Here is a 55,633-nt window from a genome sequence, read left to right as displayed (position 1 = left end):
ATCCTCCTGATCCTCGGCATCGCGGCGCTGCTGGCCCCGGTCGCCGTCAGCCCGGCCGCCCTGCGGCGCGACGGCGGGGTGATGGGTCTGGCCACGCTGCTCTGCCTCGGCGCGGTGCTGTGGGGCGAGATCGGCCGCGGGGTCGGCGCGGGTCTGGTGGCCGCCTTGCTGGCCTATCTCGGCTTCACCCTGTGGTCCGAAAAACGCGCAGGCGGCACCGAGGCGGCGGCGGTCTATGCCGACGAGGCCGCGCTGGTGCCCCGCTCCGGACGGGGGCGCGCGGCTGAACTCGGGCTGGCGCTGGTCGGCCTCGCGGTCATCCTTCTGGGCGCGCGTCTGCTGGTCTCCGGCGCGGTCATCATCGCCCGCGACCTCGGCATGAGCGAGACCGTGATCGGCCTGACCATCGTCGCCATCGGCACCTCCCTGCCCGAGCTTGTCACCGCGGTGGTCGCCGTGCGCAAGGGGCAGGGGGACGTGGCGGTCGGCAACGTGATCGGCAGCAATATCTTCAACATCCTCGGCATCCTCGGGGTCACCGCCCTGGTGCAGCCGATGCCGATCCCGCCCGAGATACTGCGCCTCGACATCTGGGTGATGTGCGGCGCGACGCTGCTGCTGTTTGCCTTCGCCCGCACCGGCTGGACGGTCAGCCGCCGCGAGGGCGCGGTGTTCTTGGCATGCTACGCGGTCTATCTCGGCGTGTTGCTGGCGGGCTGAGCGCGGCGGGCCCCCTTGGACCGCCGCCCCCGCGCCCCTAAATCCCCAGCACCGACGCAAAGGAGACCGATAATGCGCCTCTGGCTCCCCCTCGCGCTCTGCCTGCTGGCCCTGGTCGCACCCGCCCGGGCATCCGAACTGACCGCCCCCGAAGAGCGCCTGATTTCCCTGTTCGAGACGTCGCGCGCCGCCGTGGTATCGATCACCACCGGCCAGCGCCGGGTCGATCCCTGGATGCGCCGGGCCGAAATCGTGCCCAGCGGCTCCGGCTCGGGGTTCGTGTGGGACCGCGACGGCCATGTGGTCACCAACGCCCATGTCATCCGCGGCGCGGCCCGGGCGGATGTGCACATGGCCGACGGGCGCGTGCTGCCCGCCCGGCTGGTGGGCACGGCCCCGCAATACGACCTCGCGGTGCTGCGCGTCGATCTCGGCACGCGCCGTCCCGACCCGCTCCCCCTGGGGCGCAGCGACGCGCTCCGCGTGGGTCAAAGCGTGCTGGCCATCGGCAATCCGTTCGGGCTGGACTGGACGCTGACCACGGGCATCGTCTCGGCGCTGGAGCGCGAGATCCCGCTGGGCACCGGCACGATCGAGGGGCTTATCCAGACCGACGCGGCGATCAATCCGGGCAATTCCGGCGGCCCGCTTCTGGACAGCTCCGGGCGGCTGATCGGCGTGAACACCGCGATCTTCAGCCCCTCGGGCTCCAGTGCCGGAATCGGCTTTGCCGTGCCCGTGGACCGGGTCGCCCGCGTGGTGCCGCAACTCATCGCCCGGGGCATGTATCGCCCGCCGGTCCTCGGCATCCGTTTCGATCCGCGCATCGACGCGCTGGCCCGGCAGAACGGCGTCGAAGGCGCCGTGATCCTCGCGATAGAACCGGGCGGCCCCGCCGCCGCCGCAGGTCTGCGCCCGGCCCGGCGGGATGGGGCGGGCTTTCTCGTGCCCGGCGACGTGATCCAGCGCCTGGCGGGCCGCCCCATCGCCAGCGGCAGCGACCTGCGCAGCGTGCTCGACGATTTCGACCCGGGCACCGAGGTGACCCTCGAGGTCTGGCGCGACGGCACCCGGCGCGAGGTCCGCGTCACCCTGGCCGCGCCCTGACACCGGCCTGTTGCACCCAAGGGGCGGAGTTTCTAGGCTGACCGCGAACACCCGGCCGCGGCCCGACCCGCCGACCGGCCCCTTGCGCCCCACGGCGCCTGCTGAACCGGAGCCATGCCATGCCGCGCTTTCTGCCCCTGATCGCCGCCCTTCTCGCGGCCCTCGCCGCCCCCCTCGCACTGGCCGACACCGACACCGACACCGCCTTCGCCGACCGGATCTGGACCGGCGGGCCGATCCTGACCATGGAAGACAACGCCATGCGCGCCGAGGCCCTGGCCGAAAAGGACGGCGTGATCCTCGGCGTCGGACCTCTCGACGAGGTCACCGCCTTCCAGGGACCCCAGACGCAGATGATCGACCTGGCCGGGCGCACCATGATCCCGGGCTTCGTGGACGCCCACGGCCATGTCTTCATGATCGGCCTGCAGGCGCTCTCGGCCAACCTGTTGCCCGCACCCGATGGCACCGTGAACGACATCCCGACCCTGCAAGCGGTGCTGCGCGCCTTCGCCGAGGCCCAGCCCGAGCGTGTCGCGGCCGCCGGTCTCATCCTCGGCTTCGGCTATGACGACGCCCAGCTGGCCGAGCAGCGGCATCCGACACGGGACGAGCTCGACGCCGTCTCCACCGAGATCCCGGTCTATGCCATCCACCAATCCGGCCATCTCGGCGTGGCCAACTCACTGGCACTCGAACAGGCTGGCATCACCGCCGACACCCCCGACCCGGCGGGGGGCGTCATCCGCCGCGGCCCGGATGGCGCACCCAACGGCGTGCTCGAGGAAAACGCCGCCAACATGGTGATCGGCGGTCTGCTCGGCGGGCTGGACGAAGCCGCCAACCGCGCGATCTTTCGCGCGGGCACCGAGTTGATCGCCTCTTTCGGCTACACCACCGCGCAGGAAGGCCGCGCGCTCCCGCCCGTGGCCGAGCTGATGCAATCCGTCGCCGCCGAAGAAGGGCTGGACATCGACGTGGTGGTCTACCCCGATGTGCTGCTGGCCCGCGACTACATCCTGGAACACCACGCGCGGGTCTACGAGAACCGGATCCGCGTCGGCGGCGGCAAGCTGACCATCGACGGATCGCCCCAGGGCTTCACCGCCCTGCGCGACCGGCCCTATTACGACCCGCCCGAAGGGGTTCGCGCCGATTACGCGGGCTATGCCTCGGCCAGCGGCGACCAGGTGTTCGACGCGGTCGACTGGGCCTTCGCCAACGGGGTGCAGATCCAGACCCATGCCAATGGGGAAGGGGCCTCCGACATGCTGATCGCGGCCATTCAGACCGCGACAGAGACTCACGGGGCCGCCGACCGCCGCCCGGTCCTGATCCACGGGCAGTTTTTGCGCGAGGACCAGGTGGACGCCTATAACCGGCTCGATGTGTTCCCCTCGCTCTTTCCGATGCACACCTTCTATTGGGGCGACTGGCACCGTGACCGCACCGTGGGGCCCGTGGCCGCCGACAACATCTCGCCCACGGGTTGGGTACGGGCGCGTGGCATGATGTTCTCCAGCCACCATGACGCGCCCGTGGCCTTCCCCGATAGCATGCGCATCCTGGACGCCACCGTCACCCGGCGCTCGCGGTCCGGCGACATCATCGGCCCCGACCACCGGGTCGACGTGCTCACCGCGCTCAAGGCGATGACGATCTGGCCCGCCTACCAGCATTTCGAGGAAGACAGCAAAGGCTCCCTCGCGCCGGGCAAACTGGCCGATCTCGTCATATTGTCAGACGATCCGACCGTGATCGATCCCGAACAACTCGACACGATCACCGTGGTCGAGACCATCAAGGAGGGACAGACGATCTACGCCGCGGGCTTGCGCGAGGGGCGGCTGCATTACCGCCCGCGCAGGGACGGCACCGACCCCTATGCCGGGTTCCTGCGCACCGTGGCCATCGCCCAAGAGATGCAAGGCAATCCCGGCATGCTCAGCCGCATCCGCCCTTCGACCCTGGCGCGCGCGCCCCATTCCAGCGCCTGCGTCGCCCGCACCCTGAGCGACCTGATCACCGCCAACCTGTCCCTGCCGGACACGCCTTTGCTTCCCTGACCCCGGAACCGGCCCCGGGCCCGCGCGTTGAGCGTTCAGGCAACCTAACAGCAAAGGGATCCCCATGACGCGCAACTTCCCAACCCTGACCGCCCGCATCCTGCCCCTGTGCCTCGGCCTTGCCGCGGCCCCCGTCGCCGCGCAGACCGGCGCCGGGTCGATCACCGGCACGCTCGCGCTCGATGACGCGCGCTGGGTCGTGGCCAGCGCCGGCGAAGGCCCGGTCAGCGGCTTTTCCCAAACCGGCGCAGGCACCGAGATCCGCATCGTCGGCACCCCCGAACCCCACAGCCCGACAGGCCAGGGCACCCTGGTGCTCAAGATCGAAGCAGAGGCCGGCATGACCGAGATCGACCCGCAGCAGGTCACCGTGTCCCTCGATCACGACGGGGATACCCTGGTTGCGGATGACGAGAATATCGACCTGACCGTGACCGCCTTCATGGCCGGGCCGAGCGACCTCGCCATCGCGGGCAGCTTCACCGCCTACATGACCGAAAACCCCCGGGACGGGCTGATCGTGGACGCGGATACAGGCGGGATGCGGATCGACGGCAATTTCCAGGCCACCATTCCCCGGCAGGACAGCGAAGGCTGACGCGCCTCAGCACACCAGCCGGGCCAGATCCACCGTGGGCTTGACATTCACACTGCTCAGATCGCGGGCGAGGAAGTCCTCCGCCGCGTCCTCGCCTGCGGCCTTCAGCGACGCGATCACCGCCGGGTTGGGGTAGACCTTCGTCGCCTCCGACAGCTTCACCATCAGCCCGTCATCGGCGATCATGTGGATGAACACATCCTTCATCGTTCCCTTCACCAAACGCCCGTCGGCCAGCATCTCGTTGACCGCGTTGATATGGGACAGCTCCTGGATCAGCGACGAGTTGAAGCTGATCTCGTTGACCCGATTCGCGATTTCCTTGGCCGAGGTCGGGATTTCCTCGCGGTGCAGCGGATTGATATGCACGATCACCACGTCTCCGGGCAGGTCCGGATCCTGGGTCAGCGGCTCCAAGGCGGGGTTGGCGGAATAGCCCCCGTCCCAGTAGCTCTCGTCGCGCCCTGTCTCGGGGTCGAAGATCTCCACCGCCCGAAACAACGTCGGCAGGCAGGCCGAGGCAAGGATCGGCGCCGCCCCGATCTCTGTGCCGGTGAACACCCGCAGCTTGCCCGTCCGCACATTGGTGGCACAGACATGAAACTTCGGCCCGCTATCGCAGCAGATATTGTCGTAATTGAACCTCTCCACGATCCGCGCCAGCGGGTTCTGCGCCGAGAACGGCGTATCATAGGGGGAGATGAACTGCTCCAGCGTTTCGGCCATGGCGAGATAGGGCGAGTATTCCAGCGCCGTGGCGATCACGCTGGGCGGAAACACCTCCAGCCAGGGCGCGAACCGCGTGTCGTGAATGCCCGCGATCTGCCCCCAGAGCCAGTCGAGGTTCTCGCGCGCATCCTCCGCCGTGCCGCCCTTGGCCAGCGCCGCCTTGACCGCCGCGCCGTTCAGGGTGCCGGCCGAGGTGCCGGAGATGCCCGCGATCTCGATCTCGGGCTCGGCCAGAAGCCGGTCGAGCACCCCCCAGGTGAACGCCCCGTGGGCGCCGCCGCCCTGCAGGGCCAGGTTGATCCGCTTCTTGCGTGCCATGGCGCGCCCCTTTCCCTCGCGGCTCAGAGCGCGGTCCAGCCGCCATCCACCGAAATCGTCGTCCCGGTGATCTGTGCCGCCGCATCCGAGCACAGGAACACGCAGGTGCCGCCCAACTGCTCGACGGTCGCGAATTCCTTCGACGGCTGGCGCTCCAGCATCACCTGCTTGATGACCTCCTCGCGGCCCATATCGTATTTCTCCATCGTGTTAGGGATCTGCGCCTCCACCAGCGGGGTCAGCACATAGCCCGGGCAGATCGCGTTGCAGGTGATCGGCTCCTGCGCGGTCTCCAGCGCCACGGTCTTGGTCATGCCCACCACTCCGTGCTTGGCCGCCACATAGGCCGCCTTGTAGGGCGACGCGGTCAGTCCGTGCGCCGAGGCGATATTGACGACCCGCCCCCAGCCCGCCTTGCGCATCATCGGCAGGGCGGCGGCGGTGGTGTGGAACGCCGAATTCATGTTGATCGCGATGATCGCGTCCCACTTGTCGACCGGAAACTCGTCGATCGGGGCCACATGCTGGATACCCGCATTGTTCACCAGGATATCGCAGGTACCCGCACTCTCGATCAGCGCCCGGCAGTCGTCGCCCTTGGACATGTCCGCCTTGATGTAGCGCGCATAAACCCCGGTCTCGCGGGCGATCTCGTCGGCCAGGGCGTGATCCTCCTCCCGGTCGGTGAAGCTGTTGAGCACTACATCCGCACCCGCGCGCGCCAACTCCCATGCAATCCCCAACCCGATCCCCGAATTCGACCCGGTGACAACGGCGGTTTTTCCCTTCAGCGACATCGGCAAGCTCCCGTGATTCTCTGCGCATATTCTGCAACTGCGAAGCTAACGATGCAGGCGCGGAAACACAAAGGCCACGCAAAGGGGGCAGGGGGGCACCGCACCAACCGGCGCAAAAAAAAACGCCCGCACGAAGCGGGCGTTAAGTCATTGAGGCAGGTTTCATACAGGCAAGAAACCTATCGAGCAGTGCCTTAGTTATAAGCAATCAAACGCCCGTATCCAAGGGAAAAGTTTGCAGCCCCGCCCGACGCTCGGTACGGTTTGAGACAAAAACCGATGAACTTTCGGGATCAGAGCAGAAAATGAAACAACTCCGCCGCGCAATCCGCATTGGCCACGCCGCCCTCATCGCCGGTTTCCTCGCCGTCCCCGGCGCGCTCGCCGCGCCCTCCCATGGCATCGCTATGTATGGCGACCCGGCCCTTCCACCGGATTTTGTGTCTCTCCCCTACGCCAACCCCGATGCGCCCAAGGGCGGCCGGATCGTGCTGGGCGAGGTCGGCGGCTTCGACAGCCTCAATCCCCACATCCTCAAGGGGCGCGTCCCGTGGCAGCTCAGATTTCTCGCCCATGAGAGCCTGATGGCCCGAAATTACGACGAGCCCTTCGCACTTTACGGGCTTCTGGCCGAATCGCTGGAGGTCGACCCGGACGGGCTCTGGGTCGCCTTCACCCTCCGCCCCGAGGCGCGATTCTCCGATGGCAGCCCGGTGACGGTCGAGGATGTGCTTTGGTCGTTCGAAACCCTCGGCACCGTCGGCCACCCGCGCTATCTCGGCGCCTGGGCGCAGGTGCAATCCGCCGAAGCCACCGGGCCGCGCTCCCTGCGCATCACCTTCACCGAACCCAACCGCGAACTGGCGCTTATCATGGGCATGCGTCCGATCCTGAAAAAGGCCCAGTGGGAGGGCAAGGATTTCGCCGAAAGCGGGCTGGACGAAGCCCCGATCTCCTCCGCGCCTTACGTGATCGCGGATTTCGAGCCGGGCCGCTTCGTCACCCTGCGACGCAATCCCGATTACTGGGCCGCCGACCTGCCCATCCGGCGCGGGGTCCACAATCTCGACGAGATCCGGATGGAATTCTTCGGCGATGCCGGTGTGATGTTCGAGGCGTTCAAGGCCGGCATCCTCACCTCGATCCGCGAGACCAACACCGCCAAATGGAACCGCGACTACGACTTTCCGGCCGTGCAGGCGGGCGAGGTAGTCAAATCCGTCATCCCGCATGAACGCCCCTCGGGCATCACCGGCTTTGCCATGAACACCCGCCGCGCCGATTTCGCCGATTGGCGCGTGCGCGATGCCCTGATCCACGCCTTCAATTTCGAGCTGATCAACCGCACCCTCAATGGCGGCGAGGTGCCGCGCATCACCTCCTACTTCTCCAACTCCGTGCTGGCGATGCAGGACGGCCCCGCCACGGGCCGGGTGGTCGAACTGCTCGCTCCCTACGCCGACACACTGCCCCCCGGCGCGCTGGAGGGCTACACCCTGCCGGTCTCCGACGGCTCCGAGGCCAACCGCCGCAACATCCGCGCCGCCCTGCGCCTGATGGACGAGGCCGGTTACACCATCGAGGAAGGCGTGATGACCCGCCCCGACGGCACCCCCTTTACGTTCGAGATCCTCCTGTCCCAGGGCAGCTCCGAAGTGCAGTCCATGATCAACATCTACGCCAAGTCCCTCGAACGGCTGGGCGTTTCCGTGGACATCACCACCGTCGACAGCGCTCAGTACCGCGAGCGCACCGATGCCTACGATTTCGACATGACCTACTACACCCGCGGCCTGTCGCTCAGCCCCGGCAACGAGCAGCGGCTCTATTGGGGCTCGGAGGGCGTGGACATCCCCGGCAGCCGCAACTGGCCCGGGATCGACAGTGCGGCGGTGGACGGTCTGATCGACGCCATGCTGAGTGCCGAGAGCCAGGAGGACTACATCGCCACCGTGCGCGCGCTCGACCGGGTGCTGACCGCAGGGCGTTATGTCATCCCGATCTGGTTCAACCCGGTCTCCCGCATCGCGCACGCGGCCGATCTGACCTACCCGGAAGCCCTGCCCGCCTATGGCGACTGGATCTCGTTTCACCCGGATGTGTGGTGGTCGAAATCCGCCGAATGAGCGAGGCGCAACGCTCGCACTGTCCATGAAATATGCACGATTTCATGCGCTTGCCTGGGGGCATTAACGCATTCAGAAAATGGAATGTTTCGCATGCGAAACAAATCTCTGGAAGCCCTTGAAATCCCACCATTCGGCGAAAAAATTTGTCGGCGAAAATCCTGCGAAACGCGGCCGCGCGTTAACCCGGCGGGGCAGGCGGCTCAGATCGACTTGATCCAGGCCTGCTCGCGCACCTTCTTGGGGTCCGTGTCCGGATAGACCAGGCCCGCCGAGATCACCAGCTTGGCCGCATCCTCCACCGTCATGTCCAGAACCTTCACGTCCCGTTTCGGCACGAACAGCAAGAACCCCGAGGTCGGGTTCGGCGTGGTCGGCAGGAAGACCGAGATCATCTCGTCATCGCCCTTGGCCGCGATCTCCCCCTTGGCATTGGTCGAGATGAAGGCAATCGCCCAGATGTTGCGCCGCGGATACTCCACCAGGCAGGCCTTGTCGAAGGACGTGCTGCCCGAGGCCAGCACCGTCTCCGCGATCTGCTTCATCCCGCCATAGACCGACCGGACAACGGGCATCTGCGTGACCACCCCTTCGGTCCAGCGGATGATCGACCGCCCCAGCAGCCCCTTGGCCAGCCAGCCCACGATCAGCGTGAACATCAGGAAGAACACCACGCCCACACCGCGAATATCCACGGTGACGTCGAAGTGCTGCTTGATCAGAACCACCGGGTTGTAGCGTTCGGGCACGAAGGGCAAGACCCAGCCGTCGATGATCCCGATCACCGACCAGACGAGCCAGATGGTCACCGCGATCGGCAGAATCACGATCAGGCCGGTGAGGAAATTCGCGCGCACGCGGGCGAACAGGCCTCGTTTCGCGGGCGGGGGAAGGTCGGGGTCTAGTTTCAAGGCTGGTTGGTCTCGGGCTGCGGTCGCCTTGTATCTAGGCAGGTGTGCGGCGGCACACAAGCACAGGTGTCCCCCCGCAGGCCCGGAAAGCCGCCCGCTGCGCATTTTTCAGGCACAGTCACCGCGCGGGACGCGCCCGGGCGCACGGGGCAGGCCCGGCTCACGTGCTCTCGGCGGCGGAAATGTAATCGGCCGCCGCCTGCACCGCCGCCTCCAGCGCGCCCGCGGGCGTTTCGCCGCGAATTTCCGCCGCCATATGCGCGGCCATGAACGTATCGCCCGCACCGGTCACCCGGCGCACCGGCACCGGGGGCGGCGCGACCGTGTGCGCATGGCGCGCCGAGGCGTCCGTGGCCGGGTTCGCCCCGTCGGTGATCACCACCCGGTGCGCCCCCATGCCCAGCAGAACCTGCGCCGCCTGCTGGGTGGTCTGGCTGGGATGGTCCGAGATCAGGTTGGCCTCGATCAGGTTGACATGGAGCGTTGCGGCCGAGGCTGACAGGAACGGCAGGAGCCGCCTGGCCTTGCCGGGCGAGGCCGGCGCCACCCGCAGATCGGCCCGGGCAAAAAGCGGGCTTTTGGCGATCTCGGCCAGCATCGCATCGGTCAGGTTCCCGTCCAGCGCCACCATCCCGCGCCAGGGCGCCTCGGGACAGCCCAACCGCCCATCGGCCAGGGGGGCGAGGATCTCCGCGCCCGCCTCTTCCAGCGAATGGGCATCCGCAATCGCCGCGATCAACCCGTTGGAGCCTTCGATGGCCATGTAGCGATCCGTGGGCCGTGCGCTGCGCAACACATGCGCGGTGATCATCCCCATGGCCTCTGCATGGGCCAGCAGCTCGTCGCCCTCCGCATCTTGGCCCACCGCCGACAGGAGCGCGGGGCGCAAGTCGAACCGGCACAGAGTCATGGCGATGTTCATCGCCACCCCGCCGGGGATGCGCGAGATCCGACCGGGCACGTCATAGCCCGATTTCATCTCGCGGGGCGCGCGCCCGATGATGTCCCACAGGACCGCGCCGATACAAAGGATATCCGGTGTCATGGCCGGTCTTGTCTCACAGCCCGGCAGGGCGGGGAAGGGGCCACGAGCCCGGGCGACCCGCTCTCCGGCCCCATCGCGCACCGATCAAAGCCAACAACCCCACCCGGGCAAGCTCCATCTGCGCGGAAATACTCCGGGGGGCGGCCCGGCACGGGCCGTGGGGGCAGCGCCCCCTCCGACGCGGCCAGCCCTACCGCGGCCCGCCTCCCGCAGCGTCCGCGCCCGTTTCGCCGCGGGCAGGGCCGTGGGGCTTGCATTCCCGCCCAACCCGGCGTAGGACGCGCGCACTTCACAGGAGGGGCTTGGGCGCCTCGGGGAGACATCCCGAGACCGTCCGCCGGTTGAGCATCCGCTCTATGGCCCCTCTCAGGCGCAAACCGGAAAGGAACCTTGGAATGGCGCTTCCCGATTTCAACATTCGCCAGCTTCTCGAAGCAGGCGTGCACTTTGGCCACCAGACACAGCGCTGGAACCCGCGGATGGCCCCGTATATCTACGGCGACCGCAATGGCATCCACATCATGGACCTGACGCAGACCGTCCCGATGCTGGACCAGGCGCTGCAGGCGGTGCGCGACACCGTCGCCAAGGGCGGCCGTGTCCTCTTCGTCGGTACCAAGCGGCAGGCGCAGAAGCCCATTGCCGAGGCCGCCGAGCGTTGCGCGCAGTATTACATGAACCACCGCTGGCTGGGCGGCACGCTGACCAACTGGAAAACCGTGTCCAACTCCATCGGGCGGCTCAAGTCCATCGACGAGGCCATGGAAGGCGGCTTCGAGGGGCTCACCAAGAAAGAGCGTCTCGGCATGGAACGCGACCAGGGCAAGCTTCAGGCATCCCTGGGCGGGATCCGTGAAATGGGCGGCGTGCCGGACCTGATCTTCGTGATCGACGTCAAGAAAGAGGACCTGGCGATCGCCGAGGCCAACAAGCTGGGCATCCCGGTCGTGGCCGTGGTCGACACCAACTGCTCGCCGGACGGCGTGGATTACGTGATCCCGGGCAATGACGACGCGGCCCGCGCCATCGCGCTCTATTGCGACCTGGTGGCCCGTGCGGCGCTGGACGGGATGTCGGCGCAGCTGGGTGCGGCCGGCGTGGACCTGGGCGCGCTCGAAGAGGGCGGCGTCGAGGAGGCCCTGGCCGAAGAGGCCGCCGCCCCCGCCGAGAGCTGAGCCCCGCGGGGCCTCCGGCCCCGACGCGGAACCGAGATGCGGACCGGGCACGACCCCGGTCCGCCCCCATGACCCATTTTTCAGGAGACACCAAAATGGCGATTACCGCTGCATTGGTAAAAGAGCTGCGCGACAAGACCGGCGCAGGCATGATGGACGCCAAGAAGGCGCTGACCGAGACCGACGGCGACATGGAAGCCGCGGTCGACTGGCTGCGGACCAAAGGCCTCGCGAAGGCCGCCAAGAAATCCGGGCGCACCGCCGCCGAGGGTCTGGTGGGCGTGGCCGTGGCCGATGGCGCGGCCGTGGCGGTCGAGGTCAATTCCGAGACCGATTTCGTCGCGAAAAACGCCGAGTTCCAGGCGATGGTCGCGTCGTTCGCCGAGGCTGCCCTGTCGGCAAGCGACCTCGATGCGCTCAAGAGCACCGAGGTGGGCGGCAAGACCGTCGAGACCATCCTGACCGACAAGATCGCCACCATCGGCGAGAACATGACTCTGCGCCGGATGCAGAAGCTGTCGGGCGAGACGGTGGTGAGCTACGTTCACAACGCCGCCGCCGATGGCATGGGCAAGATCGGCGTGCTGGTCGCGCTGACCGGGGCCGATAACGGCATCGGCAAGCAGATCGCCATGCATATCGCCGCCGCCAACCCCGCATCCCTGTCCGAGGCCGATCTGGATCCGGCGGTGGTCGAGAAAGAGCGCCAGGTTCAGATCGACATCGCCCGCGAAAGCGGCAAGCCCGAGCAGGTCATCGAGAAGATGATCGTGGGCCGGATGAAGAAGTTCCTGTCGGAAGTCACGCTTCTGGGCCAAGCCTTCGTGGTGAACCCGGACCTGACCGTGGGCGACGCGGCCAAAGACGCCGGCGTCGAGATCACCGGCTTCGTGCGCATGGAAGTGGGCGAGGGGATCGAGAAGGTCGAAGAGGATTTCGCCGCGGAAGTCGCGAAAACCATGAACGGCTGATCACCCCATCACGGCTTTTGAAAGGGTCCCTTCGGGGGCCCTTTTTTATTGGGGCCAGAGCGGTTGTCACGACAGTGCGGGATTGCGGTGCCGGCGCGCAAAGCTGGGCGGATTTGGATGCCGACCGGGGCAGCGGAAAAATACACCCCCCGGCCGGCGTGTCTTCGGCGCGACATCGAAACAAGGACGCTGCACCTACGACGTGCTCCATGGCCTAAAGCCACCACTCACGGAACGGCGGCACGGTGCCACTGCCTTTGCAGTTTGGAAAGTCCGGAAAACCTTACCCATCGGTAAAATTCATGTCTGGGATGAATTTTTCGCGAATATCTGTTTGGATATTGAAGCCCTTAGCACCGCCTGCGCCGTCGTCTGGGCATTCATCGCTTCGCGGGCGAGACGCAGGTGTTTCTCGACTGTTGCCTGTTTGCGACCAATCAACAGGCAGATCTCGGGCACGGTTTTGCCATGCGCCACCCATTCGAGGACTTCGCGCTGACGAGGCGTCAATCGATTCGGACGGCGCGAGGGCAGGCTGCTGACCACCAGGTGAAAGACCCGGTTGGCCAGTTCGATCTCGGCCCCGCGCGACGCCCAGATCTTGTCCAGATCGGCCTGGGAAAGCCCCTCGCGGCCCACCAGGCTGATCGCTGCGAACCCGCCCTGGCAGAGGTTGCGAAAGCTGATCGAATAGCCGTTCTCGATCCCGAAGGCCTGCCGCGTGCCGAGCGCCTTGCGGGTGCCCGGGGTCATCTCATCGGGATGCAGGCGGGCATAGACCTCGGACCAACTACAGGCGCCGTCGTTCTCTTCGGCCCAGCGGATCATGGGAATGTTGCGGTAATGGCCTTCCCTCAAATACCGCTCCACATATCCTTGGGGCAGGCTGCTGAGGATCAGGGCGTCGTGGCGATCGGCATAGGTGCTGGGCGTGCTGAACCGGGTGTGGCCGTAGAACAATCGGTCGAACCCGTACTCGGCCATCCGGGTGCAGTGCAGCGCCCAGGCTTCCTCGATCGACTGCGTGGCGGTGATCTCCGACAGGTTGGCCAGCCGCGCGTCAATGGGCGTGCCGATATTCATGGCCTGGGCGAATCCGCGGCGGTCAGATGCGCCCAGATCCCGTCGAGGGCCATGACGTAGCCGGTCGCGCCGAAGCCGCAGATCAGCCCGAGCGCCACCGGCGACAGGAACGAGGTATGTCGGAAGGATTCGCGTGCGTGGATGTTGGACAGGTGCACCTCGACCGTGGGCAGGCTGACGGAGGCCACCGCGTCCATCAGCGCCACGGAGGTGTGGGTATAGGCGCCCGCGTTGATGATCAGCCCGTCGCTTTCGCTGCGGGCGGCGTGGATCTGATCGATCAGCACGCCTTCGTGGTTGGTCTGGTTGAATTCGATCTCGAGCCCGAGCGCCTGCGCCTTGCGTTGGCACATATGCTCGATATCCGCCAGGGTGGTCGCGCCATAAACCTCGGGCTGGCGGGTGCCCAGCAGGTTCAGGTTCGGACCGTTCAGAATGGTGATGTGCATGGAGCGCTCCAGGGACCGGACCGACGGGGTCGGACCCCTTGATACCATTTGCTGCCCGAAAATCTAAGAATTTCTCAATCCGAGCAACCCTCTACCGTGGGTTGTGCGCGCGCGGGCGCTTGCTCAGCCGCGCCTTGGGTGCAACTGTGCGCGGGCGTGTTGCGGGAGGACAGGATGGCGACGGTACTGGGCTGTATTGCGGATGATTTCACGGGCGCGACCGATCTGGCCGGGTTGCTCGCACGCAGCGGTGCCGCGGTGCGGCTGCGCATGGGCGTGCCCGACGGCCCGCCGCAGGACACCGCCGGGATCGAGGTGATCGCGCTGAAGATTCGCACGGCGCCGGTGGCCGAGGCGGTGGCGCAGGCCCGCGCGGCGCTGGCGTGGTTGCGGGGGGCGGGGGCGGAACGGGTGTTCTGGAAATACTGCTCCACCTTCGATTCGACGCCCCAAGGCAATATCGGACCCGTGGCCGAGGCGCTGATGGCGGATCTGGGGGTGCAGCAGACGATTTACTGCCCGGCCTTTCCAGAAAACGGGCGCGCGGTTTTCATGGGCAACCTGTTTGTCGGGCGCGACCCGCTCGACGAGAGCCCGATGAAGGATCATCCGCTGACGCCGATGCGCGATGCCAACCTGATGCGGCTGCTCGCGCCGCAGGTCACGCGGCCCGTGGGGCTGGTGGACCGGCTTTGCGTGGCGCGGGGGGCAGGGGCCTTGCGCGCGGAGCTGGGTCGGCTGGACGCGGCGGGCGTGGCCCATGTGGTGGTGGATGCGGTGGCGGATGCGGATCTGGGCGTGATCGCCGAGGCGTGCCACGACATGCCGCTGATGACCGGGGGCAGCGCAGTGGCCGCGCCCTTGCCCGGGCTGCTGAGCGGTGGGGCGGCGGCAGCGCGGGGCCCCGCGCCGGACCTGGCCCCGGGGGCGGTAGTGCTGTCGGGGAGTTGTTCGGCCATGACCCGGGCGCAGGTGGCGGCGTATCTTCAGCATGCGCCGGGCTACAAGCTCGACCCGCTGGTGCTGCGCACCGAGGGGGCAGGGGCCGCGCTTGCCTGGTTGGAGGCGCAGGCGCTCCAGGATGCGCCGTTGGTCTACGCCACCGCCGAGCCCGGCGAGGTCCGCGCAGCCCAGCAGGCCCTGGGCGTGGCCGAGGCGGGCGCGCTGGTCGAGGACGCGCTGGCCCGGATCGCCGTGGCCGCGCGGGACCGGGGCGCGCGGCGCTTCGTGGTGGCGGGCGGCGAGACCTCGGGGGCGGTGACCCAGGCGCTGGGGGTTGTGCAGCTCGATGTGCGCCGCGAGATCGCGCCGGGCGTGCCCTGGTGTTTCGCAGAGAGCGGCGGTGTGGACATCGCACTGACACTGAAATCCGGCAATTTCGGCGCCGAGAGCTTCTTTACCGATGCCTTGGCGCTGGTGGACACCCTATGAGTGCCGAGGCACGGCTGCGCGAGCAGATCTGCCTGCTGGCCAGGTCGATCTTCGACCGGGGGCTGACCGGGGGCAGCACCGGCAACATCTCGGCCCGGACGGAGGATGGCGGGCTGCTGGTTTCGCCCACGGGGACGAGTTTCGGGCGGCTCGATCCTGGACGGCTGAGCCGGTTCGATGCGGCGGGGCACCTGGTATCCGGCGACAAGCCGACCAAGGAAATGCCTTTGCATTCCGCGTTTTACGAGACGCGCAGCACGGCGGGCGCGGTGGTGCATTTGCATTCTTGCCATTCGGTCGCCTTGTCGATGATGCCCGATGTGGATCCGGAGGATTTCCTGCCGCCGCTGACGCCCTATGGGATCATGAAGCTGGGGCGCGTGAAGCTGCTCCCGGTGTTCCTGCCGGGCGATCCGGCCATGGGGGACGCGGTGCGGGGCCTGGCGGGCAGGCGAAGCGCGGTGATGCTGGCCAATCACGGCCCCGTGGTCGCGGGCAAGGATGTGGAGGCGGCGTGCAACGCGGTCGAGGAACTGGAAGAAACCGCGCGGCTCGCGATGCTGACGCGAGGGCTGCAACCGCGGATGCTGAGCCCAGAACAGGTGCGCGCGGTGGTGGAGAAGTTCGACGTGGAGTGGGACGCATGAAGTTTTCGGCAAATCTAGGTTTTCTTTGGAATGACAGAAGCTTGCCGGACGCCATTCATGCGGCTGCCGCCGCCGGATTCGACGCGGTGGAGTGCCATTGGCCCTATGACACGCCCGCGGCCGAGGTCCGCGCAGCGCTGGAGGACACGGGGCTGCCGATGCTGGGTCTGAATACACGGCGCGGCGATGTGTCGGCGGGCGAAAACGGGCTTGCGGCGTTGCCCCGGCGCGAAATGGAGGCGCGCGCGGCGATCGACGAGGCGCTGGATTATGGCGCGGCGATCGGGGCGCGCGCGGTGCATGTGATGGCTGGGTTCGCGTCGGGATCGGCGGCGCGGAAGTGCTTCGCAGGGAACTTGAAGTATGCCTGTGAGATAGCTGAGAATAAAGGGATTACAGTTCTGATCGAGCCACTGAACCACTACGATGCGCCGGGCTACTTCCTGAGCACAACGCGCCAGGCCGAAGCAATCGTCGCCGAGGTTGGCGCGCCGAACCTGCGGCTGATGTTCGACTGCTACCACGTGCAACTGATGGAGGGTGATCTGACCAACCGGTTGCGGCGGCTGCGGCCGATCATCGGCCACATCCAGTTCGCGGGTGTGCCGGCGCGCGGAGCTCCGGATGAGGGCGAGGTGAACTACGCCCATGTGTTCGAGGTGATTGCCGCGATGGGCTGGGACGTGCCGCTGGGCGCGGAGTACAAGTCGGGGGGCGATACGGACGCGACCCTGGGCTGGATGCAGCGTTGCAAGCGCTGATCCAGATCTTTTATTTACATAATACTGATTATGAGTAATTCATATTCTAGATTTTCAAGCAGCCCTGTTCTCACGCCAGTGACGTGACCCAGAGGATGCTGGCGTCATCTTCGCTGATAGAGATGACGTTGTGGCCCATGGAGGCGTCGTAATAGGCGCTGTCGCCGCGGCGCATCTCGACCGGTTCGTAGAACTCGGTGATCAGGCGGATGGCGCCGGTCAGCACGTAGAGGAACTCTTCGCCGTCGTGGCGGACCCAGCCGTCGAACTCTTCGAAGCTGCGGGCGCGGACCCGGGCGCGATAGGGCAACATCGTTTTTTTCGTGAGGGTTGCGGCGAGAAGCTCATGTTCATATGTGGCGGTCGGATGCGCCTCCCCCGCGTCGGAACGAGTGATTGCCATGCGCCCGTTGACCTGGGCCTTGCGCGGCGGCGTGAAGAGCTGCGGGATGGTGATCTCGAGCCCGTCGGCGAGTTTCTTGAGCGCCTCGTAGGTGGGCGACATCTGGCCGTTCTCGATTTTTGACAAGGTAGACCGGGCCAGCCCAGCCTGACCCGCGGCCTGTTCCAGGGTCCAGTTGCGCGCCTTGCGCAGGTCGCGCACGCGGCTGCCGAGATTGAGCGGCTCCACCGGGATGGTGTCGCCGCTCTCGCGGTGCAGACGGATCAGGCTGGGTTCTTTGTCGGGCTCTGTCATGGCGGGTATTGTCCTGAATTGTCAGGCGACTTGCAACCGCGCCGCGCGGGGCCTAGCACGGGGGTCATGCCGTTGCCCGACGATTTCGACCCCGCCGCACCCTGCCCCGCGCCATTCAACCTGGCGGGGTATGTCTTGGCCGCCGGGGATGAGGACAAGATCGCGCTGGAGGTGCTGGGCGGTGGCGCGGTGCGCTGGACCTTCGGAGATCTGCGCCGGGCGGTGGCGGGCTATGCCGCAGCACTGCGGACCGAAGGGTTGGCGCCTGGTGACAAGCTATTGATGCGGTTGGGAAATACGGTGGAGTTTCCGCTGCTGTTTCTGGCTGCGGTGGCGGCAGGCGTGGTGCCGGTGCCGACCTCGGCGGCGCTGACGGTCGAGGAGGTCGACTGGATCGTGGCGGACCTCGCCCCGGCGCTGACGGTGCAGGCGCCGGGCGTTGCGGGGCCGTCGCGGGGCCGCGTGGTGGCATTGGAGGCGCTGGTGCCGGACCGGGACGCGCCGCTGGCGCCGGTGCCGGGGGATCCGGACCGCATGGCTTACGTGGTCTATACCTCGGGCAGTTCGGGGCGGCCGCGGGCGGTGGCCCATGCGCATCGCGCGATCTGGGCCCGGCGGATGATGTGGCGCGACTGGTACGGGATGGGGCCGGAGGACCGGATCCTCCATGCCGGGGCGTTCAACTGGACCTATACGCTGGGCGTCGGGCTGCTGGATCCGTGGGCGATGGGGGCGACGGCGCTGATCCCCGAGGCCGGGACAGACAGTGCCGCCCTGCCCGAGGCGCTTGCCGCGAGTGGGGCCAGTATATTTGCCGCCGTTCCGGGGGTATACCGACAGATTTTGAAGCGAGATGCCCTGCCCCGGCTCCCCCGTCTGCGCCATGGGTTGACGGCGGGAGAAGCGCTGCCCGACAGCCTGCGCGCGGCGTGGCGGGACCGGATCGGCACCGAGCTTTACGAGGCGTTGGGGATGTCGGAATGCTCCACCTTCATCTCGGCCCATCCGGGCCGACAGGCCCCCCCGGGCCATGCGGGGTTTGCCCAGGCCGGGCGGCGGATCGCGGCGCTGGACGCCGACGGGGTCGAGGTGGCGCGGGGCACATCCGGAGTTCTGGGCGTGCATCGCGGCGATCCGGGGCTGATGCTGGGCTACCTGGAGGGCGGTCGGCCCCGCCTGCCCCTGACCGGCGATTGGTTCGTGACCGGCGACATGGTGGAGATCGCCGCGGATGGCGCGGTGCGCTACCTCGGCCGGGGCGACGACATGATGAACGCGGGCGGATTCCGGGTCTCGCCACTGGAGGTCGAAAAGGCGTTCCACGGGCGGCCGGAGATTGCCGAGGCGGCGGCGGTGGAGGTGAAGATCAAGGCGGATGTCACTGTGATCGCGTTATTTTACGTCGCCGCCGCCCCGGTGACAGAGACCGCACTTGCCGCGGAGGCCGCGCAACATCTGGCCCGGTACAAGCAGCCACGGCTTTACATTCCGGTCGAAACCCTGCCCAAGGGACGGACCGGAAAACTGGATCGCCGGGCGCTGCGCGCGGCGTATGAGGCACGCCATGATCAAGCTTGATATACTCTCGGACCCGATCTGCCCTTGGTGCTATATCGGGAAAATGGCGCTGGATCAGGCGCTTGGCAACGCGCCCGACCACCCGTTCACCATCGAGTGGCATCCTTTCCAGCTCAACCCCGACATGCCGCCCGAGGGGATGGACCGGACCGCGTACCTGCAGGCGAAGTTCGGGGGACCAGAGGGCGCGCGCGAGGTATACGGGCGCATCGAGGACACGGCGAAGTCCGCCGGATTGCCGGTGGATTTCCGGGCCATTCAGCGCACGCCCAACACTTTGGACGCCCACCGGCTGATCCATTGGGCGGGGGTCGAGGGGCGGCAGATCGCCGTGGTCTCGAAACTGTTCGAGGGGTATTTCACCCAAGGCCGCGATATCGGCGACCGGGAGGTGCTGGTCGAGATCGCGCAGGCCGCGGAGATGGACGGCGAGATGGTGCGCCGCCTGCTGGCGAGCGACGCGGATGCGGATGACATCCTGGCGCGGGACGCCCATGCGCGGGAGCGCGGTGTCACGGGCGTGCCGACATTTGTCGTGGCGAATCAGCATGTTCTGAGCGGTGCGCAGCCTCCGGAGCTGTGGGAGAAGGTGATCGCCGAGCTTCGGGAGCAAATCGCCGATCAGAACGGCAGAAACTCGTCATCCAGCTCGTAGCTCTTGATCGCGAGGAGCGGCTGCTCGCCGTCGTAGCGGAACGCGAAGACATGGGCGAGATCGGAGGCGAGCGTCATGCGGCAGAACACCACCTCGGGGTCGAATTGCGCCGGGCAGCTGGCCAGGTCCACATGCTCGATGGTGGATTCGAAGAGCGCGTAGGTCAGCACACCGTTCGGCAAAAAGGCGGTGCCGCCATGGTGGGTCTCGCCGGGACCAGAGGCGAAGGCCGGCGCGGCCAGGACGCAGAGCGCGGCGGTGAGGATCGGGGTTTGGCTTCGGGGCATCGGGGTCTCCTTGGTTATGATTAAATCCTGATTATTTTTGTCGGGTATAGCAATGCGGCATATGGTACACCCCGCCCAGCCGTGATAGCGAGCGCGGATGCCCACGGAGTGACCAATGCCCCCCGCCCGCCTGTCCCAAGCCGAGTTCATTGCCCTGATGGCGATGCTGTTCGCGACGATTGCGTTTTCCATCGACGCGATGCTTCCCGCCCTGCCCGAGATCGCCGCCGAACTGACGCCCGGTGACGTGAACCGGGCGCAGTTGATCGTGACCTCGTTCGTATTCGGGATGGGTTTGGGCACCCTGGTGGCCGGGCCCTTGTCGGATGCCTTCGGGCGCAAGCCGGTGATCGTGGCGGGCGCGGTGCTCTATTGCGCGGCGGCGGGGCTGGCTTGGGCGGCGCAATCGCTGGAACTGGCATTGGCGGCACGGGTGCTGCAGGGGTTCGGCGCGGCCGCCCCGCGGGTGGTGGCGATCGCCATGGTGCGCGACCTCTATGTCGGGCGGCACATGGCGCGGATCATGTCGCTTGTCTTCCTGATCTTCGCGCTGATCCCGGCCATCGCGCCGAGCCTTGGCGCGGTCATCATCCATTTCGCCGGGTGGCGGGCGATTTTCGCCTCCTTCATCCTGTTTGCCATGCTGTCGGTGGGCTGGATGATGCTGCGCCAGGCCGAAACCCTGGCGCCCGAGGCGCGCAGGCCGCTCTCGGTGCGGGGTGTGGCGGACAATGTGGTGGAGGTGCTGCGCGACCGGGTGGTGCGCCTGTCGATCCTGGCGCAAACCATGGCCTATGCCACGTTATTTGCGACGCTGTCCTCGACCCAGCCGGTGTTCGATGTGACCTTCGGCAAGGCGGAGACCTTCCATCTGTGGTTCGCGGTGATCGCCCTTCTGGCGTCGAGCGCCAGCTACATCAATTCGCGGCTGGTGGTGCGGCTGGGCATGCGGCGCATGGTGCGCGGGGTGCTGACCGGGCAGATCGCGGTCTCGGGCGTGTTCCTGTCCGTGAGTGTCGTGGGCTGGCCCGAGGCACTGCATTTCTGGGCCTATTTCGTCTGGGTGACGGGGGTGTTCTTCATGGCGGGCATGACCCTGGGCAACCTCAATGCCATCGCGATGGAGCCGATGGGGCATATCGCGGGCACGGCGGCCTCGGTGGTGGGGGCGCTGTCGACCATGGGGTCGGTGTTACTGGCCATTCCCATCGGGCTGCTGTTCGACGGCACGCCGGTGCCGGGCGTTGCGGGGGTTCTGGTGCTGTGCCTCGGGGCGCTGGCCGTGATGAAGGTGCTGGGCGCGCGGGGTGAGGCGCCGGCCTGAGACGAGGCGGCACGGGCTACCGCAGGGCGCGTGGCGTCCTGGTCGCGCCGGGCCCGGGTGTGACGCCCGGTATCTTGCGCGACTCGGTGCCAGACGTCACTGTTAACCTTGTGGTTAAGAAACATGAGGATGGTGGCATGAGGAAACATATCTCCGCAGCGATTCTGCTGGCGATGGGCACGGCCCTGCCGGCCCAGGCGGATCCGACGCTCGGGTTCGGGATCAGCATCGCCTTGGGTGGCGGTGCCTCCGAGGTCGGACTCGGGGTGCGCGTGTTCTCCGATGACGAAGAGGAAAGCGCGGTGGGCAGCCTGGGCGTGGATTACATGTTGCAGTCCGGCAGGCTACGTCCGACCCTCGGGGTCGCTTACCTCGACAAGGATTTCTATGTCGGGCTGGACCTTGGCTACGACTTCACCAGCGGCGGGATCGATTTCGGGGTGAGCGCCGGGGGCGTCGACACCGAGAGCGAGCCGTCGCGGCGGGCCTCGACCGGTGGCGGCGACGAGCCCGGAGACGGAGATGGCGGGGATGGCGGGCCCGTCATCATCGACCCTGATGACCGGTGACGAAAAAATGACCGACGTCTGACAGGTGTTGTTGGCTGTCCGGGTAGGATTGATCCGCGCAGCTTGAAATCCGCGGGCGCGTGCCCCGCTCAGCCCGGTCGCCTACTGCGGCCGGGCTTTTGCTTGGCCGCCTCAGCCTGCCTGGGCCTTGGCGGCTTTCGCCTCGACCGCCAGGTCGCGAGCGATGGAAAACGCACCCTTGATCCGGTCGCTTTCCTTGGCCCAGTCGCGGCGGACGACGATCTTGTTGTCGCGTACCTTGGCCAGCCCCTTCTGATCGTTGATGAATTTCACGAGCCCCGCGGGATTGGCGAACTTGTCGTTGTGGAACTGCACGGTCGCGCCCTTGGGGCCGCCATCGAGCTTGGCGATCCCGGCCTTCTTGCACATCGCCTTGATCCGCACGATCAGCAGGAGCGTGTTGACCTCCTTGGGCAGCTTGCCGAAGCGGTCGATCAGCTCGGCGGCGAAGCCTTCGAGCTCCACCTTGGTGGTCAACTGCGACAGGCGGCGGTAGAGGCCGAGCCGGACGTCGAGGTCGGGCACGTAGGCCTCGGGGATCAGCACGGGCACGCCGAGGTTGATCTGCGGCGCCCATTGGCCGTCATCGTCAGTGAGCCCTTCGAGGCTGCCGGATTTGATCTTGCCGATCGCCTCTTCGAGCATGGATTGGTAGAGCTCAAAACCGACCTCGCGGAACTGGCCCGACTGCGCCTCGCCCAGAAGGTTGCCCGCGCCGCGGATGTCGAGGTCTTGGGAGGCCAGGGTGAAGCCCGCGCCGAGGCTGTCGAGGCTGCCCAGCACGCGGAGGCGTTTTTCGGCCGCGGGCGTGAGTTTCATGCGCGGCTTGGTGGTCAGGTACGCATAGGCGCGGGTCTTGGCGCGCCCCACCCTGCCCCGGATCTGGTAAAGCTGGCTGAGCCCGAACATGTCGGCGCGGTGGATGATCATCGTGTTGGCGGTCGGGATGTCGAGGCCCGACTCGACGATGGTCGTGGCCAGCAGCACATCGTACTTGCCGTCATAAAAGGCGTTCATCCGGTCGTCGAGCTCACCCGCCGCCATCTGGCCATGGGCGACGACGAAGCTGACCTCGGGCACCTGGTCGCGCAGGAACGCCTCGATCTCCGGAATGTCCTTGATGCGTGGGACGACGAAGAAGCTCTGCCCGCCGCGGTAGTGTTCGCGCAGGAGGGCTTCGCGCAGGGTGACGGGGTCGAATTCGGACACGTAGGTGCGGATCGACAGGCGGTCGACGGGGGGCGTGCCGATGATCGACAGGTCCCGCACCCCCGAGAGGCTGAGTTGCAGGGTGCGCGGGATCGGGGTCGCGGTGAGGGTCAGGACGTGGACGTCCGAGCGCAGCTCTTTCAGGCGTTCCTTGTGGCCGACGCCGAAGCGCTGTTCCTCGTCGATGATCAGCAGGCCGAGATTGTGAAACCGGACGCCCTTGGCCAGGAGCGCATGGGTGCCTACGACGATGTCCACGGACCCGGCGGCGAGGCCCTTGCGCGTGTCGGCCGCGGCTTTCGCGGGCACGAAGCGCGAGAGCGGGCGGACCTCCAGCGGGAAGCCGCGGAAGCGGTCGGCGAAGCTCTTGTAGTGTTGGCGCGCCAGCAGCGTCGTGGGTGCGATCACCGCGACCTGCACGCCCGAGAGGGCCGCGATGAAGGCCGCGCGCATCGCGACCTCGGTCTTGCCGAACCCCACATCGCCGCAGATCAGCCGGTCCATCGGCGTGCCCGCGGCCAAGTCATGGACCACGTCCTCGATCGCGGAAAGCTGGTCGTCGGTTTCGGTATAGGGGAAGCGGGCGGAGAATGCCTCCCACATGTCCGGGGGCGGCTCCAGCATGGGGGCGCGGCGGAGCGCGCGTTCGGCGGCGATGCGGATGAGCTTGTCGGCCATCTCGCGGATGCGCTCCTTGAGCTTGGCCTTCTTGGCCTGCCAGGCGCCGCCGCCCAGCTTGTCGAGCATGCCGATTTCCTGGCCGAAGCGGCTCAGAAGCTCGATGTTTTCCACCGGCAGGTAGAGCCGGTCGCCGCCCGCGTATTCCAGCAGCAGGCATTCATGGGGCGCACCCATGGCGGTGACCGTCTCCAACCCCTTGAACGCCCCGACCCCGTGATCGACATGGACCACCAGGTCGCCGGTGCTGAGGCTCGTGGCCTCCTGCAAAAAATTCTCGGCCCGGCGCTTGCGCTTGGTGGTGCGGATCAGCCGGTCGCCGAGCACGTCCTGTTCGGAGATCACCGTCAGGCGTGTGCTCCGGTGGTCGGGCCCCTCGAAACCTTCGTCCAGCGCCCAGACCAGAAGGTGGACGCCGCCGGTGCCCTCGGGGATGTCCGACAGGCGCGCGATCTCGGTCAGCCCGGACAGGTCCTGGTCCTCCAGCAGCCCGCGGAGCCGTTCGCGCGCGCCCTCGGACCAGCTGGCGATCACCACCTGGGAGGTCTTGCGTTTTTCGGTGATATGGGTGGCGAGGGCCTCGAAAAGCCCGGTTGCCTGGGACTGCCGCTCGGGCGCGAAGTTGCGTCCGATCCGCCCGCCCGCGTCGGTCACCCCGGGGCCCGAAGCCGAGGGCAGCACCGACAGCTGCAGGGTGCGCTTGGTGGCCAGTAGCGCTGTCTCGTCGGCCGGCGGGATATAGAGGGTTTCGGGCGGGGCAGGTTTGTAGACCGTGCCCATCTGACCCTTCTGGGCAAGCGCATGGCGGCGGGTTTCGTACTGGTCCTTGATCCCTTCCCAGCGGCTGAGATGCATCGCTTCGAACTGGTCGTCCAGGATCAGGCTGGCCTCGGGCACGTAGTCCAGCAATGTCTCCAGCCGGTCGTGAAAGAAGGGCAACCAATGCTCCATACCCGCATGTTTGCGGCCCGCCGAGACCGCCTCGTAGAGCGGATCGTCGGTGCCCGCGGCGCCGAATTCGATCCGGTAGGATTGGCGGAACCGGGTGATGGCGGCGGGGTCAAGGATGATCTCGGACACCGGGGCCAGCTCGATCGCGTCCAGTTTCTCGGTCGTGCGCTGGGTGGCCGCATCGAAGCGGCGCGCCCCGTCCAGCACATCGCCGAACAGATCGAGCCGCACGGGCCCGGACTGGCCCGGCGGAAAGATGTCGATGATGCCGCCGCGGATCGCGTAGTCGCCGGGCTCGGTCACGGTGGGGGCCTGGACAAATCCCATGCGGGTCAGGAACTGCCGCAGCGCTGCCTCGTCGATCTGGCCGCCGACCTGGGCGGAAAAACTGGCCTCGGCCAGGGTGGCGCGGGCGGGCACACGCTGGGTGACCGCCGACAGGGTGGTGAGCAGCACGAAGGGCCCGGGCACCCCGTGGGCCAGCGCCGCGAGGGTCGCCATGCGCGTGGCCGAGATCTCCGGGTTCGGGGAAGAGCGGTCATAGGGCAGGCAGTCCCAGCCGGGAAAGCGCAGCACGGGGATCTGCGGCGCGGTCACCGCAAGGGCGGCGGCCATGGCGGCCATGCGCTTGTCGTCGCGGGCGACGAACACGGCCTGCCCGTCCGGGCGGGAGGCCTCGCGCAGCACGATCTGGGCGTCGAAGCCTTCGGGTACGCCGGTGACGCGCAGATGTGTTGGAACGGTCTGGGAAGTCATGGCGCTGGAGGTACGCGGTTTGACGGGACTGTCAACCTCGCGCGCCGGCGTCATGGACCGGTTCGATTGCCCCCCACGGGCTGCCGGTGCTCTCCGACGGCCCGGAGCCGGGTTCTGGCCGACCCTTTTCGGAATGTCGGCGCCTTGACGGTTTGCGCCTTGCCTTGCACGTCGTTCGAGAAGGTGTTGCGCCGTGCTTTGCACGTCGCGGGGGGCGAGAGGGGCCAGCCCCTCTCGCGCTCTCCCCGGGATACTTGGAGACTTGAGCAGGCAGGCCGCATTCGCGTCTTCGTCTTTGCGAAAATACTCCGGGGGAGACGCGCGCAGCGCAGCGGAGGCAGCGCCCCCCTTTGGCATCGGCCCGGTACGGGCCGCAGGCATGCGCGCGCCGCTGGTCCCAAGGCTCAGTTGCCGAGCACGCCTGTGCTCATGGTTTGCCAGATCCCCCAGAACGCGGTCACGAAAATCGACACGATCCCGATCAGCTGAGTATAGAGCCGGTGCCGTTTCAGCCCCTGGACAAGGTCTTCGCCGGTCGGATCCTTGGCCAGGATCTCCCGCGCCGTGCGTTGCGTCAAAAGACTCACGAGGCAGAACGGAAAGGCCAGCAGGAACAGCGCCTGGCACAGCTCCACCCGGTAGGCAAAGCCCAACAGGAACAGCGCCGAGAGCACGAAGCCCGCCACCCCGGTGACGATCAGCCCCGCACTGGACCCGATGAAGCTCAACCGCCGCGCGTTGATCCGGCTGAGCCGCTCCAGGTCGTCCCAGGCCCGTGGATCGTCGCGCCGCTGGGCGCGCTGCACCAGGTCGAACGGCACGCCCACGACGTAGTGGCTGATGATCGACCAGAACACGGCGAGGGTGATCCAGAACCACACGGAGGAAAACGACCTTGTGTCGATCAGTTCGGCAATCGTGAGATAGAGGTCCAAGGAACGGCTTTCCGATACGCATTCGTCCGGACCGGCGGACCGATCCACAGTTGCGCGGACCATAGGCAGGAGCGCGGGCGAGTTCCAGCCTTGAGATGCCCCTGAAATCGTGGCACCCACGATCAACGACAGGAAAGGCCCGAGATGCGACCGACCCAAGCCCCCTTCCCCCACGCCCGCTTCCGCCGTTTGCGCCGCACCCCGGCCCTGCGCAATCTCACGCGCCAGTCGGAATTGAGCGTCCATGACCTGATCTGGCCGATCTTCGTCAGCGAGCCCGAAGGCGCGGTGGACATCCCCTCGATGCCCGGGGTGTCGCGGCTGACGGTCGAGGGCGCGGTGAGGGCGGCGGAGCGGGCGGCGAGCTTGGGCATTCCGGCGATTTGCCTGTTTCCCTATACGGATCCGTCCCTCAAGACCCAGCTGTGCGAAGAGGCGTGGAACCCCGACAATCTCAGCAACCGGGCGATCCGGGCGATCAAGTCCGAGGTGCCCGAGATCGCGGTGATGACCGATGTGGCCCTCGACCCCTACAACATCAACGGCCATGACGGGATCGTCCGCGACGGGGTGATCGTGAATGACGAGAGCGTCGCGGCACTGGTCAAGATGGCCGTGGCCCAGGCGGAATCCGGGGCCGATATTCTCGGGCCTTCGGACATGATGGACGGGCGGATCGGCGCGATGCGGGCGGCGCTGGAGGCGGCGGGGCATTCGGATGTCACCATCCTGAGCTATGCGGCGAAGTATTCCAGCGGGTTCTACGGTCCCTTCCGGGACGCGGTCGGCGCGTCCGGCGCGCTGGTGGGCGACAAGAACACCTACCAGATGGACCCGGGCAATTCCGACGAGGCGCTGCGCCTGATCGAGCGCGACCTGCTGGAGGGTGCGGATATGGTGATGGTCAAGCCGGGGATGCCCTATCTCGACATCTGTCGCCGGGTGAAGGACACCTTCGGGGTGCCGACCTATGCCTACCAGGTGTCGGGCGAATACGCGATGTTGCAGGCGGCGAGCGCCAATGGCTGGCTCGACCATGACAAGGTGATGTTCGAGTCGCTTCTGGCCTTCAAACGCGCGGGGTGCGATGGAATCCTGACCTATTTCGCCCCTGTGGTGGCCGAACGGCTCCGCGGAATCGCCTGAGAGGTGCAGAAACCGGCCGATTCAGGCCGAATCCATCCCAGATCGCGGGCTTGTGGCGTGACACCCGCGTTCATATTGGTGTATTCACAAGATCAAGGGTCCATAGAGACCCCGACCCCCATAAGAGGCATCCGCCACGGGCACATGACGGCGCGCGCGGGCGGTTTCAGGACAAAGAGAGCGAGCAGATGACACAAGATTGGACACGGCGGGGCGCCCTGGCTGCGAGCCTGATCGCGGGAATGGGCCTATTGGCGGGATGCGCTTCGGTCGAGGGCAGCGCCCAGCGGGCGGCCCAGATCGATCAGCGCGTGGATGCGGCCATTCAATTCCTCGAATCCGACGTGCCGGGCAGCCGCGAGTTGGGCGACAAGGCGGCGGGCGTGTTGATCATGCCGCTGATTACCGAGGCCGGGTTCGGCCTGGGCGGATCCTATGGGCGCGGGGCGCTGCGGATCAACGGGGCGACCATCGACTACTACCAAGCGACGCAGGCCAGCATCGGGTTGCAGATCGGGGCACAGCAATATGCCCATGCGATCTTCTTCATGACCGACGAGGCACTGCGGAACTTCCGCAACGGCGCCGGTCTGACCGTGGGCGGGGATCTCAAGATTGCCCTGGCCGATACCGGCGAGCAGATCAGTGCCGAGACGCTGACCGCGATCGACCCCGTCGTGGGGATCATTTTCGGTCAGGCGGGCCTGATTGCGGGTGCGACCCTGGACGGCACGGTTTATAACCGCATCATCCCCTGACCCCGGCGGCCTGAAGCCGCGCGGACAGGCGGAAATCACGGGCCCGGGCGCGGCCTTGCAAGGGGTGTGACGCCATGGGGCGGATCCTGAAATGGATGTTCCGGCTTTTCGTGGGGGCATTGATCAGCCTCGGCGTCGCACTCGTGCTGGTCTATTACTTTGCGTCGCGCTCGATCCCCGATTACGATGGCAGCTATGCGCTCGCGGGCGTTTCGGCCCCGGTGGAGATCGTGCGCGACACCCATAACATCCCGCATATCTTCGGGCAGACCGACGCCGACAGCTTCTTCGGCCTGGGCTTTGTCCATGCCCAGGACCGGCTGTGGCAGATGCTGATGTTCCGGCGCACAGCCCAGGGTCGGTTGTCGGAGCTGTTCGGGGCGCGGACCCTGCAGATTGACGACCTGCTGCGACGGTTCGATTTCTATCGACTGGCCCAGGCGTCGATCGACGATCTTCGTCCGGAGACGCAAGCGGCGCTGGAGGCCTATGCTGCCGGTGTGAATGCCTGGATCGCGGAGGTCAACAAGGGTGCGCTGGGGCGCGGTGCGCCGGAGTTCTTCCTGTTCGAGCCAGAGATCGCGCCGTGGCAGCCCGCCGACAGCGTGGTGCTGATCAAGCTGATGGCGCTGCAACTGTCCTGGCATCTGCAGACCGAGGTGCTGCGTGCGCGGATCTCCCTGGCCCTGCCGCCGGAGCGGGTGCGCGACATCCTGCCCGAGGCGCCGGGCACGGGGCTGATCGACCTGCCGGAATATGCCGCCCTTGTGCCCGGCATCGACCGGCGACAGGCCTTCGCAGGCGGCCCCCTGCCTCTGGATCCGCTGTCGCCCGTGGGCCCGCGCGCGCTTGCCGGGGCCTCGAACGCCTGGGCGGCAGCCCCGAGCCGGTCGGCGGCGGGCGGCACGCTTCTGGCCAATGATCCGCATCTGGAATTCACCGCCCCCTCGCAATGGTACCTCGCGCGGCTCGACCTGGGCGCGGGCGGTGTCATCGGGGGCACGGTGCCGGGGATCCCGGCGGTCCTGACAGGGCGGAACGCGTTTCTCGGCTGGGGGCTGACCTCCAGCTACGCGGACGATCAGGACCTGGTGATCGAGCAGCTCAACCCGGACAATCCGGGCGAATACCTGACCCCGGACGGGTTCAAACCCTTCGAGACCCGCCGCACGGTGATCGAGGTAGCCGATGCCGCGCCGGTGACGATCACCCTGCGCTGGACCGAGAACGGGCCGGTGATCCCGCGCACCCACTACAACCTTGGTGCAGTGACGCCGGAGGGACATGTGGCGGCGTTGAAATGGACCGCGCTGAGCGATGCGGACACCTCCATGGATGCGGCGATGGCGCTGATGGCGGCGCGCAATGTCGACGAGGGGATCGAGGCCGGGCGCAGTTTCGTGGCCCCGGCGCAGAACCTGACCCTGGCCGACCGGGAGCGGATCGCGTTTCAGACCGTGGGCGCCCTGCCCCGGCGCGCGGCGGCCCATCAGAGCCTCGGACGACTGCCGGCGCCTGGCTGGCGGGTTCAGAACCGGTGGCAGGGCACGCTGGGCTTTGTCGCGAATCCGCAGGTGATCGACCCGCCCGGGGGGCTGTTGGGCAATACCAACAACAAGGTGATCGACCGACCCTTCCCGTTGCACATGTCGTTCGACTGGGGCGATACCCAGCGCATCCAGCGCTGGGAGCGACTGATGTCCGCGCGGCAGGTGCATACGCGGGAGAGTTTCATCGAGGCGCAGCTGGACACCGTGAGCCAGGGGGCGCGGGTGCTGCTGCCGCTGGTGGCGCGGGAGTTGTGGTTCTCCGAAGAAGCGGCCCCCGAGGGCAGCGAGGCGGCGTTGCGGCGGCGGGCGCTGGACCTGCTGGCGGAGTGGAACGGCGAGATGAGCGAGCATCTGCCCGAGCCGCTGATCTACACCGCCTGGGTGCGTGCGCTGCAGGAGCGGCTGATCCGGGATGAGCTGGGCCCGCTGGCGGATGAATTCGACCGGCCGCAGGTGCTGTTTCTGGAGCGGGTGTTCCGGGACGTGGACGGGGCGGCGGTCTGGTGCGACGTGGTCCAGACGAGCGCTGTGGAGGACTGCACGCTGCAGGCGCGCCGGGCGCTGGACGATGCGCTGCTGGAGCTGACGGAGCGGTTCGGCAGCGCGGTGGAGGGCTGGCGCTGGGGCGATGCACACCAGGCGACCCATGACCATCCGGTGCTGGGGGATGCGCCGTTTCTGGGGCCGATCGTGAACCTGCGCCAGTCGACGAGCGGCGGGGACACGACGCTGATGCGCGGGCTGACGGCAGGGACCGGGGCGAACCCCTACCGCAACACCCATGGGGGCGGATATCGGGGGGTCTACGACTTCGCCGATCCCGACAGTTCGGTGTTCATCATCTCCACCGGGCAATCGGGCCATCCCCTGTCGCGGCATTACGACGATTTGGGGGAGCTATGGCGGCGGGGCGAATACATCCCCATGACGCTGGATCCGGAGCTTGCCCGAGCCGGAGCGAATGGGGTGACACTTCTCTACCCCGACCTCGCCGTTGCGCGGCCCTGAACCGATCGCGGACGCGGCCTGACGATCGGGCAATCAGGCCAAGGGTGCGTGCTGGCAAGGCGCTTCGAAGCGCCTTGGTCCCTGCAACGTGTCGGGAACCGGTTTCAGGCGTGCAGGAGCGCTTCGAACCTTGCCTTCTGCACGGGCGACCAGCGCAGGGAGAGGTGGTAGCCGTCCTCATCCTGGCTTTCGTCCAGAACGACACCCTGTTCGAACAACCACGCGCGGACGCGGCCCTGGGCGAAGGGCACGATGACCACTTCGTCCAGCAGCGCGGGTGTCAGCCGGGCGGAGATCGCCGCCTGCAGGGTGTCGAACCCCTCGCCACTGAGCGCCGAGATCGCCAGCACGTCGTCCTGACGAGCGGCACTGGTGCGCAGGGCCTCGGCTTCGGCGTCGGGCAGCAGGTCCAGCTTGTTCCAGACCTCGATCATCGGGCGCTCGTCCTTGACGCCGAGAGCCTCGAGGATCTTGTGGACATCCTCGGATTGCGCGGCGCTGTCGGGATGGGCGATATCGCGGACATGCAGGATCAGGTCGGCATCCAGCACTTCCTCGAGTGTTGCGCGGAACGCCGCGACCAGTTCCGTGGGCAGGCTTGAGATGAAGCCCACAGTGTCGGACAGGATCACCTCCAGCCCGTCGGGCAATTTCAAGGCCCGCATGGTCGGGTCGAGCGTGGCGAAGAGCATGTCCTTGGCCAGCACCTCCGCCCCGGTCAAGTGGTTGAACAGGGTCGATTTTCCGGCGTTGGTGTAGCCCACGAGCGCGACGATTGGGTACGGCACTTTCTTGCGCGCGGCGCGGTGCAGCTCGCGCGTTTTCACCACCTTGGCGAGCTGGCGTTTGATGCGTGTGACCGCCTCGTCGATGGCGCGGCGGTCCGCCTCGATCTGGGTCTCGCCGGGGCCGCCGACGAAACCGAGCCCGCCGCGCTGGCGTTCCAGGTGGGTCCAGGAGCGTACGAGGCGCGTGCGTTGATAGGCCAGTGCGGCCAGTTCGACTTGCAACACGCCTTCGCGGGTGCGGGCGCGGTCGGCGAAGATCTCGAGGATCAGGCCGGTGCGGTCGAGGATCTTGGTCTTCCAGGCCCGTTCGAGATTGCGCTGCTGGACCGGGCTGACGGGGCCGTCGATCAGCACGAGGCCGATCTCGTCGGCCTCGATCCGGGCGCGCAATTCCTCGATCTTCCCGGAGCCGAACAACAGGCCCGGCTGCACCTTGGACAGGCGCACGATATCGGCCCCGGCCACGTCGAGACGCGGCAGGGCAGCGGCCAAAGCCACGGCTTCTTCGAGCGCAGGGCCGGCAAGGCGGCGGCCGCGGTCGGCGGTCAGTTCGGGATGCAGCACCAGGGCGCGGGTGCGCGTCGGGGCATGGTCATGAAGGTCGGTCAGTCGTCGCCCTCGTACAGGCTGATGGGCTGGGTCGGCATCACGGTGGAGATGGCGTGCTTGTAGACCAGTTGGCTTTGCCCATCGCGGCGCAGGAGTACGCAGAAGTTGTCGAACCAGGTGATCACCCCCTGCAACTTCACCCCGTTGATCAGAAAAACGGTGACGGGCACCTTTGTTTTACGAACATGGTTGAGAAAAGCGTCCTGCAAATTCTGTTTGTCGCCGGCCATTCTGTGTGCCTTTTTTCTTTTGGGTGCGCGCAAATTCCTGCGCATCTGTCGCTGTGCTTACAGACTATGATGGGTGCGCGCGGGGGATTCCACCCCTAATGGCAACGACATAGGTGAAATGCGGCTCAGTTGCGCCAGAAATCGGGGTTCAGCAGCGCAAGGATGGCCAGTGTTTCCAGCCTGCCAAGGACCATAGCGGCGCACAGGATGGCTTTGGCGGCATCGGGCAGTGCTGCATAGGAAATGGGCGCTTCGGTCGCAATCGAGGCGATCGGGCCGGTGGTCGTCAAGGCAGCGAAGGTCAGCAGTGTCGCTTCTTCGAAGCTCATGCCGGTCAGGGCCAGCGCCGACATCACTAGGGCAATGGATAGCGCGAAAAGCATGAAGAAGATCCAGGCGATGGTGGAGCCTTCGCGCCTGAGCCGTCGTCCTGTATATCCTGCGCTATTGATCGAGGAGGGATGGATCAGGCGCTCCATCTCGCGCAGCCCGTGCTTGTAGAGCACGTAGACCCGCAACAGCTTCACCCCGCCCGCCGTCGTCGCCACCCCGCCCCCGAAGAGCGCGATCCCCGCCAACAGCAGCCCCGGCGTGCCGAGGCCGGACCAGTTCTGCGCCTGAGTCCAGGACGCGCTCTCGAAGCCGGTGGTGGTCAGGAAGGACAGCACCATGAAGACCGACCCCCAGAGCGCAGCGAGCGCATTGCCGTCGAAGCCGCCGGCATCGACCTCGAACGCGCCGAGCCAGTGGCGCAGGAACAGAAAGGCCGGGATGACGGTGACGAAGACCGCCGCGATGCGCAATTCGCGGTCGCGCCGCAATTCGTGCCAGTTCGGGGACCAGCCATTGATGAAGCTGCGGCGGGTGATCGCGAAGATCAGGAAGGTGAAGATCGCCAGCTCCGCCAGCCCGCCGCGGGGGGCGTTGCCGGGCAGCTCGCCAGCGGTGATCCCGCTCGTGGACAAGGTGGACATGGCATAGATCAGGCCATGGGCCCCGGGGATGCCGCAGAGGATCATGATCAGCCACAGAACCCCGGTCAGGGTGACGTAGATCGGCGCGAGGCGGCTGGCGAAACGCAACAGCCGGGTGGCCGGTTCGGCATGGCCCTCGTTGCGGCCGGTGCTGCCGCCCTGCCCGGCCTCCTGGATCGAGGTGACCTCGAACCCGCCCAGGGTCAGCGGCGCCATCACCGCAAAGGCGGTCACCCAGATCAGGAACCCGCCGAGCCAGGCCACGGTCGCGCGCCACAGGTGCACGGAAATGGGCAGGCGCTCGGGCTCGAACAGGGTGGCGCCGGTGGTGGTCAGGGCGGAGACCATTTCCACATAGGCATTGAAAAAGCGCGTGGCCGGCACCGCCTCCGAGAGCGGCAGGGCGAGCATAAGCGGCAGCGCGGCAAAGGCCAGCAGCAGCGCCACCAGTTGGCGGCGCTCGCTGTTGGCGGCAGGGCTGTTCATGGTGGCAATGCCGAGAAACCCCGCGAGGACCAGAAACAGGATGCCGCCATAGAGAAACGGGCGCGCCGTGGCGTTGTCGCCCAGGGCGCCCGCATGGAGCGCCGGGATGAACATCGCGAGCGCCCCGATCCCGATCAGGATAACGATCAGGGGGAACTTGCGCAGGGTTTCCATCAGAAGAAGTCGATCGAGACCTGGAGCAGACGCTCGACCTCGGGCACATCTTCGGCCAAGGCGAACATCACGATGACCGCGCCTTCCTCGATGCGGGTGCTGCCCGTGGGGCGGATCACCTTGCCATCCTTGAGCATGCCCGCCAGCAGCACGCCCTCTGGGAAGCCCACGTCGCGCACCACCTGTCCCGAGAGCGGCGAGGTCGAGAGCACTTGCGCCTCGATCACTTCGGCCTCGGCATTGCCGATGGAATAGACCGTGCGCACCCGGCCGTGGCGGACGTGGCGCAGGATCGAGCTGACGGTGGTGGCGCGCGGGTTGATATAGGCGTCGATGTTCAGGGGCCCCAACAGTGGCACGAGGGTCGGGTCGTTGACCAGCGAGATCGCCACCGGACAGCCTTCGGACTTGGCGCGCACGGCGGCCAGCAGGTTGGTCTTGTCGTCATCGGTGATCGCCAGCACCGCGTCGGCACGTTCGATATTGGCCTCGCGCAGCAGATCGACGTTCAACCCGTCGCCATTGAGAACGATGGTCCGCTCCAGCGCGTCGGCAGCGATCTCGGCGCGTTTGCGATCCCGTTCTATCACCTTGACGCGGACACGGGATTCGCGGCTTTCGAGTGTGCGGGCCACGGCGAGACCCACATTGCCACCGCCGATGAGCACGATGCGTTCCTGTTTGCGCGTGGTCTTGCCGAACACTTCGAGGGTGCGGTCGAGGTCGTCATCCTTGCAGAAGATATAGATCTGATCCTCGGCGAAAAGCTGGTCGCCCGGGTCGGGCACGAAGAGCGTGCCCTTGCGCCGCACGCCCACGACCATGGCATGGAGTGTCGAGAACAGGTCGGTGAGCTGCCGCAGGGGCGTGGAGAGCACCGGGCAGTCCGCATCGAGCGAGATGCCCAGAAGCGTTGCCTTGCCGCCGAGGAATTTCTCGGTGTCGAAGGCCGCGGGGGCCGCGAGGCGTTTCAACGCGGCCTCGGCCACTTCGCGTTCGGGGCTGATCACCACGTCGATCGGCAGGTGATCGCGCCGGTAGAGGTCGGAATAGATCGCCGTGAGGTAGCTTTGGGAGCGCAGTCGGGCGATCTTGCGCGGGATCTCGAAGATCGAATGGGAGATCTGGCAGATCACCATGTTGACCTCGTCCGAGAAGGTCGCGGCGATGATCATGTCGGCGTCGTTCGCCCCGGCGGAGGTCAGCACGTCCGGGTAGGACGCAAAGCCGGTGATTCCCTGCACGTCGAGCGTGTCGGTGGCCCGGCGGACAAGTTCGGGGTTGTTGTCCACGACGGTGACGTCGTTACGCTCCCCCGCGAGGTGGCGGGCGATCTGCCAGCCCACCTGCCCTGCCCCACAAATGATGACCTTCATCGTTGCGCCCCATCTCGGTCTGGCCTCCGGCATACTTGACTGCGGGCGGCGTGAAAAGGCTAGGCCGCTGTCGCGGGGCGCGGGGCTTGTCTTGGGCCGCCGGCTTGGCGATGGTGGGACACCGGCGTGCTGTGACGCGCGGGCATGAACAGGAGGCGGAAGATGGGGCCTGCAACACGATCTGCCCTGGGCATGGGGTTTGCCGCGCTCTTGGGGCTGGGCGGCTGTGCCCCGATGCTGGTCTATGACCAGCCCGGGGTGACCGTGTCACGTTTGGCCAGCGACCTGGAGCGCTGTGCCGCCGTAGCCTTTGATGCCGCACCGCCGCAGATCACCCGCGAAAGCGTGACCGTGCGCAATGTCTCCATCGGTGCCGGCTACGGGTACGGGTATGGCTATCGCGGGCTCTACGGGGCTGGCGGATTCGACCGGGCCTGGGTGGATGTGGACCGCAACGAGTTGGCCCGGGAGGAGGCGCGACAGGCCTGCCTGCGCGAGGCGGGCTATGGGTTTGCGCAGATCCCGCGCTGCCAGAGCCTGTCGGCCCGGGACGTGACCGGTGCGACCCAACAGGCCGCCGTGGGCCCGCAAAGCTGTGCGGTCAGTGTGCCCGATGTCGGCCCGGTGGTGTTGAGCGGAACATGAGCGGGTTTCGGGAGGAAGGCAGATGACGCGGACGAGGCCGGTTGTCGGGATGCTGGGGGCGCTGGTCCTCGCGGGATGCGGTCCCCTTGTGGCCTATGACCAGCCGGGGGTGAGCGTGTCGCGGCTGGCCAACGATCTGCAAAGCTGTGCCGCGCAAGCGCTGGCCAGGGCCCCGGTGGACATCACGCGGGAGCGGGTCACGGTGCAGGTGCGCGAGTATCGCTATGGGATCCCGCGGACGGGGTATGACAGGGTCTGGGCCGATATCGACCGCAACGAGGTGGTGCGCGAAGAGATCCGACAGCAGTGTCTGCAGGCAAAGGGATACACCCTGACGCAGGTGCCCCGGTGTTCGAATGCGGGTGTCGTGACCACAGAGACGCGGCAGGCCGCGGCAGGGCCGGGCAGTTGCGGGGTGAATGTCTCGGGCGTCGGTCCGGTGATCGTGTCGGGGTCCTGAGGCCGCGCTGACCGGCCCCTGAAGGGCTTGCGCCGCGCTGTGCGCGTCGCCCGATGCGAGGGGACTGTCCCCGCGCTTGTCGCCCGGGCCAATGGCACGTCCCGGACTGTTTCCAAACGGATAATGGACAGCCACGGGGCTGAGACGGCGGTCAGTCCTCCTGAGCCTCCACCTGTTCAACATGGGCGACGCGGGCCCCGGACTTGGTGCTGGTCACCACGTTGAGCGATTTCAGTTTTCGGTGGAGTGCCGAGCGTTCCATGCCGACGAAGGCCGCCGTGCGGGAGATGTTGCCGCCGAAGCGGTTGATCTGCGTCATCAGGTATTCGCGTTCGAAAAGCTCGCGCGCCTCGCGCAGGGGCAGCGTCGCGAGCGTGCCCGAGACCAGCCCGGTGGCGCCATCGGCCTCGGCTTCGGGGCCTGCGCTGGGCAGTTCTTCGGGGCTGATCTCCCCCTCGCCGGTGCCGAGGATCAGCACGCGTTCCATCACGTTCTTGAGCTGGCGGACATTGCCGGGCCAGCGCATGGTCTGCAACATCGCCTCGGCCTCGGCCCCCAGTTCGCGCGCGGCGAGGCCCTGGGTTTCGTTGAAATGGGCGATGAAGTGGCGCGCCAGGACGGGGATGTCCTCGCGCCGCTCATCGAGCGAGGGCACGGTGATCGGGACCACGTTGAGCCGGTGGAACAGCTCTTGCCGGAGCCGACCGCTGGCGACCTCGGCCTCGAGATCCGTGGTCGAGGATGAGATCACGCGCAGATCGACCTTCACCTTTTGGGTGCCGCCGACGCGCTGGAACTGCTGGTCCACGAGGACGCGCAGGATCTTGGACTGGGTGCCGGCGGGCATGTCGGCCACCTCGTCGAAGAAGATCACACCGCCATCGGCCAGCTCCAGCAAACCCTTTTCCACGGATTTGTCCGGCCCTTCGCGCCCGAAGAGCACCTCTTCCATGCGGTCGGCCTCGATCGCGGCGGAGTTGACGGACACGAAGGGTCCGGAGGCGCGGGCCGAATTGGCATGAATGTAGCGGGCGGCGACCTCCTTGCCGCTGCCCGAGGGGCCGGTGAGCATCACCCGGCCGTTGGAACGGGTGACCTTGTCGAGCTGGCTGCGCAGGGTTTTCATCGCGGCGGAGTTGCCCAGAAGGTCGGTCGCCACCGGGCCCTGGCGTTTCAACTCGGCATTCTCGCGGCGCAGCTTGGAGGTTTCCATGGCGCGTTTGACCACCAGCAGCAGCTGGTCGATGTTGAAAGGCTTTTCGATGAAGTCATAGGCGCCCTGCTTGATGGCGGCGACGGCGATCTCGATATTGCCGTGGCCGGATATGATCACGATGGGGATCTCGGGGCGCTCGCGCTTGACCCGAACGAGGATGTCGATGCCGTCCATCGAGCTGTCCTTGAGCCAGATGTCGAGGATCATCAGGCCGGGGGGCTGGGTCTCGATCTGGTCCATGCAGTCTTCGGCGGTGCCGACTGTGCGGGTGGCGTAGCCTTCGTCCTGAAGGATGTCGGAGACCAGCTCGCGAATGTCCTTCTCGTCGTCGATGATCAGAATATCGGTCATGCTGTCGCAGTCTTTTTTGGGGGCGTTATGTCGGGTTCGGGTCGGGATGCGTCGACTTGGGTGGCGGCCTCGGGATCCGGAGGGCGCGTCGGAAGCAGGATCACCGCGGCAGCCCCGGGCGGGGTGTCCGGGGTGAAGGGTTCGGCGGGCCGCAGCTCCAGCGTGCCCTGGTGTTCTTCGACAATCTTGCGGACGATGGGCAGACCGAGGCCGGTGCCCTTGTCGCGGGTCGTCACGTAGGGTTCGAAGAGTTTGGCGGTGTCCGGTGGCAGGCCGATGCCGTTATCGGCGATGGTCAGCTCCGCCTCCCGGCCCAGGTTGCGCAGACTCACGCGGATCTCGCCCGGGCGGGTATCGCCGGTCTTGCCGGTCTGGCGGCTCTCGATGGCTTCGCCGGCGTTCTTGAGCAGGTTGGTAAGCGCCTGCCCCATCAGGGTTGCGTCGAGATCGGCAGGCACAGGGTCTGGCGAGATGTCGGTGACGAAGGTCACTTCGGGTTGCGCGACCTGCTGTAAAAGCACTGCGTCGCGCACCAGTTGCGCGAGATCCAGATGGGCGGTCTCCGGCTCCGGCATGCGGGCGAATTTCGAGAATTCGTCCACTATTCGGCGCAAATCGGCGGTCTGGCGGATGATCACATCGCTGAGCTCCACCAGGGCGGGGCCGTCCTCGCCCAGGCGGGGGCCGAACTTGCGTTTCATGCGCTCTGCGGAAAGCTGGATCGGGGTGAGCGGGTTCTTGATCTCGTGGGCGATACGGCGGGCCACGTCGCCCCAGGCGGCCATGCGCTGGGCGGTGGCAAGATCGGTCACATCGTCGAAGGCCACCACGTAGCCTTCGAGCCGGTCCTCGCGGTTGAGGCGTTTGGCGATACGCACCAGCAGGCTTTCCTGCCGTCCCTGCCGGGTCAGGCTGACCTGTTGCTGGGCCACGTCGCGCAGACCGCCCTGCAGCTTGTCGAAGAGGTCCTCGAACTCGGGCACCACCTCGTCGATGCCGCGGCCACTGACGGTGACGCCATCGAGGGCCAGCATGGCGGTGGCGGAGCGGTTCATGAAATCCACCCGCCCCCGGGAATCGAGCCCGATGACCCCGGCAGTGACCGAGCCCAGCACGGAATCGAACAGGCGGCGGCGGCGCTCGATCTGGTTGGTGTTTTCCAACAACGCCTCGCGCTGGGCCTTCAGTTGCCGGGTCATCTGGTTGAAAAGCCGCCCCAGCATGGCGATCTCGTCATCGCCCTGCTGTTCGGGGACCTTCACGTCCAGGTCCCCTGCCCCGACCCGTTGCGCCGCCCCCGCCAGCCGCCCCACCGGGCGCGACAGACGTTCGGCGAACCACAGCCCGAGCCAGATCGAGGCGATTATGAGGATGACCGCGAAGCCGATGTAAAGCAGGCCGAAATCGAACAGCAGCTGGCCCCGGTCGCTTTCGAGTTGGCGAAAGAGCTGCACGGTTTCCTGGGTGTCGTCGAGCAGGGTCAGGATCTCGCCATCCACCTCGCGGCTGACATAGAGATAGCGGTCCACGTGGCGGGCGAGCTTCACAAGCGCACGGAATTCGTTGTTGGTCCAGTCTTCGATAACGATCGGGGTGCCCTGTTCGGACGCAGCGATCTGGTCCGGGGTGGGACGTTCGAAGTCAAAGAGGTAGCTGCGCTCGCCCCGGATGCGGATGTCGCCATTGGCGTTGACGATATAAGCCTCGCGCAGCCCGCGCTGCACGCTGCTCTGACCCTGGGCGAGCAGCTGCCGCAGGTCGCCATCGCTGAGAAAGACGCGCTCCGCCCGGGCGCGGTCGAGATAGGAGGCCAGCGCCGCGGTGTCGATCTGCAGCTGCACGCGCTGCTCTTCCTCATAGGCCTCGGCGGCGGCGAGGGACGCGCCGAGCACCCGCTGCACCCGGTCCGAGAACCAGCCTTCGAGCCCGAAATTCACCGTGATCGTCGCGAAGACCGCGACCAGAACCGTGGGCACGAGGGCGACGATGGCGAAGACGCCGGTCAGGCGCAGGTGCAGGCGGGATCCCGCCGACCGGGCGCGGCGGGCGGCGATCATCCGGGCAACGCGCTGCAGAACGAGTGCGGCGAGGATCAGGACGTAGACGAAATCGGCGAGAATCACCACGCGCAGGGTCGTGGCATCCTGTCCCTGATCCAGCGGGCCGAGCACGAGAAATGTGGCGATCGCAAGGATCGGTCCCAGAGCCACCATGCCAAGGGTGGTCCAGGTTTGCAGGTTCCGCAGGGAAACGTAACGCGTCACCCAGCGGCTGAGATATCTTCCCGTGACTGCTCGCACGACACCTCGTTCCGCGGGCGAACCCGCGTGACCGTGCCTTGATTGACACGCTGTTGCGCTTTTACATCAATTTGCGCCGGCGTGTCACCTGAATATCCAGATCGGTGATCTTCTTGCGCAAGGTATTGCGGTTGATCCCGAGCAGAGCGGCGCATTTGGCCTGGTTCCCGCCGGTCGCATCGAGGGCGATCTCGATCAGAGGGGTCTCTACCTCGCGCAGGATCCGCTGGTAAAGGCCCGGCGGCGGCAGTACCCCACCATGCAGGTCGAAATACCGGCGCAGGTGCTTTTCGACCGAGGCGCTGAGCTTGTCGGCCTCGCCCCCGCCCATCAGCGGCTCGATCGCGGGCTGGCTGCCGAGCACCATTTCCACATCCGCGCGCCCGATCTCGTCCTCTTGGGCGGTGATGACCAGCCGCTTCATGGCGTTTTCAAGCTGCCGGACATTGCCAGGCCAGGAATAGGCGCGGACCATGTCGCTGGCGGCCTCGGAGAGGCGCTTGAGCGGAGCGCCATCCCGCTCGGCCCGAGCCAGGAAATGGGTCGCCAGCAGCGGGATGTCATCCACCCGTTCGCGCAGGGACGGCACGTTGATCGTCACACCGCCGAGTCGGTAGAACAGATCCTGTCGGAAGATGCCGGCCTCCATCTTCTGCATCAGGTCCTTTTGCGAGGTGGACATGATGCGCGGGGAATTGTCGCCGAACTGGTCCAGCATCCGCACGATGCGACCCTGGGCTTCGTCGTCGAGATCGCCCACTTCGTCGAACAGGATCGAGCCGCCCCGGGCCTTGGCCACGAGGGTCGACGGGCCGTCGGCCCCGGCCAGGTCCGCCGCCCCCGCCACCACGAAGGGCAGCGTGCGGCGGTCCGAGAAGTCGTGGATCGCGCGGGCGATCAGGCTCTTGCCCGTCCCGCTCTCGCCGGTGATCAGCACCGGTAGGTCGGTGTTCATCACCCGCGCCACCAACCGGTAGAGCGCCTGCATCTGCGGGGTGCGGCCCACCAGCGGCAAATCCTCGTTCGGGCTCTCGGAGCTGAGCTTGGGCGGCGGCGCGCGGCGCTTGACTTCCAGCGCGCGGGCGGCGCGCTTCATCAGGTCCGGCAGGTCGAAGGGTTTGGGCAGGTAGTCATAGGCCTCGGCCTCGGCTGCCTGGATCGCGGTCATGATGGTATTCTGCGCCGAGATCACGATCACCGGCAGGCCGGGCCGGGCCTCGGTGATCTTGGGCAGCGTTTCCAGCCCGTTGCCATCGGGCATGATCACATCCGAGATCACCAGGTCGCCCTTGCCCTCTTCGACCCAACGCATGAGGGTCATCAGGCTGGAAGTCGCATGGACCTTGCAGCCGGCGCGGGTCAGCGCCTGGGTCAGAACGGTGCGGATCGTGCGGTCGTCATCGGCGACCAGAACGGTGCCATCCATCAGGTAGTCTCCTCGGTGCGGGGGGCGACAGGCAGGGAAATACGGAACACGGTGCGGCCAGGAACGCTGTCCACGGCGATCCAGCCATCGTGATCGGAGATGATCTTGGAGACGAGCGCGAGCCCCAGCCCGGTGCCATTCTCGCGCCCCGACACGAAGGGTTCGAACACGTCACTCTCGATCTCGGGGGGCAGGCCGGGGCCGTCATCCATGATCTCGATCTGCAACGGCACGGTGCCGCCAGAGCCGTCCTTGCGCCGCAAACGTAACGACAGCTCGTAGAAGGTCCGGATCCTGATCGTCCCGCCGGGTTTGCAGGCCTCGGCGGCGTTCTTGAGCAGGTTGAGAAATACCTGCAGCAGTTGGTCACCATCGGCATAGGTGTTGGGCAGGGACGGGTCGTAATCCTCGCGGATCGTGACATGAGCCCCGAAGCCCACCACGGCGGATCTGCGCGCGCGTTCCAGCACATCATGTATATTGACGGGCCTGAGGTCGGGGGGACGCAGGTTGCCGAACTGCTCCACCTGTTCCAGCAGTTTCACGATCCGGTGGCTTTCGGCGACGATCAGGTCGGTCAGCTCCCGGTCCTCGTTCGACAGGTTCATGCCCAGAAGCTGCGCGGCCCCGGTGATGCCGGCCAGGGGGTTCTTGATTTCATGGGCAAGCATCTCGGCCATGCCTATCGCGGATTTTGCGGCCGACTGGGACTGCATCGACCGGCCCAGACGCCCGGCGATTTCCCGCGGCTCCAGCAGCAGCAGCACAAGTTCGGGATTGTCCACCAAAGGCGAGACCTGGATGTTGCAAAGCACCGGCGGGCGTTCGCCCGTGCCCACGTCCACATCGTTGATGAAGAGCGGCGAGAGGTTCTTGCGGACCCGGTCGAACGCCTCTTCGAGGGGCGCGTCGACCATCAACTTGTCCCAGACCGGCGCGTCCAGAAGGCTGCGCTGGGAGCCGTTCATGAAATTCTCGGCCGCGGGGTTGAGTTCAAGAATGGTGTTCTCGCCCGACAGGATCAGCGCCGGGATCGGAAGGGAAACCCAGAGGGCCTGGGTGAGCTGGGTCATGCGGCCACCTGCGTCGTATCAGCGTCGGTGAGCGCCGCCGGCACGAGCCTGCGGACCGTTGCCGGGTCGGTGGCGGTGAGGATCGCGCGGCGCAGGGATTTCGGTGGGCTGAACCCGTCGGGCCGTGCCTCCATATACCAGCCGAGATGCTTGCGCGCGGTGCGCAGGCCAAGTTCGGGGCCGTAGAAGGCGAGCATGGCCTCGAAATGGGCGAGAACCAGATCGACCAGCGCGTCGCCACTGGGGATGTCGGGCGCGGGCGCGCCATAGAGGGCAGCGGCGATCTCGGCCAGCCGCCAGGGGCGTCCTTGCGCGCCGCGCCCCACCATCAGGCCGTCGGCGCCAGAGGCCGCGCGGGCCTGCGCCGCGGCGGCGGTATCGACAATATCGCCGTTCGCGATCACCGGGATCGACACCGCGCGTTTGACACGCCCGATGGCGGTCCAGTCAGCCGCGCCCTTGTAGAACTGGCAGCGTGTGCGCCCATGGATCGTGACCATGGCGATGCCCGCGGCCTCGGCCCGGCGCGCCAGGTCAGGTGCGTTGAGGCAGTCGTCGTCCCAGCCCAGCCGGGTCTTGAGCGTCACGGGCACATCCACCGCCGCCACCACCGCGTCGATCAGGGTCAGCGCGTGGTCGAGATCGCGCATAAGCGCCGAGCCCGACGCGCCATTGACGACCTTCTTGGCCGGGCAGCCCATGTTGATGTCGATGACGCGCGCGCCCTGGTCGGCCACGTACCGCGCGGCCTCGCCCATCCAGTATGCCTCTCGCCCGGCGAGTTGCACGGCGGTGGCCTGCGCGCCGAACCCCAGTTCGGCCCGCGCCCGGACGGAGGCCTTGGCCTGTACCATTTCCTGACTGGCGACCATCTCGGACACCACGAGACCGGCCCCGAAGCGGGACACGACATTTCGAAACGGCAAGTCCGTTATCCCCGCCATGGGCGCGAGAAGAACCGGGTTTGCCAGCGGTTGCTCTGCCAAGAGAACGGTCAAACGCTTAATCCTTGTGCATGTCTTCACCGGCTACCGGGTTTGCGGCCCTGCGGCAACGGCGTCGACCATAAATAGGACACGGATTCTTAAACTGCATCGTTTTTAGGCACTTTTCCCCCGGGGTCCGCTTGAGGATTGCGCCTTGTCGCACAGAGTCCTAGGAACGGAGCGGATTTCACCGAGAGAAGAGCATGTCTTGACGCCCAATGTTACGGCCATTCTTGTCGCGGCGGGGCGCGGCACACGCGCGGGCGGTGGGCTTGCCAAGCAATGGCGACCGCTTGGTGCGCGCCGGGTGATCGACTGGACGCTGGCGGCATTCGACCGGGCGACGCAGGTGTCGGAGCTGCTGGTGGTGCTGCACCCGGAGGATATGGACCTGGCAGCCACGCTGACCGCGGCCAAACCGCTGCGCTGCGTGTCCGGAGGTGCGACGCGGAGCGCGTCGGTCGCCTGTGCGCTCGCGGCGGTGGCCGACCCGGAGGCGATCGTGCTGATCCACGATGCGGCGCGGCCGGTGGTGTCGGCCGACCTGATCGCCCGGGTTGTCGCGGGGGTGATCGAGACCGGGGCGGCGGCCCCTGCCCTGCCGGTGGTCGACGCGCTCTGGACCGGGGCCGGGGATCGGGTGACGGGGATGCAGCCGCGCGACGGGCTCTACCGCGCGCAGACCCCGCAAGGTTTTCACGCCGGTGCGATCCGGGACGCCCATGCGGCGGCCACCGGGGCGGCGGCGGATGATGTGGAGATCGCCCGCGCCGCGGGTATGCCGGTGGCGATCGTCGCGGGCGACGAGCAGAACTTCAAGATTACCTACCCGCAGGACTTCGCCCGCGCGGCGGCCCTGCTGAAAGAGAGGGACAAGATGGATATTCGCACCGGCAATGGTTACGACGTGCACCGGTTCGGCACCGGCGACGCGGTGATCCTGTGCGGCGTGGAGGTCCCCCATGACCGCGCGCTGATGGGGCATTCTGATGCAGATGTGGGCATGCACGCGGTGACGGACGCGATCTATGGCGCGCTGGGGGATGGCGATATCGGCCAGCACTTCCCGCCCAGCGATCCGCAATGGAAGGGCGCGGCGAGCGAGATCTTTCTGCGCCACGCGGTCGCTCTGGCCGCTGAGCGGGGCTACACCATCACGCATATGGACTGCACGCTGGTCTGTGAGCGCCCGAAGATCGGACCGTACCATGCCGTAATGAAAGCGAAAATGTCCGAATTGATGGGGCTGCAACCGGATCAGGTGAGCGTGAAGGCGACCACGTCGGAGCGGCTGGGCTTCACCGGGCGCGAGGAAGGGATCGCGGCCCTGGCCACGGTCACATTGGTGCGGACATGAGCCGGGCGATTGCCACAGTCTTCGGGGTCGGATTGCTGCGCCCCGCGCCGGGGACCTGGGGGTCGCTGGCCGCCCTGCCCCTGGCCTGGGCGCTGCATGTGCTGGGCGGGTTCACCCTGCTGGCGCTGGCAAGCGTTGCGGTGTTCTTCGTCGGCTGGTGGGCCACGAGGGCCGCGACCGCGGGCGCGGAGGACCACGACCCTTCGGAGATCGTGATCGACGAAGTGGCGGGCCAGTGGATCGCACTTTGGCCGGTATCCTACGGGGCGCAGTTCGCCGGGGTCGACATGCTGGCGCTCTGGCCCGGCTGGATCGCGGCCTTCGTGCTGTTCCGGCTGTTCGACATCTGGAAACCGGGTCCCGTGGGCTGGGCCGACCGCCGCCATGACGCCTGGGGCGTGATGCTGGACGATGTGGTGGCCGGGGTGATGGCCGCGCTCTGCGTCGCCGTCTTGGCCGCGCTTGCCCATGGGGTGCTGGTATGAGTGCTGCGGAAATCGTCGCGCTCTGCACGGCGCGCGGGCTGACGGTGAGTTGCGCCGAAAGCTGCACGGGCGGGATGGTGGCCGCGGCGATCACGGATATCGCCGGGTCGTCGGCCGTGTTCGAGCGCGGCTTCGTGACCTATTCGAACCTTGCGAAGACCGAGATGCTGGGTGTGACAGCACCCACGCTGGAAGCCCATGGCGCCGTGTCCGAAGAGGTGGCGCGCGAGATGGCGGCGGGCGCCCAAGTCGCCGCCCGCGCGGATATCGCGGTGGCGATCACGGGCATTGCGGGCCCCGGCGGGTCGGAGTTCAAGCCCGAAGGCCGCGTCTGTTTTGCGATTGTGGGGCCCGCTACGCCCCTTCGGTCTGAAACGGTGGAGTTCGGCGCACTTGGCCGGGCTGCGGTGCGCACAGCGGCGCGGGATCACGCGCTGGCGCTGATCCTGTCGGCGGCTCAGGCCGCAGCGGGGCCGTAAAGCGCCTCGGCGCGTTTTTCGAAGGCGCGCACGATGCGTTGCATCGCCTCGTGAAAGACAACGCCGATCACGCTTTGCAAAACCCGGTTCTTGAACTCGAAATCGGTCGAGAAATCGACCTTGCAGCCGCCCTCGTCGAGATCGGTGAAAACCCAACGCGACTGCATGTACCGAAACGGGCCATCGAGATACTCGGTGTCGATCCGGTTGTCGGCCGGCACGAGGCACACTCGGGAGCCGAACTTTTCGCGGAACACCTTGAAGGAGATCACCAGGTCCGCGAGCATTTCCGAGCCGGTGGTGGTGTCGCGTACCGACCGGATGCGCGCCGCCGCGCACCAAGGCAGAAACTTCGGGTACGCGGCCACGTCCGCGACCAGCGCATACATTTGCGCGGCGCTATATGGCAGGGTACGGGATTCGGAATGCTGCGGCATGGCCTCAAGTATTTTGTACGGTTTTCCGTGGCAGTGGCAGGTGATTTCGGCCAACATGCGCCGGAAATCAAGGGGACGGGATGAAGCACGACGAATATGTCATCGACAAGATAATCTCGGCCAAGGCGATTGCCGCCCGGGTCGAGGCGCTTGCACGTGAGATCGAAAGGGCCTTTGCAGGCACGGACAAGCTGATCGTGATCGGGTTGCTGCGCGGGTCATTCGTGTTCATCGCGGACCTGGTACGGGAGCTGGATCTGCCGGTTGAGGTCGATTTCCTGGAGGCATCGTCCTATGGCGACGGCATGGAAAGCTCGCGGGAGGTGCGGATCCTGAAAGACCTGCGCGGCGAGATTGCCGGGCGCGATGTGTTGGTGGTCGAGGACCTGGTAGATACGGGCTTTACCCTGTCCCATGTCACGCGCCTGCTCGCCTCGCGGGAGCCGCGACGGATGGAGACCATCTGCTTGCTGGACAAGCCCACACGGCGCGAGGTCGATGTGCAGGCAACCTGGATCGGGTTCGAGATTCCGGACGAATTCGTCGTCGGCTATGGCATCGATTACGCGCAGCGCAACCGCAACCTGCCCTATATCGGCAAGGTTCGGAAGCTGTGAGGCGGGTGTGACGGAGACGACGCCATGAACATGGGCTGGTTCCTGCGGATGGCACGGTGGGTGCGTCACCCGCCCTCGCCGGGCTTGGTCAAGCTGGTTTTCGTGGTGATCGGTATCTGTGCGGCGATCTACGGGGTCGAGCTTGTCTTCGGCTGGCCAGAGAGCCTGTCGCCGGAATGGCCGCGCCCGCCGCGGTTCTAGCGATAGCGCGAGGCGTTCGGCAGGGGGTGCAGTTTACCACGCCGGGCGGCGGCCGCGTCCATGATCGGGACCCTGCGCGACACCTTTCCAGGCGAAATCAACCCAAGTCCCCCGGCACAGAGCACACCGGTGAGCACGAGGACACTGACGCCTTGCAAGAGCCGGCTTATGTCAAGCGAGGCCAGCACCAAGACCCCTGCCGCCACGAGCATGTTCACACCCGCAAGGACCGCCGCCCAGAGTGCGACAAGGCTGGCGATCGCCAAACCTGCGCTGGCCGGGGAGCGGACCTGCTTGATCCAGACAGGGGTGGTCGACGGCAGCAGGACCAGCCCCCCGCACAACAGCAAGAGGAATGCGATGAGATAGGGCCATTGCTCTGCCCGTGGCATATAGCTGCTGTCGAACTGCGCGATAAGCAGCCCCATCTGCGCAGCGAGCCCGATACAGGCCAGACCGAATACTCGGTACAGGACCCAGAGTATCCCCCGCATCCCACTGCGCAGATAGGCCATGGCAGCCTCCAAAACTCGAAACACTCGTACGGCCCCGACGACTCGTCACAACACGGGGCATTTGACTGGCATTTTACGCGAATCTATCGCAAATTCAGGGAGTTTAGGCGCGCATGGTTAAGGCCGCACCCCTGGGGCGCGGCCTTGGTCAGGTCGGATCAGGATTTGCCGGACGCTCAGGCTTCGGCGAGCCGAGCCATTCGGTTCGCACGCAGACGGGCGAAATCGTCGCCGGCGTGATAGCTCGACCGGGTAAGGGGCGTGGCCGAGACCATCAGGAAGCCCTTGCCATAGGCCGCCTTCTCGTAGGCCTTGAACTCCTCGGGCGTGACGAACCGGTCGACCGCGTGGTGCTTGGGCGTCGGTTGCAGGTATTGGCCGATGGTCAGGAAATCGACATCCGCTGCGCGCATGTCGTCCATCACCTGCATCACGCCCTGCCGGTCTTCGCCCAGGCCCACCATGATTCCCGATTTGGTGAACATGGACGGGTCCAGTTCCTTGACCCGCTGCAACAGCCGCAGGGAGTGGAAGTAGCGCGCGCCGGGCCGCACGGTGGGATAGAGCCCCGGCACGGTTTCAAGGTTGTGGTTGAATACGTCCGGCCGGGCCGCGACCACGGTTTCCAGCGCCTCGGGCGCACATTTCAGGAAATCGGGCGTCAGGATTTCGATGGTGGTGTCCGGGGCGTGACGGCGAATTGCGCGGATGGTCATGGCGAAATGCTCCGCCCCGCCGTCTTCGACATCGTCACGGTCCACGGAGGTGATGACCACGTGGTTCAGTCCGAGCTTCTTGACCGCATCGGCCACGCGGCCCGGCTCGAAGGCGTCAAGTGCGTCAGGCTTGCCGGTGGCGACATTGCAGAAGGTGCAGCCGCGGGTGCAGATCTCGCCCATGATCATCATGGTGGCGTGGCCCTGGCTCCAGCATTCGCCGACATTGGGGCAACCGGCCTCTTCACAGACCGTGGTCAGCTTGTGGCTGCGCATGATGTCACGGGTTTCGGTATACCCTTTGCCGCCGGGGGCCTTGACCCGGATCCAGCTCGGCTTTCTTGGCTGGGCATTGTCCGGACGGTGGGCTTTTTCCGGGTGACGCTGTTCGGGCAGTTTCAGATCACGCATGGGTCTCTCCTCTGGTCAGGAGACATAACCAAACAGAAGAAAAAAGTAACTGCGCTTTGTGCATACCCGTCATGTACGCGCCGATCTGTCCCAGGCGCGGGCCGGGGATGCGCAGAAAAAACGCGCAGTGTCCCTGACCCGAGACACTGCGCGCAAAAAAGGCAAGCCACCACACCTGCCTTGTTCGAAAAACTCCAGGTCAGCCGATCAGGCCGCCGCCCTGACCGTGTACACGCTTGTAGTATTCGGACAGCCGTTGCAAGGCGATCCGCAGGACGATCTTGCCCGAGCGCGCGGACCAACCCATGCGCTTCTCGGCGGCTTCAAGGCCTTCGAGAAAGCAGCAGCATCGCAGCACTACATCGCCCAGCCCCGGTCCAAGCTCCTGCAAGGCCGCGTGCACGCGATCCTTGGCCTGACCAGACCCACCGCCGTGATCGGAGCCCGGCTGGAAGCTGCTGCGGTCGGACGTGGTCAAGAACTTCTCCCAGTTCTGAGTTGTTCGCGGACCCATTTGCGCCAATTCGAAGTCCTCGCGCAACCGTTCACCCGCAGAAACCATCTCATCGGTCAAAAACGGCGTACCATCCTTGTCCCGACGCCGGGCAAGGCTGAGCATGGGCGATTCGGCCAGGTTGTAGCGCAGGCGGGCGGTCTCGCCGGTGTCGCTCGCGACGACCTGCCGCTCGCCCCAGTCGCGATGCTGTTCCGCGAAGGCCGCAACCTCCGGTGTGTCCAGCCCACTCTTGCGCTTGGCGTCATCCGCCAGAAGACGTTTCAGCGCCAGACGCCCGGCATGGGTGATCTCGTATTGCGCCACCTTGCCCGCGCTGCGGCACTTGACCCAATCCTGCAGCGCGAAGGCTTGCGCGATCCCGCGGTCGACCACGGCAATCCGGCGCGGAATGCCATCGGTCATCCGCAGCACGACGGCCTTTTCCATTTCCGGTGAAACCGCCAGCACGGCATCGCTTTCGCACAGCCGACGCAGGATGCGGCGTGCCTCCCGCTCGATTTTCGCGGTCTCGGTCTTCAGAAGCATGCGGGGATGGGCGCTCATGGGGATGACGTCCTGTTCTGCTGGAGAGGAAGGGGTGAAATGCGCACGCAAGGTGTCGAGCGCTTCGTCAATCAGGGGGTCGTCCCGTTCGGTTTCGAGTTTGCGGATCTGGCGCAGCACGGTTGAGGCCGCACAGCCCGCTTCCCGGGCAACGGACCGGATCGACAGACCCAGTTCCGTATGGGCCAGGTAGTGACGGGCATGTGTGGGGACCCAATCTGGCAGGTCCATGAGCGTGTTTGGGGCGGAAGAAAAGCTTGACATGCCAGTCCTCGTATTGCGGCGAATGCAACCTAGGGTTGATATGGTTACTGGAATCTTAAATCCCGTTGAGATCCCCATAATCAATTTCAAAAGATAAACAGTTGTTTACCAACCGAACGCAGCGGACGGGGCTGACGCAACACAATCTGTGGTTGTGTTTTTCTGATTGCGATTTTTACGCAAGGACACGCCCATGACACCGCTTCTCGCTTCGCTTTCCACCCTGCGCCGCCCCCAGACCCTGATGCGCGCCGCCCGGTTCGGCCTGCGCGACTACAGCCGTGAAAGAGACCTCAAGCGCCTGATCAAAAAGCAAAAAGCGCCGCGCCCGGCAAAGGCGTTGCAAGAGCTGATGGCGATCGAGTCCCTGCTGGAGGAAACCAGGCAGGCAGGACAGGCTGCCTATTCGGTCGCCCGGCATATCGAAGTGCTGGCGGCGATCATGGCCGAGACGCGACTCCTGCCGGAGTTCATGCAGCTCGATCGCGTTGGTTAAAAAGCTCTAAAGAGCCCTCAGATGAAGGCGTCCGGCATGGACGCCTTTTTACGTTCTATATATGTTCTCAATTGCGACTCGATGTCCGGGTCGAGCGGCGGTGCCTCGTAACGCGCGAGCAAATCGCTGAGTCGCTGTGCCGCGAGCGCCTGGGTATCGCGCGCGCCTTCCTCCGCCCAGGTCTCGAACGGTTTGCAATCGAAGACATCGGAACGCCAGAAGGCCTGCTTGTAGTTGTTCTGGGTGTGGTCGCAGCCCAAGAAATGCCCGCCCGGTCCTACCTCGCGCAGGGCATCCATCGCCTGGGCGTTGTCGTCGAAGGGCGCGCCTTGGGCCAACTTGTGCAGCGTGCCCAACTGGTCGGCATCCATGACGAACTTCTCGAAGCTGGCCACGAGACCGCCCTCCAGCCAGCCGCAGGCGTGCAGCATGAAATTCACACCCGCCAGCAGGCCCGCGTTCAGGGAATTCGCGGTCTCGTAACCGGCCTGGGCATCGGGCAGTTTCGAGCCGCAGAATCCACCACCGGACCGATAGGGCAACCCAAGACGGCGGGCGAGTTGCCCCGCGCCATAGGTGATCTGTGCCGCCTCAGGCGTGCCGAAAGTGGGCGCGCCGGAGTTCATGTCGATGGAGGTCACGAACGCGCCGAAGATCACCGGCGCGCCGGGTTTGACCAATTGGGAATAGGCCACGCCCGCCAGGACCTCTGCCAGAACCTGTGTCAGCGTGCCCGTGACCGAGACCGGCGCCATGGCCCCACCCACGATAAACGGCGAGATGATGCAGGCCTGCCCTGCCCGGGCGTAGACTTCGAGCGCACCCATCATCGTCGCATCGAAGGTCAGGGGCGAATTGACATTGATGAGCGACGTCATCACCGGCCCCTGGGCCATTCGCTGCGCCCCGAAGAGGATCTCGCACATCTCGACGCTGTCCTGGGCACGGCTCGGCTCGGTGACCGATCCCATGAACGGCTTGTCGCTGAGCGTCATGTGGGCAAAGAGCATGTCCAGATGGCGCTTGTTCACCGGCACATCCGTTGGCTCGCAAACGGTGCCGCCGGAGTGGTGCAGCCAGGGCGACATGTAGGCGAGCTTCACGAAGGTCTCGAAATCGGCAAGCGTGGCGTAGCGGCGCCCGCCGCCGATGTCGCGCACGAAGGGCGGGCCGTAGACCGGTGCAAGCACCAGGCTGTCGCCGCCGATTTCGACCGAGCGGGCTGGATTGCGCGCCAGTTGGGTGAAGCGCGCAGGCGCCATGGCGCAAAGCTTCCTGGCAAGACCGCGGGGGATGTGCACCCGCTCCCCCCGGATATCGGCCCCGGTATCGCGCCAAAGTGCCAGTGCTGCGGGGTTGTCGACGAAATTTACGCCGATCTCTTCGAGCACAGTCTCGGCGTTGTGCTCGATGATATCGAGCGCTTCGTCGGAATGCATGTCGAAGGTCGGAATCCCCCGATGGATGGTGGGCGCGACATCGACACGGATGGCCGTGCGTTCGGCCCGGCGTGCCGCCCCGCCCCCGCTCCGGCCGCGCCGTCGTACGGATACTGCATCACCCATGTTGGACTCTCCCGGATTGCACCTGTGACGAGGCTATGCCGTCGAAACGCGCGTCGGACTGCATTTTGCGGCCTTCTGCGGCGGGAAGCGACATCGCACCGCCCGGGCGGGCAAATTTGTGGATCTGTCGCTGGGCGTGTCCGGTTTTCGATGCGCCGCCGTTGCACCCGCCCGCGCAAGGCCCTAAAGCCGAAACATGACCCAATTCGACCATGACCGCCTCCTCATCATCGATTTCGGCAGCCAGGTGACGCAGCTGATCGCGCGCCGCTTGCGCGAGTTGAACGTGTATTGCGAAATCCATCCGTTCCAGAACGTGACCGATGCGTTTCTCGCCGATTTCGCGCCCAAGGCGGTGATCTTCTCGGGTGGGCCGGCCAGCGTGATCGATGCGAATTCTCCCCGCCCGCCGGCCAGCGTTTTCGAGCTTGGCGTGCCGATTCTCGGCATCTGTTACGGCCAACAGGTGATGATGCAGATGCTCGGCGGCATGGTGGAGCGCGGGCATGGCACCGCGGAATTCGGGCGCGCCTATGTCACGCCGCAGGGTGATCGGCCGGAGTTGCTTAATGGCTGGTTCCTCGATGGGCGGGAGCAGGTCTGGATGAGCCATGGCGACCATGTCAGTCGAATCGCGCCGGGCTTCGAGGTGTACGGCACATCGCCCAACGCCCCCTTCGCGATCACTGCCGATCTCGCCCGCAATTTCTTTGCCGTGCAGTTTCACCCGGAAGTGCATCACACCCCGAACGGCAAGACGCTCTACGAGAATTTCGTGCGCCTGGCCGGGTTTACCGGCGACTGGACCATGGACGCCTACCGCGAGCAGGCGATTGCCGAAATCCGCGCGCAGGTCGGCGATGGCAAGGTGATCTGCGCGCTCTCGGGCGGTGTCGACAGCTCGGTCGCAGCGGTGCTGATCCATGAGGCGATCGGCGAACAGCTGACCTGTGTCTTCGTGGATCATGGCCTCTTGCGCAAGAACGAGGCGCAGGAAGTCGTCACCATGTTTCGGGAGCATTACAACCTGCCCCTGATCCATGCGGACGAGACGGAATTGTTCCTGTCGGCGCTCGACGGGCAATCGGACCCCGAGACCAAGCGCAAGATCATCGGCAAGCTATTCATCGACGTTTTCGAGGCCAAGGCCAAGGAAATCGGCGGCGCGGATTTTCTGGCCCAAGGCACGCTCTATCCGGACGTGATCGAAAGCGTCAGCTTTTCGGGCGGGCCGTCGGTGACGATCAAGTCCCATCACAATGTTGGCGGTCTGCCGGAAAAGATGGGCATGAAGCTGGTCGAGCCGTTGCGCGAGCTGTTCAAGGACGAGGTGCGGGCGCTGGGCCACGAGCTGGGCCTGCCTGCGTCCTTCATCGGGCGGCACCCGTTCCCGGGGCCGGGTCTCGCGATTCGCTGCCCCGGCGAGATCACGCGCCCCAAGCTGGAAATCCTGCGCGAAGCGGACGCGGTCTATATCGACCAGATCCGCAAGCATGGGCTCTATGACGAGATCTGGCAGGCCTATGTCGCTATTCTGCCGGTGCGAACGGTGGGCGTGATGGGGGATGGACGGACCTATGATTACGCCTGCGCACTAAGGGCTGTAACCTCGGTCGATGGGATGACGGCGGACTATTATCCCTTCACCCATGAATTCCTTGGCGAGACCGCGACGCGGATCATCAACGAGGTGCAGGGCATCAACCGAGTGACCTATGACATCACCTCGAAACCCCCTGGCACCATTGAATGGGAGTGATGCGCGCGCTCTGGCAACTCTGCAAGATCGGGGTGCTGGTGTTGATGGGCTTCGCGGTGGCAACTTTTGCGGGAATCGTTCTCTATGAACCTCCCGCGCGCAGCGAATATGCTGCCATCGTGGTGTTGTCCCACGGGGTCGCCGCGGATGGGACGCTCAGCCCGCAAACTGCGGCGCGCACTCAGGCTGGCCTCGATGCGTTCGAGGCCGGATATGCCCCGAAGGTGATTTTCAGCGGCGGTCTTGGCGGGCTGGAGCCGGCATCGAAGGGCGCGTTGATGGCCGAAGCCGCCATTGCCGCGGGCCTGCCCGCGGAGGTTGCGATGGTCGAAGGCGAAAGCCACTCCACCCTGCAGAACGCGCTTTTCACCGCGCGCCTCGTGCCGGAGTTGCGGGACCAACCGGTGCTGCTGGTCACCCACCGCTATCACGGGATGCGGTCGATCGCCTCCTTCTGGTGGGCCGGGTTTCGGGACCTGGACCTTGTCGCCGCCGATCCGGATCGGATCGAGTGGCAGGGTGCTGCGGCAGAACCGATCAAATGGGCCGGAAACATGGTGCGCGGCGCGGTCTACAGTGTCGCGGCGGCGCTGGGCCTCGGCGGGCCCCGGTTGGACGCGCTGCTGACATGACGCCGCGCAACGAACCGGTCAAGGCGGCCCTTTGGATGACCGGGGCCATCGGGTCCTTCATCCTGATGGCTGTCTCGGGACGCGCCTTATCCACAACCCACGACACGTTCGAGATCATGTTCTTCCGGTCGCTGATCGGGATCTGCCTGGTGCTGGTCATCGCGGGCGCGTTCGGGCGGTTGGGCGAGGTCACCACCCGGAGCCTCGGCCTGCACGGCATTCGCAACCTGTGCCATTTCACGGGCCAGAACCTGTGGTTCTTCGCCCTGCCCCTGATCCCTCTGGCGCAGCTTTTCGCGCTGGAGTTCACCACACCGCTCTGGGTGACGCTTCTGGCGCCGCTGATCCTGGGCGAGCGGCTGACGCGCAGCCGCATGCTGGCGGCGGCCATCGGGTTCAGTGGCGTGCTGATCGTCGCGCAACCCGATGTGACGGGCATCAGCCTCGGGGTGATCTGCGCGGCGCTCTCGGCTCTGGGCTTTGCCGGGT

52 protein-coding genes (2 of these 52 running past the window's edge) are annotated in these 55,633 nt (G+C 66.3%); 28 read left to right on the top strand and 24 right to left on the bottom strand.

The features are described from left to right. The 4 genes from PVW48_RS02640 to PVW48_RS02625 form a co-directional block, all read left to right on the top strand. On the top strand, window positions 1-720 hold the 3' portion of the coding sequence (locus PVW48_RS02640; RefSeq protein ID WP_274580166.1) for a calcium/sodium antiporter. It extends 237 nt beyond the left edge of the window; only the last 720 of its 957 coding nucleotides appear in the window; its start codon lies beyond the left edge, outside the window; it ends in the stop codon at window positions 718-720. Window positions 721-792: 72 nt separating this feature from the next. Further along, a complete protein-coding gene (locus tag PVW48_RS02635) occupies window positions 793-1,827 on the top strand; it encodes a S1C family serine protease (protein WP_012178212.1) in 1,035 nt (344 codons plus the stop codon). Between the two features lie 119 nt (window positions 1,828-1,946). After that, the gene (locus PVW48_RS02630; protein WP_274580165.1) at window positions 1,947-3,893 is read left to right on the top strand and encodes an amidohydrolase; all 1,947 of its coding nucleotides are present in this window, start codon (window positions 1,947-1,949) and stop codon (window positions 3,891-3,893) included. Between the two features lie 64 nt (window positions 3,894-3,957). After that, complete coding sequence (locus PVW48_RS02625) at window positions 3,958-4,491, top strand: hypothetical protein (protein WP_274580164.1); 534 nt, start codon at window positions 3,958-3,960, stop codon at window positions 4,489-4,491. A gap of 6 nt (window positions 4,492-4,497) precedes the next feature. On the opposite strand, the gene PVW48_RS02620 is transcribed toward PVW48_RS02625, so the two are convergent. Beyond that, window positions 4,498-5,538: a patatin-like phospholipase family protein gene (locus tag PVW48_RS02620; RefSeq protein WP_274580163.1), complete on the bottom strand. Its 1,041-nt coding sequence runs from the start codon at window positions 5,536-5,538 to the stop codon at window positions 4,498-4,500. Between the two features lie 23 nt (window positions 5,539-5,561). Next, window positions 5,562-6,335 carry a 3-hydroxybutyrate dehydrogenase gene (locus PVW48_RS02615; protein ID WP_274580162.1) on the bottom strand — a complete coding sequence of 258 codons (774 nt, stop codon included), beginning with the start codon at window positions 6,333-6,335 and terminating at the stop codon, window positions 5,562-5,564. Between the two features lie 305 nt (window positions 6,336-6,640). Here PVW48_RS02615 and PVW48_RS02610 point away from each other — a divergent pair, with 305 nt between their 5' ends. Further along, window positions 6,641-8,461 (top strand): extracellular solute-binding protein, encoded by a 1,821-nt coding sequence (locus PVW48_RS02610; RefSeq protein ID WP_274580160.1) that lies wholly within the window; start codon window positions 6,641-6,643, stop codon window positions 8,459-8,461. Window positions 8,462-8,664: 203 nt separating this feature from the next. On the opposite strand, the gene PVW48_RS02605 is transcribed toward PVW48_RS02610, so the two are convergent. After that, window positions 8,665-9,477 (bottom strand): DUF502 domain-containing protein, encoded by an 813-nt coding sequence (locus tag PVW48_RS02605; protein ID WP_274580159.1) that lies wholly within the window; start codon window positions 9,475-9,477, stop codon window positions 8,665-8,667. 55 nt (window positions 9,478-9,532) lie between these two features. After that, on the bottom strand, window positions 9,533-10,417 hold the full coding sequence (locus PVW48_RS02600) for a PfkB family carbohydrate kinase (RefSeq protein WP_274580158.1): 885 nt from the start codon (window positions 10,415-10,417) through the stop codon (window positions 9,533-9,535). A 395-nt stretch (window positions 10,418-10,812) separates the two neighbouring features. Here PVW48_RS02600 and rpsB point away from each other — a divergent pair, with 395 nt between their 5' ends. Beyond that, the gene (gene rpsB, locus PVW48_RS02595) at window positions 10,813-11,592 is read left to right on the top strand and encodes a 30S ribosomal protein S2 (RefSeq protein WP_012178220.1); all 780 of its coding nucleotides are present in this window, start codon (window positions 10,813-10,815) and stop codon (window positions 11,590-11,592) included. A 95-nt stretch (window positions 11,593-11,687) separates the two neighbouring features. Continuing rightward, window positions 11,688-12,563: a translation elongation factor Ts gene (gene tsf, locus PVW48_RS02590; protein WP_274580157.1), complete on the top strand. Its 876-nt coding sequence runs from the start codon at window positions 11,688-11,690 to the stop codon at window positions 12,561-12,563. Window positions 12,564-12,863: 300 nt separating this feature from the next. Here the strand turns inward: tsf and PVW48_RS02585 are convergent, their stop codons facing one another. Then, a complete protein-coding gene (locus tag PVW48_RS02585; protein WP_274580156.1) occupies window positions 12,864-13,646 on the bottom strand; it encodes a LuxR family transcriptional regulator in 783 nt (260 codons plus the stop codon). After that, window positions 13,643-14,095 carry a type II 3-dehydroquinate dehydratase gene (gene aroQ / locus PVW48_RS02580; protein WP_274580155.1) on the bottom strand — a complete coding sequence of 151 codons (453 nt, stop codon included), beginning with the start codon at window positions 14,093-14,095 and terminating at the stop codon, window positions 13,643-13,645. Before aroQ ends, PVW48_RS02585 begins: the two co-directional genes overlap by 4 nt. Window positions 14,096-14,269: 174 nt before the next feature. On the opposite strand from aroQ, the gene otnK reads away from it, so the two are divergent. Genes otnK through PVW48_RS02565 form a run of 3 tightly spaced genes read left to right on the top strand, consistent with a single transcriptional unit; the run spans window position 14,270 to window position 16,934 of the window. Continuing rightward, window positions 14,270-15,526 (top strand): 3-oxo-tetronate kinase, encoded by a 1,257-nt coding sequence (gene otnK, locus PVW48_RS02575; protein ID WP_274580154.1) that lies wholly within the window; start codon window positions 14,270-14,272, stop codon window positions 15,524-15,526. Next, complete coding sequence (otnC, locus tag PVW48_RS02570; RefSeq protein WP_274580153.1) at window positions 15,523-16,173, top strand: 3-oxo-tetronate 4-phosphate decarboxylase; 651 nt, start codon at window positions 15,523-15,525, stop codon at window positions 16,171-16,173. The genes otnK and otnC overlap by 4 nt, the downstream gene beginning before the upstream one ends. Next, window positions 16,170-16,934 (top strand): hydroxypyruvate isomerase family protein, encoded by a 765-nt coding sequence (locus tag PVW48_RS02565; RefSeq protein ID WP_274580151.1) that lies wholly within the window; start codon window positions 16,170-16,172, stop codon window positions 16,932-16,934. Before otnC ends, PVW48_RS02565 begins: the two co-directional genes overlap by 4 nt. Window positions 16,935-17,004: 70 nt before the next feature. Here the strand turns inward: PVW48_RS02565 and PVW48_RS02560 are convergent, their stop codons facing one another. Further along, on the bottom strand, window positions 17,005-17,631 hold the full coding sequence (locus tag PVW48_RS02560; protein ID WP_274580150.1) for a helix-turn-helix domain-containing protein: 627 nt from the start codon (window positions 17,629-17,631) through the stop codon (window positions 17,005-17,007). A gap of 66 nt (window positions 17,632-17,697) precedes the next feature. On the opposite strand from PVW48_RS02560, the gene PVW48_RS02555 reads away from it, so the two are divergent. Continuing rightward, entirely contained in the window at window positions 17,698-19,209 is a 1,512-nt protein-coding gene (locus PVW48_RS02555) for a class I adenylate-forming enzyme family protein (RefSeq protein WP_274580149.1), read from the top strand. After that, window positions 19,196-19,864, top strand: a complete 669-nt coding sequence (locus PVW48_RS02550) for a DsbA family oxidoreductase (protein WP_274580148.1) — start codon at window positions 19,196-19,198, stop codon at window positions 19,862-19,864. Before PVW48_RS02555 ends, PVW48_RS02550 begins: the two co-directional genes overlap by 14 nt. Here the strand turns inward: PVW48_RS02550 and PVW48_RS02545 are convergent. Then, on the bottom strand, window positions 19,831-20,151 hold the full coding sequence (locus PVW48_RS02545; RefSeq protein WP_012178230.1) for a hypothetical protein: 321 nt from the start codon (window positions 20,149-20,151) through the stop codon (window positions 19,831-19,833). The two genes, PVW48_RS02550 and PVW48_RS02545, sit on opposite strands and share 34 nt — an antisense overlap. A 115-nt stretch (window positions 20,152-20,266) precedes the next feature. Here PVW48_RS02545 and PVW48_RS02540 point away from each other — a divergent pair, with 115 nt between their 5' ends. Both PVW48_RS02540 and PVW48_RS02535 read left to right on the top strand, forming a co-directional pair. Next, complete coding sequence (locus PVW48_RS02540; RefSeq protein ID WP_012178231.1) at window positions 20,267-21,475, top strand: multidrug effflux MFS transporter; 1,209 nt, start codon at window positions 20,267-20,269, stop codon at window positions 21,473-21,475. A 137-nt stretch (window positions 21,476-21,612) separates the two neighbouring features. Next, window positions 21,613-22,044, top strand: a complete 432-nt coding sequence (locus PVW48_RS02535; RefSeq protein ID WP_012178232.1) for a hypothetical protein — start codon at window positions 21,613-21,615, stop codon at window positions 22,042-22,044. A 132-nt stretch (window positions 22,045-22,176) separates the two neighbouring features. Here PVW48_RS02535 and mfd read toward each other — a convergent pair whose 3' ends face one another. After that, the gene (gene mfd, locus PVW48_RS02530; protein WP_274580147.1) at window positions 22,177-25,659 is read right to left on the bottom strand and encodes a transcription-repair coupling factor; all 3,483 of its coding nucleotides are present in this window, start codon (window positions 25,657-25,659) and stop codon (window positions 22,177-22,179) included. Window positions 25,660-26,063: 404 nt separating this feature from the next. Next, entirely contained in the window at window positions 26,064-26,594 is a 531-nt protein-coding gene (locus PVW48_RS02525; protein ID WP_012178234.1) for a hypothetical protein, read from the bottom strand. A gap of 144 nt (window positions 26,595-26,738) precedes the next feature. Here PVW48_RS02525 and hemB point away from each other — a divergent pair, with 144 nt between their 5' ends. The 3 genes from hemB to PVW48_RS02510 all read left to right on the top strand — a co-directional run bounded on the left by hemB (window position 26,739) and on the right by PVW48_RS02510 (window position 31,056). Then, window positions 26,739-27,740, top strand: coding sequence for a porphobilinogen synthase (gene hemB / locus PVW48_RS02520; RefSeq protein ID WP_274580146.1), 1,002 nt, complete (start codon window positions 26,739-26,741; stop codon window positions 27,738-27,740). A gap of 188 nt (window positions 27,741-27,928) precedes the next feature. Continuing rightward, entirely contained in the window at window positions 27,929-28,498 is a 570-nt protein-coding gene (locus tag PVW48_RS02515; RefSeq protein WP_012178236.1) for a YSC84-related protein, read from the top strand. A 74-nt stretch (window positions 28,499-28,572) separates the two neighbouring features. After that, complete coding sequence (locus PVW48_RS02510; RefSeq protein WP_274580144.1) at window positions 28,573-31,056, top strand: penicillin acylase family protein; 2,484 nt, start codon at window positions 28,573-28,575, stop codon at window positions 31,054-31,056. A gap of 104 nt (window positions 31,057-31,160) precedes the next feature. Here PVW48_RS02510 and hflX read toward each other — a convergent pair whose 3' ends face one another. The 4 genes from hflX to trkA form a co-directional block, all read right to left on the bottom strand. Then, window positions 31,161-32,408 carry a GTPase HflX gene (hflX, locus tag PVW48_RS02505; RefSeq protein ID WP_274580142.1) on the bottom strand — a complete coding sequence of 416 codons (1,248 nt, stop codon included), beginning with the start codon at window positions 32,406-32,408 and terminating at the stop codon, window positions 31,161-31,163. A 41-nt stretch (window positions 32,409-32,449) separates the two neighbouring features. After that, window positions 32,450-32,683, bottom strand: a complete 234-nt coding sequence (gene hfq / locus PVW48_RS02500; protein ID WP_044027689.1) for an RNA chaperone Hfq — start codon at window positions 32,681-32,683, stop codon at window positions 32,450-32,452. Between the two features lie 125 nt (window positions 32,684-32,808). Further along, window positions 32,809-34,317, bottom strand: coding sequence for a TrkH family potassium uptake protein (locus PVW48_RS02495; RefSeq protein ID WP_274580141.1), 1,509 nt, complete (start codon window positions 34,315-34,317; stop codon window positions 32,809-32,811). Further along, the gene (gene trkA / locus PVW48_RS02490; protein WP_274580140.1) at window positions 34,317-35,693 is read right to left on the bottom strand and encodes a Trk system potassium transporter TrkA; all 1,377 of its coding nucleotides are present in this window, start codon (window positions 35,691-35,693) and stop codon (window positions 34,317-34,319) included. The genes PVW48_RS02495 and trkA overlap by 1 nt, the downstream gene beginning before the upstream one ends. Window positions 35,694-35,855: 162 nt before the next feature. On the opposite strand from trkA, the gene PVW48_RS02485 reads away from it, so the two are divergent. Both PVW48_RS02485 and PVW48_RS02480 read left to right on the top strand, forming a co-directional pair. After that, complete coding sequence (locus tag PVW48_RS02485) at window positions 35,856-36,338, top strand: hypothetical protein (protein WP_012178242.1); 483 nt, start codon at window positions 35,856-35,858, stop codon at window positions 36,336-36,338. A 22-nt stretch (window positions 36,339-36,360) separates the two neighbouring features. Further along, entirely contained in the window at window positions 36,361-36,798 is a 438-nt protein-coding gene (locus PVW48_RS02480; protein WP_274580139.1) for a hypothetical protein, read from the top strand. Window positions 36,799-36,949: 151 nt separating this feature from the next. Here the strand turns inward: PVW48_RS02480 and ntrX are convergent, their stop codons facing one another. The 5 genes from ntrX to dusB form a co-directional block, all read right to left on the bottom strand. Beyond that, complete coding sequence (gene ntrX, locus PVW48_RS02475; RefSeq protein WP_274580138.1) at window positions 36,950-38,365, bottom strand: nitrogen assimilation response regulator NtrX; 1,416 nt, start codon at window positions 38,363-38,365, stop codon at window positions 36,950-36,952. Then, on the bottom strand, window positions 38,362-40,578 hold the full coding sequence (locus PVW48_RS02470) for a sensor histidine kinase NtrY-like (RefSeq protein WP_274580272.1): 2,217 nt from the start codon (window positions 40,576-40,578) through the stop codon (window positions 38,362-38,364). The genes ntrX and PVW48_RS02470 overlap by 4 nt, the downstream gene beginning before the upstream one ends. Window positions 40,579-40,726: 148 nt before the next feature. After that, a complete protein-coding gene (locus tag PVW48_RS02465; protein WP_012178246.1) occupies window positions 40,727-42,091 on the bottom strand; it encodes a response regulator in 1,365 nt (454 codons plus the stop codon). Continuing rightward, window positions 42,091-43,164 carry a two-component system sensor histidine kinase NtrB gene (locus PVW48_RS02460; protein ID WP_012178247.1) on the bottom strand — a complete coding sequence of 358 codons (1,074 nt, stop codon included), beginning with the start codon at window positions 43,162-43,164 and terminating at the stop codon, window positions 42,091-42,093. Before PVW48_RS02460 ends, PVW48_RS02465 begins: the two co-directional genes overlap by 1 nt. Beyond that, window positions 43,161-44,162, bottom strand: a complete 1,002-nt coding sequence (gene dusB, locus PVW48_RS02455; protein WP_012178248.1) for a tRNA dihydrouridine synthase DusB — start codon at window positions 44,160-44,162, stop codon at window positions 43,161-43,163. The genes PVW48_RS02460 and dusB overlap by 4 nt, the downstream gene beginning before the upstream one ends. Before the next feature lie 196 nt (window positions 44,163-44,358). Here dusB and PVW48_RS02450 point away from each other — a divergent pair, with 196 nt between their 5' ends. From PVW48_RS02450 to PVW48_RS02440, 3 genes are read left to right on the top strand one after another with little or no spacing between them, the layout of a single operon-like run. Continuing rightward, window positions 44,359-45,507 carry a bifunctional 2-C-methyl-D-erythritol 4-phosphate cytidylyltransferase/2-C-methyl-D-erythritol 2,4-cyclodiphosphate synthase gene (locus PVW48_RS02450; RefSeq protein ID WP_050757824.1) on the top strand — a complete coding sequence of 383 codons (1,149 nt, stop codon included), beginning with the start codon at window positions 44,359-44,361 and terminating at the stop codon, window positions 45,505-45,507. Further along, the gene (locus tag PVW48_RS02445) at window positions 45,504-45,992 is read left to right on the top strand and encodes a phosphatidylglycerophosphatase A family protein (protein WP_274580136.1); all 489 of its coding nucleotides are present in this window, start codon (window positions 45,504-45,506) and stop codon (window positions 45,990-45,992) included. The genes PVW48_RS02450 and PVW48_RS02445 overlap by 4 nt, the downstream gene beginning before the upstream one ends. Next, window positions 45,989-46,471, top strand: coding sequence for a CinA family protein (locus PVW48_RS02440; protein ID WP_274580135.1), 483 nt, complete (start codon window positions 45,989-45,991; stop codon window positions 46,469-46,471). Before PVW48_RS02445 ends, PVW48_RS02440 begins: the two co-directional genes overlap by 4 nt. Here the strand turns inward: PVW48_RS02440 and PVW48_RS02435 are convergent. Further along, window positions 46,450-46,908: a type II toxin-antitoxin system RatA family toxin gene (locus PVW48_RS02435; protein ID WP_044027692.1), complete on the bottom strand. Its 459-nt coding sequence runs from the start codon at window positions 46,906-46,908 to the stop codon at window positions 46,450-46,452. The two genes, PVW48_RS02440 and PVW48_RS02435, sit on opposite strands and share 22 nt — an antisense overlap. Before the next feature lie 80 nt (window positions 46,909-46,988). Here PVW48_RS02435 and hpt point away from each other — a divergent pair, with 80 nt between their 5' ends. Then, window positions 46,989-47,525 carry a hypoxanthine phosphoribosyltransferase gene (gene hpt / locus PVW48_RS02430; protein ID WP_012178253.1) on the top strand — a complete coding sequence of 179 codons (537 nt, stop codon included), beginning with the start codon at window positions 46,989-46,991 and terminating at the stop codon, window positions 47,523-47,525. 24 nt (window positions 47,526-47,549) lie between these two features. Then, window positions 47,550-47,726 carry a hypothetical protein gene (locus PVW48_RS02425; RefSeq protein ID WP_274580134.1) on the top strand — a complete coding sequence of 59 codons (177 nt, stop codon included), beginning with the start codon at window positions 47,550-47,552 and terminating at the stop codon, window positions 47,724-47,726. On the opposite strand, the gene PVW48_RS02420 is transcribed toward PVW48_RS02425, so the two are convergent. From PVW48_RS02420 to PVW48_RS02410, 3 genes are all read right to left on the bottom strand, one after another. After that, window positions 47,723-48,241, bottom strand: a complete 519-nt coding sequence (locus PVW48_RS02420) for a hypothetical protein (RefSeq protein ID WP_274580133.1) — start codon at window positions 48,239-48,241, stop codon at window positions 47,723-47,725. The two genes, PVW48_RS02425 and PVW48_RS02420, sit on opposite strands and share 4 nt — an antisense overlap. 176 nt (window positions 48,242-48,417) lie before the next feature. Further along, window positions 48,418-49,368, bottom strand: a complete 951-nt coding sequence (lipA, locus tag PVW48_RS02415; protein WP_274580132.1) for a lipoyl synthase — start codon at window positions 49,366-49,368, stop codon at window positions 48,418-48,420. Between the two features lie 199 nt (window positions 49,369-49,567). Beyond that, window positions 49,568-50,659 carry a DUF6456 domain-containing protein gene (locus tag PVW48_RS02410; RefSeq protein ID WP_157865393.1) on the bottom strand — a complete coding sequence of 364 codons (1,092 nt, stop codon included), beginning with the start codon at window positions 50,657-50,659 and terminating at the stop codon, window positions 49,568-49,570. A gap of 226 nt (window positions 50,660-50,885) precedes the next feature. Here PVW48_RS02410 and PVW48_RS02405 point away from each other — a divergent pair, with 226 nt between their 5' ends. Further along, window positions 50,886-51,188, top strand: a complete 303-nt coding sequence (locus tag PVW48_RS02405; protein WP_012178257.1) for a DUF6477 family protein — start codon at window positions 50,886-50,888, stop codon at window positions 51,186-51,188. Window positions 51,189-51,205: 17 nt separating this feature from the next. Here the strand turns inward: PVW48_RS02405 and PVW48_RS02400 are convergent, their stop codons facing one another. After that, a complete protein-coding gene (locus PVW48_RS02400; RefSeq protein WP_274580131.1) occupies window positions 51,206-52,753 on the bottom strand; it encodes a trimethylamine methyltransferase family protein in 1,548 nt (515 codons plus the stop codon). Window positions 52,754-52,949: 196 nt separating this feature from the next. Between PVW48_RS02400 and guaA the strand changes: the two genes are divergently transcribed. The 3 genes in view from guaA to PVW48_RS02385 are tightly spaced (each overlapping or abutting the next) and all read left to right on the top strand, a layout consistent with a single transcriptional unit that may run on beyond the window. Continuing rightward, window positions 52,950-54,512 carry a glutamine-hydrolyzing GMP synthase gene (guaA, locus tag PVW48_RS02395; RefSeq protein ID WP_274580129.1) on the top strand — a complete coding sequence of 521 codons (1,563 nt, stop codon included), beginning with the start codon at window positions 52,950-52,952 and terminating at the stop codon, window positions 54,510-54,512. Beyond that, window positions 54,503-55,144: a YdcF family protein gene (locus PVW48_RS02390; RefSeq protein ID WP_274580126.1), complete on the top strand. Its 642-nt coding sequence runs from the start codon at window positions 54,503-54,505 to the stop codon at window positions 55,142-55,144. The genes guaA and PVW48_RS02390 overlap by 10 nt, the downstream gene beginning before the upstream one ends. Next, on the top strand, window positions 55,141-55,633 hold the 5' portion of the coding sequence (locus tag PVW48_RS02385; RefSeq protein ID WP_012178261.1) for a DMT family transporter. The gene runs 395 nt beyond the window's last position; only the first 493 of its 888 coding nucleotides appear in the window; the start codon lies at window positions 55,141-55,143; the stop codon falls past the right edge of the window. Before PVW48_RS02390 ends, PVW48_RS02385 begins: the two co-directional genes overlap by 4 nt.

The sequence above is a fragment of the Dinoroseobacter sp. PD6 genome, from assembly GCF_028807315.1.
GTDB lineage: Bacteria > Pseudomonadota > Alphaproteobacteria > Rhodobacterales > Rhodobacteraceae > Dinoroseobacter > Dinoroseobacter shibae.
Note: the sequence above shows the minus strand (reverse complement) of the source record. Positions and strands in the feature narration are given on the sequence as shown.

Bases quoted from the DNA above. Each gene is read 5' to 3' on its own strand.
- PVW48_RS02635 (WP_012178212.1), top strand. From the start codon at position 793: ATGCGCCTCTGGCTCCCCCTCGCGCTCTGCCTGCTGGCCCTGGTCGCA.
- PVW48_RS02630 (WP_274580165.1), top strand. From the start codon at position 1,947: ATGCCGCGCTTTCTGCCCCTGATCGCCGCCCTTCTCGCGGCCCTCGCC.
- PVW48_RS02625 (WP_274580164.1), top strand. From the start codon at position 3,958: ATGACGCGCAACTTCCCAACCCTGACCGCCCGCATCCTGCCCCTGTGC.
- PVW48_RS02620 (WP_274580163.1), bottom strand. From the start codon at position 5,538: ATGGCACGCAAGAAGCGGATCAACCTGGCCCTGCAGGGCGGCGGCGCC.
- PVW48_RS02615 (WP_274580162.1), bottom strand. From the start codon at position 6,335: ATGTCGCTGAAGGGAAAAACCGCCGTTGTCACCGGGTCGAATTCGGGG.
- PVW48_RS02610 (WP_274580160.1), top strand. From the start codon at position 6,641: ATGAAACAACTCCGCCGCGCAATCCGCATTGGCCACGCCGCCCTCATC.
- PVW48_RS02605 (WP_274580159.1), bottom strand. From the start codon at position 9,477: ATGCGCAGCGGGCGGCTTTCCGGGCCTGCGGGGGGACACCTGTGCTTG.
- PVW48_RS02600 (WP_274580158.1), bottom strand. From the start codon at position 10,417: ATGACACCGGATATCCTTTGTATCGGCGCGGTCCTGTGGGACATCATC.
- rpsB (WP_012178220.1), top strand. From the start codon at position 10,813: ATGGCGCTTCCCGATTTCAACATTCGCCAGCTTCTCGAAGCAGGCGTG.
- tsf (WP_274580157.1), top strand. From the start codon at position 11,688: ATGGCGATTACCGCTGCATTGGTAAAAGAGCTGCGCGACAAGACCGGC.
- PVW48_RS02585 (WP_274580156.1), bottom strand. From the start codon at position 13,646: ATGAATATCGGCACGCCCATTGACGCGCGGCTGGCCAACCTGTCGGAG.
- aroQ (WP_274580155.1), bottom strand. From the start codon at position 14,095: ATGCACATCACCATTCTGAACGGTCCGAACCTGAACCTGCTGGGCACC.
- otnK (WP_274580154.1), top strand. From the start codon at position 14,270: ATGGCGACGGTACTGGGCTGTATTGCGGATGATTTCACGGGCGCGACC.
- otnC (WP_274580153.1), top strand. From the start codon at position 15,523: ATGAGTGCCGAGGCACGGCTGCGCGAGCAGATCTGCCTGCTGGCCAGG.
- PVW48_RS02565 (WP_274580151.1), top strand. From the start codon at position 16,170: ATGAAGTTTTCGGCAAATCTAGGTTTTCTTTGGAATGACAGAAGCTTG.
- PVW48_RS02560 (WP_274580150.1), bottom strand. From the start codon at position 17,631: ATGACAGAGCCCGACAAAGAACCCAGCCTGATCCGTCTGCACCGCGAG.
- PVW48_RS02555 (WP_274580149.1), top strand. From the start codon at position 17,698: ATGCCGTTGCCCGACGATTTCGACCCCGCCGCACCCTGCCCCGCGCCA.
- PVW48_RS02550 (WP_274580148.1), top strand. From the start codon at position 19,196: ATGATCAAGCTTGATATACTCTCGGACCCGATCTGCCCTTGGTGCTAT.
- PVW48_RS02545 (WP_012178230.1), bottom strand. From the start codon at position 20,151: ATGCCCCGAAGCCAAACCCCGATCCTCACCGCCGCGCTCTGCGTCCTG.
- PVW48_RS02540 (WP_012178231.1), top strand. From the start codon at position 20,267: ATGCCCCCCGCCCGCCTGTCCCAAGCCGAGTTCATTGCCCTGATGGCG.
- PVW48_RS02535 (WP_012178232.1), top strand. From the start codon at position 21,613: ATGAGGAAACATATCTCCGCAGCGATTCTGCTGGCGATGGGCACGGCC.
- mfd (WP_274580147.1), bottom strand. From the start codon at position 25,659: ATGACTTCCCAGACCGTTCCAACACATCTGCGCGTCACCGGCGTACCC.
- hemB (WP_274580146.1), top strand. From the start codon at position 26,739: ATGCGACCGACCCAAGCCCCCTTCCCCCACGCCCGCTTCCGCCGTTTG.
- PVW48_RS02515 (WP_012178236.1), top strand. From the start codon at position 27,929: ATGACACAAGATTGGACACGGCGGGGCGCCCTGGCTGCGAGCCTGATC.
- PVW48_RS02510 (WP_274580144.1), top strand. From the start codon at position 28,573: ATGGGGCGGATCCTGAAATGGATGTTCCGGCTTTTCGTGGGGGCATTG.
- hfq (WP_044027689.1), bottom strand. From the start codon at position 32,683: ATGGCCGGCGACAAACAGAATTTGCAGGACGCTTTTCTCAACCATGTT.
- PVW48_RS02495 (WP_274580141.1), bottom strand. From the start codon at position 34,317: ATGGAAACCCTGCGCAAGTTCCCCCTGATCGTTATCCTGATCGGGATC.
- trkA (WP_274580140.1), bottom strand. From the start codon at position 35,693: ATGAAGGTCATCATTTGTGGGGCAGGGCAGGTGGGCTGGCAGATCGCC.
- PVW48_RS02485 (WP_012178242.1), top strand. From the start codon at position 35,856: ATGGGGCCTGCAACACGATCTGCCCTGGGCATGGGGTTTGCCGCGCTC.
- PVW48_RS02480 (WP_274580139.1), top strand. From the start codon at position 36,361: ATGACGCGGACGAGGCCGGTTGTCGGGATGCTGGGGGCGCTGGTCCTC.
- ntrX (WP_274580138.1), bottom strand. From the start codon at position 38,365: ATGACCGATATTCTGATCATCGACGACGAGAAGGACATTCGCGAGCTG.
- PVW48_RS02470 (WP_274580272.1), bottom strand. From the start codon at position 40,578: ATGGTGGCTCTGGGACCGATCCTTGCGATCGCCACATTTCTCGTGCTC.
- PVW48_RS02465 (WP_012178246.1), bottom strand. From the start codon at position 42,091: ATGGATGGCACCGTTCTGGTCGCCGATGACGACCGCACGATCCGCACC.
- PVW48_RS02460 (WP_012178247.1), bottom strand. From the start codon at position 43,164: ATGACCCAGCTCACCCAGGCCCTCTGGGTTTCCCTTCCGATCCCGGCG.
- PVW48_RS02445 (WP_274580136.1), top strand. From the start codon at position 45,504: ATGAGCCGGGCGATTGCCACAGTCTTCGGGGTCGGATTGCTGCGCCCC.
- PVW48_RS02440 (WP_274580135.1), top strand. From the start codon at position 45,989: ATGAGTGCTGCGGAAATCGTCGCGCTCTGCACGGCGCGCGGGCTGACG.
- PVW48_RS02435 (WP_044027692.1), bottom strand. From the start codon at position 46,908: ATGCCGCAGCATTCCGAATCCCGTACCCTGCCATATAGCGCCGCGCAA.
- hpt (WP_012178253.1), top strand. From the start codon at position 46,989: ATGAAGCACGACGAATATGTCATCGACAAGATAATCTCGGCCAAGGCG.
- PVW48_RS02425 (WP_274580134.1), top strand. From the start codon at position 47,550: ATGAACATGGGCTGGTTCCTGCGGATGGCACGGTGGGTGCGTCACCCG.
- PVW48_RS02420 (WP_274580133.1), bottom strand. From the start codon at position 48,241: ATGGCCTATCTGCGCAGTGGGATGCGGGGGATACTCTGGGTCCTGTAC.
- lipA (WP_274580132.1), bottom strand. From the start codon at position 49,368: ATGCGTGATCTGAAACTGCCCGAACAGCGTCACCCGGAAAAAGCCCAC.
- PVW48_RS02410 (WP_157865393.1), bottom strand. From the start codon at position 50,659: ATGGACCTGCCAGATTGGGTCCCCACACATGCCCGTCACTACCTGGCC.
- PVW48_RS02405 (WP_012178257.1), top strand. From the start codon at position 50,886: ATGACACCGCTTCTCGCTTCGCTTTCCACCCTGCGCCGCCCCCAGACC.
- PVW48_RS02400 (WP_274580131.1), bottom strand. From the start codon at position 52,753: ATGGGTGATGCAGTATCCGTACGACGGCGCGGCCGGAGCGGGGGCGGG.
- guaA (WP_274580129.1), top strand. From the start codon at position 52,950: ATGACCCAATTCGACCATGACCGCCTCCTCATCATCGATTTCGGCAGC.
- PVW48_RS02390 (WP_274580126.1), top strand. From the start codon at position 54,503: ATGGGAGTGATGCGCGCGCTCTGGCAACTCTGCAAGATCGGGGTGCTG.